We start from the raw sequence: 46,625 nt of genomic DNA on the forward strand, positions 1-46,625 counted from the left end.
CGTCAGCGTCGCATTCCGCCTCGGACGTCGCTGGTTCCCGGCGAGCGTTCCTTCACAAGTCTGAGTATCATGACAGAACAGACCCACAGCCGCCTGCGCGCGCTCTCCGACGCAGACCATTTTCCCGCATTGAGCCCCGAATATCTCCACGCACAGCCGGCGTTTGGTCTGGGGCCGCTCGATCCCGCGCCGCGCATCCTTCTTCTGTACGGATCGCTGCGCGAGCGCTCCTACTCGCGCCTCGTTGTCGAGGAAACGGCGCGTCTGCTCCAGCTTTTCGGCTGCGAGACCCGCATCTTCGATCCTTCCGACCTGCCACTGCCCGACCTCATCGCCGATGACGATCATCCCGCGGTCGAGGAACTACGCCAGCATTCGCTCTGGTCAGATGGCCAGGTCTGGTGCAGCCCCGAGCGCCACGGCCAGATCACCGGCATAATGAAAGCGCAGATCGATCACCTGCCGCTCGCCTATAGAGGTCTGCGTCCCACGCAGGGCCGCACTCTCGCCGTGATGCAGGTCTCGGCGGGATCGCAGTCGTTCAACAGCGTCAACACGCTGCGCATCCTCGGCCGCTGGATGCGGATGATCACCATCCCCAACCAGTCGAGCGTTGCCAAAGCTTATGCGGAGTTCGACGAGGCAGGCCGCATGCTGGCGTCGAGCTATTATGACCGGATTGTCGATGTTGCCGAGGAGCTGGTGCGGTTCACCGTGCTGACGCGCGGCCACGCCGACCAGCTTGTCGATCGCTATTCGGAGCGCAGGGATCGCAACGCCCCTATCCTGACACCCGCACAGCTGGCCAAATTGCCGGGGGCGTGATGTCTTGTGGCCGCGAACTGGTGCCGATCAGGATCGACGCCGCAGCTTGCCGAATTCGCGGTCACCGCTCATGAAGCGCTCGATCATCGGGGCAATCAGCCGCTCCGCCGGCAAAGGCTCGGGGAGCCCATTGGCCCTGGCATGGATGCGGGCATAGTCTGCAAGATCGCGCATAATGCCTCCCGACAGTTCAACCGTGACCTTGACCGGCCGATCCTCGGCGATGGGTCCGAGCCGCAGCTTGCTCATCGGGATTCGCCGCTGAAAAGCGGCTCCAGCACCAGGTCACGGGTTACGATGACCCGAAACGCGAAACCGGGACTGATGGTGATAGTGGGCGGTATGGCGAGTTGCCGGTCGACGATCTGCCGGCCGGTCTGACCGATCGAATCCTGCGATCCCGACCGGATCGCACGAACGAGCCGATCGTCGTCGTCCGCTCCGAGCTCGGCGCCGACACCGAGCAGCGTCGATATGAGCGCGGCCTTGAACATATGGCCCCAATGATAGTCGGTGCGATCCGCCAGCCCCGCCATTCCGCCGGCATCCGCTCCGGGGAGCCGGCCAAGTGCGATCGAGCGACCGCCGGGAAAGGTCAACCGATCCCAAGTCAGTAACACGCGATTCTGTCCCGCCACGATCTCGCTGTCATACTCCCCGATCAGGCGCGAGCCTTGGGGGATCAGGAGAATGCGTCCCGTCGGACTGTCATAAATATTCTGCGTCACCTGCGCTGTGATCTGGCCCGGAAGATCGGAACGGATGCCGGTGATCAGCGCCGCCGGAATGATATTCCCGGCCTGCACGACATAGGGCGAAGCGAGCGGGACGATGCGTTCGCCGCTGTCTGTCCGGCGCGGACCATCTCCCCTCAGAAAGGGACGAGCCGGGGCTTCTGCGCCCGATGGATTGATCGCCTGCGCCGCGGGCGGCGCAGGTTGTTCCGCGGTACTGGCCGAGGCGCTGCCTCCCCCGCTTGCCAGGAAAAGATTGCTGGAACGCGCCGCGTCGCTTTCCTGGATCCGGCGCTCACGCGCCTGATCCACCGCCCGCTGTCGTTGATCGGCCGGCGGTGGAACAGCCACCATGGGCGGCGGCGTTATCATCCCGCCCTCCTTCTGCGCTGAGACGATCGGTCGCCCGAGGTCACCGGGAAGCGGCGGCCCGAGTTTCGGAACCGCGCCATAATCCGCGGGCGCGCCCGTAATGACCTCCGAGCGGTTGGGGCGATCGGTCTCATAGAGATTCTTGTCGGCTTGGGGAGCAGGCGACCGCAGCGCCCAGAGCAGAGCACCGGCGATAGCAAAGCCTGCCGCGCCGCCGATAATCGCGAGCGTCCGGCGCGAGAGGCGCATGACAGGCGGCATCTCGCCCTCAAGCCGGAACCCGTCGGGGCTGGACGGCGCGACGGGGCGTTCCGCCGCCAGGGCTTCAGGAGGCGGTTCTGCCTTCCCTTCCCGTTCCGGCCCGCTCATGACCGCCCCCGACGGCGCTTGTCGTCGCGCTCGATTCGCACCTTCTTCGCGCCGCGCCCGTTGCCAAGCCGCAGTTCGGCGCGTTCGAACAGGCGGTCGACGATGAGGAACCGGCCTTGCACGCGGTAATTGACGAGCTCCGCACCCTCCTTGTCACCGAGCACGAAGAGCGGGGGCATATCGCCCTCGGCAATGCCGTCGCCAAACTCGACGAACAATTGGCGACCGTCGTCGAAGATGCGCAGCGGGCGCCAGGGCACCTTGTCGCCGCTGATCCGATAACCAAAATTGAGCGCCGCAAAGTCGATGCCGCCCGCAACGGGTGCAGCGCGCTCCCGCTCGGTTTCGGCCGCTCGCAATGCGATCAGCTCATCGGCCGGGTAGGACCAGCTGACTGCGGCCATATAGGTCGAAGGCGTCGCGCGCAGTTCGAGATGATAGGTGCGGCGGTTGGTGTTGATGACGAGGTTCGTCATGATGTCGGGGCGGGTCGGCTTGACGAGAATATGAACGCGCCGCGACGTACCGGCGCCGCTCAGCGTGTCGCCGATGACCCAGCGGACCGTATCGCCGGCGGCGACCGGTCCGGGTCCGACGAGCTCTTCACCTTCCTGGAGCGCGATGTCGGTGACCTGCCCCGGCGCCGTATAGATCTGGAACAGCGCGCCATCGGCCCAGGCATATTTCTGGATCGCGCCCTGGAAGCTCGCGCGATCGGGCTGAACGCGCGCCGCGTCATTGGCCCGGCCGACCTGTGTCTTGACATCGGAGGGGGCGGCGACCGCAGGAAATGCCAGCGCGGCTGCGGTCACAAAAACGAGAAAACGTGTCACTGGCTGAGCTCCTTCGACCAATTTACGGCGGTGACAAAAATTCCGAGCGGATTGCGCCGCAGGGCATCGGGAGTGCGGGGCGGCTGAACCGTCACGGTGACGATCGCCGACCAGCGCGACGTTTCGAGAAGGCTGCCGTCCTGATAGCGGCGCTCGGTCCAGGCGATACGAAAGCTGTCCTTGGAGGCCCGGATCACGCTCGACACGTCGACCGCGACCTGTCGCTTGCCGATCTCCGCGAAGGGATCGTTGAGCCGGGCATATTCATTGAGTATCTGCGCGCCGCTTGCCGTGGTGAAGTCATAAGCGCTGAGCCAGTCCTTGCGCAGCACGATCGGGTCGGCCGGGATCGACCGGACATGCTCGATGAAGCGCGCGAGATGGAAGGCGATCTGCGGATCGGTTGGCGACCAGTCGGCGTCTGCGGGCGCAATGGCCCTTGCCTCGCCGAGCTTGTCGACCTCGACCACCCAGGGCGTGATCGTGCCGCGCAGCGACTGCCAGACCAGAGCCGAGGCGAGGCCGCCTGACAGAAGCAGGGTGCCGAAAAAGGCGAGCCGCCAGTTCTTCGCCTGCACACGCGCCGCGCCGATGCGATCGTCCCAGACCTGCGCCGCGCGCTGATGCGGCGTTACCGGGACGGGCGAGATCCCATAATGATTGGAGGGCCTGCGGAAAATCATATCAATCCCTTTCGCTGATGTCGGGTGCGGAGCCAGCGCCGTGGCTATCGCCGCCCTTCAGGGTCTGCGCGCCGACCATCGCGCCCTGCGTGACCGCCTGCCGCTGCCGCATCGCGGTCGCCCAGGCCGGCGGCGTACCGGCAGCAGGTGCCGGCCCCGCCTTCGCCGCCTGACCCTCACGGCCGGCCGCAAACTGCTCGCGAGACCGCTCGGCGGCACGCCGAAGCGGTGACGCCGCTGCGCTCGCCGCCGAGCGCGCGACATTGGCGAGACCCGCGCCGACCGCTTGCGCCCCGCTCTTCCCGGCCGCGCCTGCGGCGTATGAGGCCGACGCGCTGCCCGCAGTGCGGGTAGCGCCAGCCGCAGCGCCGCGCGCAAAGGTGGCGGCAGCACTGGTGGCCAGCGTCGCACCGGCGGCGCCCGCGGCGAGCGTGGCGCCGGCGGCGACGGCCGTGCCGGCCGCGGCGCCCGCGCCGAGCTGGGGCCCGCCGGCGACGATGCCATTGGCGATCGAAGGACCGAAGATACCGAGACCCAGCAATGTGAGCGCGCCAAGCGCGATCGCCATCACTTGCTCGATGTCCGGCTCGGCGCCAATCTGGGCACCCATGAAGCGATCGAAGAGGGTCGTGCCGATCCCGGTGATGACGGCGAGCACCAGCACCTTGATGCCGGAAGAGACGATGTGGCCAAGGACGCGCTCGGCCATGAAGGCGGTGCGGCCGAAAAAGGCGAAGGGGATCAGAACGAAGCCCGCGAGCGTGACAAGCTTGAACTCGAGGATGGTCACGAAGACCTGCACCGCGAGGATGAAGAAGGCGAGGACGACGATCACCCAGGCGATCAGCAGGATCAAGATCTGCACGAAGTTGGTGAAGAGCCCGATAGGCCCCAATAGGTCCTTGCTCGCATCAAGAAGCGGCTCCGCGGCATCGAGGCCCGTCGCCGCGACGACGGCCGGGCGCATGAAGTCGCCGATCGCCATGGTGCCGCCGCTCGCCTTCAGCCCAAGACCGGCAAAGCTTTCGAGCATGATCGTCGCCAGGCTCTGAAAGTTGCCGATGATGAAGGCGAAGACGCCAATATAGAGCGTCTTCTTGACGAGGCGCTGAAGGACATCCTCGTCGGCTCCCCACGCCCAGAACAGCGCCGCGATCGTCACGTCGATGACGATGAGCGTCGTCGACAGGAACCCGACTTCGCCGCCGAGCAGCCCGAAGCCGCTGTCTATATAGGTCGAAAAGACCGACAGAAATTGGTCGATCACGCCCGTGTCGTTCATCGCTCGTTCCTCCGCTCACCGAAAAACCGGCGACGCTTCGCTTCCCATGCCGTTTCGCAATCGGGGTCGGCCGTCGTGACGGTCCGGCAGCGGCGAAGCCCATCGTCCGGTGCCGGGTGTGCGTCCGCCCCGGAGACCTGGGGGACGGACGCACGAGGCGTGGGCGGCAGGGTCGCGGCGACGAGCGCGAGCGTCATGGCGATTCCGCCCAGCACTGCCGCGCCGGCGATCCTGGCCGCCCGGCCCATCTCAATTGCCTTTGCGGAAGCGGCGGAAGCGCTCGCGTCCCTCGGCCTCGGCAGCCGCCGCGCGGGCGGCATCGAGCATCTGCGCCCGCCCCTGCGCGGCGATCGCAGCGGCAAGATCGCCGAGTTGCTGCGACTGGAGCGCGAGCAGCTGGTTGCCCGCCTGTGCCGCCTGGAGGGCGCCGGTCGCGGACTGGCTCGCTGTCACCAGCGTCGTAATCGAGCGGCGCGCATCGCCCATATTGCCGACGACGCCCGCCTGGACCTTCATCGCATCCTGGAAAGCACCGACGCTGTCGTTCCAGCGCGCTTCGGCATTGGCGACCATTTCCGCCTGCGTGCCCGTCAGTGCGCCGCCCTTGTAGCGCGCGTCGAACGCCTTCTGGATGTCTCCGACATCAAAAGCGACCCGCTGCGCTTCGCCGAGCAGGGTGCGGGTCCGGTCGACCTGCCCTTGCAGCTCCTCGAGCGTGGAGACCGGCAGGCTCGACAGGTTGCGTGCCTCGTTCGCGAGCGACGTCGCCTGATTCTGTAGCTGCTTGATCTGATTGTTGATCTGCTCGAGCGTGCGTGCGGCGGTCAGGATGTTCTGGGCGTAATTGCGGGGATCATGGACGATCCCGCCCACCTGGGCCGCGGCCGGGGCGGACACGGCCGCAGCCGCGATGCCGCACCCGGTGACGAGCAGCGCGGCGGCGCAATGGAAAATCGGGGTCTTCATGGTCATTCACTCCTTCAGGGTGGAAGATTGGAGATTGGCGAGAAGATCGGCCGCCCAGTCGAGGCGGCGCTCACGCAGCCAGGCGGCGGCAAAGCCATCACCGCCATGTTCGGCGACGAGTTCGCCGATGCGGATCTGGTCGGTCTTGGAAGACGCGGCGGTGAAGGCGAGCGCGACCTCGCCGAGTCCGAGCTCGAACAGCCGGTTCCCGTGCCGCGACTGGCAATAATAGTCGCGCTTCGGGGTCGCACGGCTCAATATCTCGATCTGCCGGTCGTTGAGGCCGAAGCGCTCATAGACCCGCGCGATCTGCGGCTCGGCGGCGCGCTCGTTGGGAAGGAAGATGCGCGTCGGGCAGCTCTCGATGATCGCGGGCGCGATGCTCGAGCTCTCGATATCGGCGAGGCTCTGCGTCGCGAAGATGACGCTCGCATTCTTCTTGCGCAGCGTTTTCAGCCATTCGCGCAGCTGCGCGGCGAAGGCCGGACTGTCGAGGATAAGCCAGCCCTCGTCGATGATGATCAGGGTCGGCGAGCCATCGAGCCGCTGCCCGATGCGGTGAAAGAGATAGGCGAGCACGGCGGGAGCGGAAGCGGCGCCGACGAGCCCCTCGGTCTCGAGCGCCTGCACACGCGCGTCGCCGAGGCGTTCGACCTCCGCGTCGAGGAGCCGTCCCCAAGGTCCGCCGACCAGATAGGGCGCCAGCGCCTGTTTGAGTTCCTGCGACTGCAGTAGGACCGCGAGCCCGGTCAGCGTCCGTTCCGCGACCGGCGCGGTGGCCAGCGACGTCAGCGCCGACCAGATATGCTCCTTCGCGGCCGGATCGAGCGCCACGCCTTCGCCCGCGAGGAGCGCGGCCAGCCATTCGGCGGCCCACGCCCGTTCGCCCGCCTCGTCGATGCGCGCAAGCGGCTGCAGCGCGACGCCGCCGCCGTCATCCTGCAGAGCGCCGCCCAGATCCTGCCAGTCGCCGCCCATCGCGAGCGTCGCGGCGCGGATCGAGCCTCCGAAGTCGAAGGCGAAGATCTGGCCATGCTCATAGCGCCGGAACTGCAGCGCCATCAGTGCGAGGAGCACCGACTTGCCGGCGCCCGTCGGACCGACGACAAGGCTATGGCCGACGTCGCCGACATGAAGAGTTAGGCGGAACGGAGTCGAGCCTTCGGTCTTGCCGTAGAGCAAGGGGGCATCACCGAAATGCTCGTCCCGTTCCGCCCCCGCCCACACCGCTGACAAGGGTATGAGGTGGGCGAGATTGAGCGTCGAAATGGGGGGCTGGCGGACATTGGCATAGACATGACCGGGGAGACTCCCCAGCCAGGCATCGACCCCGTTCATGCCCTCGACCGTGCAGGTAAAATCGCGGCCCTGGATGACCTTTTCGGCGAGCCGCAGCTTTTCGGCCGCGATGGCGGGATCCTTGTCCCACACCGTCAGCGTCGCGGTCACATAGGCGATGCCCGCATGGTCGGCGCCGAGTTCCTGCAATGCCATGTCCGCGTCGGCGGCCTTGTTCGATGCGTCGGAATCCATGAGCACCGACGCCTCGTTGGTCATCACCTCCTTGAGGATCGCGGCGACCGACTTGCGCTTCGCGAACCATTGCCGCCGGATTTTGGTCAGCAGCTTCGTCGCGTCGGTCTTGTCGAGCATGATTGCCCGCGTCGACCAGCGATAGGCGAAAGCGAGCCGGTTGAGCTCGTCGAGCAGGCCCGGCCAGGTCGCGGTCGGAAAGCCGGTGATCGTCAGCGTGCGGAGATGATGCGCGCCGAGCCGCGGCGCGAGCCCGCCGACGAGCGGCTGGTCGGTCAGCAACGCGTCGAGATAGACAGGTGTCTCGGGAACGCGGACGCGTTGCCGATTGGTCGAGACGCAGCTGTGGAGATAGGTGAGTGTCTCGCCGTCGCCCAGCCATTCGGCTTCGGGAACGAAGCCTTCGATCAGATGGAGTAGCCGCCCGCTACGATCGACGAAGCCCTTCAGATATTCTTTCGGATCGACTCCCGCCTCCGAGCGCCCCTCATAAAGCCAGGCTTCCGCACGCGCGGCCTCTTCCGCGGGCGGCATCCAGAGCAGGGTCAGATAATAGAAGCTTTCGAAATGCGCGCCTTCCTCGCGGAACTGCTCGCGGCGCTCGACATCGACCAGCGCCGAGACGGCGTCGGGAAAATCGGAAACCGGATAGGATCTCGCGGGAACACGCTGCGCCTCGACGAAGACCGCCCAGCCCGAGCCGAGCCGCCGCAGCGCATTGTTGAGCCGCGCGGTCACCGAGACGAGTTCGGCCGGGGTCGCGCTGTCGAGGTCGGGACCGCGAAAGCGCGCGGTACGTTGGAAGGAGCCGTCCTTGTTAAGGACCACGCCCTCGGCGACCAGCGCCACCCAGGGAAGATAGTCGGCGAGGGAAGCCGATTTGGTGCGATATTCGGCGAGGTTCATCATGGGCGCATCCAGACAGGAAATTTGAGGTGGCGGCGGGCGACGTCGACGAACTGCGGGTCGTGCCGCGCCGCCCAGACCGAAAGGGCATGGCCGATCGCCCAGAGGGCGAGGCCGGCGATCCAGAGGCGAAGGCCAAGCCCGATCGCGCCGGCGAGGGTTCCGTTGACGATCGCCAGGCTGCGCGGCGCGCCGCCGAGCAGGATCGGCTCGGCGAGCGCGCGGTGGACCGGCGCGAAGAAACCCGGAATGTCGGCCTCCTGTCCCATCAGACGAGCGCCCCGCCGCCGAAGGAGAAGAAGGAGAGGAAGAAGCTCGATGCCGCGAAGGCGATCGACAAGCCGAAGACGATCTGGACCAGCCGGCGGAAACCGCCCGAGGTGTCGCCGAAGGCAAGGCTCAGGCCGGTGACGATGATGATGATCACCGCGACGATCTTGGCGACCGGACCCTCGATGCTCTCGAGGATCGACTGGAGCGGCGCTTCCCAGGGCATTGACGAGCCGCCGGCATGGGCCGGGACGGCGACGATCATCGCGACGACGATCGCGGTCGAAGTGAGCATGGCGCGGCGGGCACCATGCCGGGCGGCACGGATCATGAGCTTTCTCCTTCTTGTGTGTGCGGGACCAGGCGATATTCGCCGGTGGCGGGATCGAGCCCGTCTACCCGCGCAAGTTCGCACAGGCGCCGGCCAGTCCCATCGCGGACGAGGACGGCAACAAGGTCGATGGTTTCGGCAAGCAGCGCGCGCGGCACGGTGACGACCGCCTCCTGGATGAGCTGCTCCATGCGGCGGAGCGCCCCGAGCGCGCTTCCGGCGTGGATCGTACCGATCCCGCCCGGATGCCCCGTCCCCCAGGCCTTCAGCAGATCGAGCGCTTCGGGGCCGCGGACCTCGCCGATCGGAATGCGATCGGGCCGGAGGCGGAGCGACGAGCGCACGAGGTCGGTGAGCGATGCGACCCCGTCCTTGGTGCGCATGGCGACGACATTGCGCGCGGCGCACTGCAACTCGCGTATATCCTCGATGAGGATGACCCGGTCATCGGTGCCGGCGATCTCGGCGAGCAGCGCGTTGGCGAGCGTCGTCTTGCCGGTTCCGGTGCCGCCGGCGACGAGAATGTTCATCCGCCCGGCGACCGCATGCCGCAGCGCGGCGGCGGCAGCCGGCGCCATGATGCGCGCGCCCACATAGTCGTCGAGTGTGAAAACGGCGGCCGCCGGCTTGCGGATCGCGAAGGCCGGAGCGATCACCACGGGCGGCAGCAGTCCCTCGAACCGTTCGCCGCCGCCGGGCAGTTCGGCCGATACGCGCGGACTCCCGGCATGAACTTCGGCGCCGACATGATGTGCGACGAGGCGGATGATGCGTTCGCCATCGGCCGCGCTCAGCCATGTGCCGCTATCCGAAAGGCCAGCACCCAAGCGGTCGACCCAGAGGCGGCCGTCCGGATTGAGCATGATCTCGACGACTTGCGGGTCGGCAAGCCAGCCGGCGATCGCCGCTCCGAATGCGGTCTGCAACATGCGCGCGCTGCGATTTCGCGCTTCGAGCCGGATCGGTTCTGCAGCCATGAGAGGACCCCGTTTCGCGGCGCCGGACCGGAGTGTCCGTGCGACGGGGCCGAGTAAGAGACGCAGGGATTGCCCCAATTCAACAAGCTTTTGAGCGCGTCGCACCGTGGCGTCGAAAGACAGGCTGTGGCGTAGGCGCCGTCATCGCGGGAGAGCGGCCGCGCCCCCGCGAATCACCCCCGGGGCTTGTGCCGGAGGCAATTTTGACAAGAGTGTGAACATGAGTGATTCGAGGTCGCAGACATTTGAGGACGCCGAACGCTGGGCGCGCCTCACCGACAAGCAGCGGGCCTGCCTCGATCTCCTGATCGAGCGACAGACCTCGAAGCAGATCGCGCGGCAGCTCGGAATCGCCAAGCCCACCGTCGATCTCCGGCTGACCAAGGCGCGCGACATATTGGGGACGGCGAACCGCGACGAGACCGCGATCGTCTATGCCCGTCTCAAACAGACCTATGACCGGATCACATGCGATCCGATCGACCTTCCGCCGCCGCCTGCGCTCGTGCCATCCCACTTCCCGGACGGAGGCCCGGCCGACGCGATGGCGCTGAACGACAGTGTCCTGGCGGCGGACGGGCCGATGGAGGCCAGCCCGCCGTTCAGGGATTTCTGGAGGCATGACCATGCCCGGACGAGGCGAGCGCTGATCATGGCGGCCATGCTGGTCGCACTGGTCCTGCTCATCTTATCGGGGCTCGCCATCGCCCAGGCGCTGACGCGGCTGATCTCCGGCTGATCCCTTTCCCTTGTGCCCAAGCAATCGCCGGATCGCCCCCGCGATCCGGAAAAGGAGAAGTCATGTCCAAAGAAATCAGTTTTGCAGCAGCTCGTCTCGAGCGCGACGTCGCGGCTGCGGAAGGCAGGGTCGACGATGCGCTCATCGCGGTGTCCTCGCTGACGACAAGCGTCGTTACCGCGCGACGCGATACCGTCGGTGTGCCGGCCACCAGCGGTCATGCGACGATCCGGCGGCTCGCGAAGGCGCAGATGGCGCTGGTCGATGTGAGCAGCGACATTCTTCGCGTCCATGGCGATCTCGTGCAAATCGGACGCGAGACGGCGGGCTATGACCTCCATGAATGCCCGTCGATTGCCGGCGCGGTTTCCGAGCCTCTTCCGGCGGCCGCCTGACTCCGATTGACCGGGAGCAGCCAGCATGAAAGGTTCGGACGGTGCGCATGGCATTTTTCCTCGCTTTCTTGCTGGTTGCTCTTGGCTATGCGGCCTGGCGCGGGGGCGGACCCGAACGCGCAATGGCCGCGATCGCGCTGACCATGGTGGGAGCGGACAAGATGCTCCACGCTTTCGTACCGGTCGAATTCGCATCGCTGGACATGGGGCATCTCGCGATCGACCTGTTCGGTGCGAGCGCGACCACCCTGCTCGCGCTTTTTGCGCATCGCTTCTGGCCCATGTGCGTCGCGGTCCTCCATATTCTACCGCTCCTCGCGCACACGAGCCGGATCCTCGATGTGGAGATTCATCCGGCGGCTTATCTGACGATGCAGGTCGCGACCTCGTGGCTGGTTCCGCCGATCCTCATCCTCGCAACCTGGCGGCACCAGCGACGCCTGGCGCGCGGCGACAGCGAGCCGTCCTGGTACATCTCGTCGCGTCGATCGATCCCGAGAACAGCCAATCGGTAGCCGAAACGCTACTTGCCGAGTTCCATAGTCTCGATCGCATCTGGTCGCGGTCACCCGAGGCGCTCGCGCGGGTCCTCGGGGAAAAGAGTCCGGTCATAGGCCTTCTGCTTGCCGCGCGCGAGGCCGGCCTCGAAGCCATGCGCGCCGAATTGCTCGGTCGCGTGATCGAACCCTCCAGCCCGAAATTGATCGAATATCTCAAGGCCTCGATGGGGGCGCTGCCCGAGGAAATTCTTCGCGTGCTGTTTCTGGACGCGTCGCGCCGACTCATCGCCGACGAGCAAATGCAGCATGGCTCGGTTCGGCAGCTGACACTTTATCCCCGCACGATTTTCCGGCGCGCGCTCGAACTGGACGCGGCGGCTATCCTGCTGGTCCATAATCATCCAAGCGGTGACCCGGCCCCGAGCGACAGCGATATTCGCGTCACCGACCTCCTGCGGGGCATCGGCCGGGCGCTCGACGTCGAACTCATCGACCATATTATCGTCACCCAGCGCGAGCACCATAGGCTGGCCGCCGGCAAAGCTCCGCCGAGGGGAAGACCGGGACCGCCGTTGACCCTCGGGGACGGGCATCGCGACGAGACGCAGAAAGAGATTGCCGACCTCGCACTCGCCAATGCGCGGCGGACCTTGCGGCGGCGGTTGCTGCGCAAACAGCTTCTGGGCAACGATGAATTATTCGGCGAGCCGGCGTGGGACATGCTCATCGACCTCTTCATTCATGAAGGCGAGGCGAAGCCGGTGTCGACGAGCAGCCTCGGCATCGCCTCGGGGCTGGGGATGAGCAGCGCGCTGAGGCTGGTCCAGCGGCTCTGCGACGCCGAGCTCCTGGTCCGCACGTCGGATCCCGCCGACGGACGGCGAAACTTCATCCAGCTGGCGCCCGAAGTCGCCCACCGGCTTACCGCCTATTTCGCGGCCGGCGAGGAATGAGTGCCGGGCTGTGTGCCCAGCGATACTTCCTCCTGGAACTTCGGCCCAAGTTCCATTCGGCGCGCGAGCGTATCGACGAACGCCTCCCACCGTTTCTTGCCGGTGGCCTGCGCCGCCTGCAGCGCCGCATCGGGGAGCGGCGGATTGTTCGTCAGCCAGGATCGGATGAACAGCGCGGCGGTCTCGTTCGACAGCTCGATATGCCATTCGAGCCGATCGATCTGCCGCGACAGGCGGTCGAGGCGCCGGGCGAGCACCGCCTCGAGCCGCTCCTCCTGATCGGGTGTGAGCAAGGATGCAAGGGCGGCTTCGACAATATCGGTTCGCGTCATGCGCCGGCTGCGCGCCCGTTCGTCGAGCTCGCGGCAAAGCGCGGCATCGAGGCGGAAGGTCCGTTTGACCGCGGGCTTTTTCACAGGTCGATTCCATCGCCCGGATCGAGCGATGCGTTGCGCGCATTGCGCCGCATCGCCCGGTCCATGGCGCGCCGGTCGCGCGCCGCGTTACCTCCCTCGCCGCCGCGGTCGAAATCGAACTCGTTGACCTCGGGCACAGGTTCGGGTGCCACATTCTCATGATCGGCGAGGCCCGGCTCCCGCCGGATCCCCGAATTGGCCCCCTCCTCCGCCGCAGCGCCCCTGGCCGGCGCCGCCGCCTTCGGGTCGCCGTCCTCCGCTGGCGATGCCCGGCGTCCGGCAGGCCCGGGTCCGGGAAGCAGAAGGACGGGCGCCGGCGCCTGCGGCCGCGGCGTCCAGTCGTCGTCCGCCCGTTTCGACGTCCGGGCAGGTGTCGGCGGTGCGAGAATGCGGCTCGTGAACCGGGGGTCGACATAATAGCGTGCCTTCGCAGCCCGGATCGGCGGCACCCCGGCGGCCATCACGATCTGCTCGCCTGGCGGCAGTTGCATCACCTCGCCCGGCGTGAGCAAGGCGCGGGCGGTTTCGGTGCGCGAGACCATGAGATGACCGAGCCAGGGCGAGAGGCGGTGGCCGGCATAATTTTTCATTGCACGCATTTCGGTCGCAGTCCCGAGCGCATCCGAAATACGCTTGGCGGTCCGCTCGTCGTTGGTCGCGAAACTCACCCGGACATGGCAATTGTCGAGGATCGCATTATTCTGCCCATAGGCCTTTTCGATCTGGTTGAGCGACTGGGCGATCAGGAAGGCCTTGATCCCGTATCCCGCCATGAAGGCGAGCGCGCTTTCGAAGAAATCGAGGCGGCCCAGCGCCGGAAACTCGTCGAGCATCAGGAGCAGGCGCCGCGGCCGCGCGCCGGGATTGAGATCCTCGGTGAGCCGCCGTCCGATCTGGTTGAGGATCAGGCGAATGAGCGGCTTCGTCCGGCTGATGTCGCCGGGCGGCACGACGAGATAGAGCGAGGTCGGACGGTCCCCCGCCATCAGATCGGCAATCCGCCATTCGGAGCGGCCCGTCACCGCCGCGATGACGGGGTCGCGATAGAGGCCGAGGAAGGACATGGCGGTCGAGAGCACCCCCGAGCGTTCATTGTCCGACTTGTTCAGCAATTCCTGCGCGGCCGCGGCGACGACGGGATGCACGCCCTTGTCCCCCAGATGCCGGGTCGTCTGCATGCGGCGCAGCGTCGAGACGATCGGTCGCCGCGGATTGGAGAGAAAGGCGGCGACACCGGCGAGCGACTTGTCTTCCTCGGCGTATAGCACGTGCAGGATCGCGCCGACGAGCAGCGCATGGCTCGTCTTCTCCCAATGGTTGCGCTTCTCGAGACTGCCTTCGGGGTCGACGAGCACGTCGGCGACATTCTGGACATCGCGCACCTCCCATTCACCGCGGCGCACTTCGAGCAGGGGATTATAGGCTGAGGATTTGGCATTGGTCGGATCGAAGAGCAGCACGCGGCCGTGCAGCGCGCGAAAGCCCGCGGTCAGCTGCCAATTCTCGCCCTTGATGTCATGGACGATGCAGCTTCCCGGCCAGGTGAGCAAAGTGGGCACGACGAGCCCCACGCCCTTGCCCGACCGTGTCGGCGCGAAGCAGAGAATATGCTCGGCGCCGTCATGCCTAAGATAGTCGCTACCGAACCGGCCGAGCACGACCCCTTCGCCCCCGAGCATCCCGGCAGCGCGTATCTCGCGCCGGCCCGCCCATCGCGCCGAACCATAGGTCTCGGCCTTCCGCCGTTCGCGGGCGCGCCATACCGACATGGCGATCGCCACGATGATGGCAGCGAACCCGCCCGACGCGGCGATCAGCGCGCCCTTATAGAAGATCGGCGGCGCATAGGCGTCGAAGGCGAACCACCACCAGAAGAAGGCCGGCGGCGGATAGACGGGATAATCGCCAAGGCGGAACCAGGGCTCGCCGAGCTCGGGCTGGAAGGCGAGCGCCGCCGCCGTCCATTGCGTCGCGCCCCAGACCGCAAGGAGGACGATCAGAAACACGGCCGTTATCTGGCCCCAGAGAATCCTGTCGTTCACGCTCGCCTCCCATGATGGATGCCCGGCCTCACAGCCCGATGCCCCTGCCGCGCCCGAGCGCCCAGTCGACGGTGCCGCCGGGCGTCATCGTCCCGGTGACATGCTGGCCAAGATGCTTGTCGAGCGCCGGGCGCCAGGGAACGAGCTGGAAACCGAGCCCGTCGTCGATCATCGCGAAACGGCCCGAAGACAAAGTGACGCGTTCGCGGTAGATGCCGCTTACATGGTCATCGGCTCCCGAGGGCCTGTGCGCGAGGCCGGTGCGCTCGGCGATCGAGCGGAACGCCGCGTCGAGGTCGCGCGCGTTCAAGGTCTCGATGAGACCCTGCGCGAGAATGACGCGCTGACCCTGGCGGCTCGCCAGTCCCTGCTCGGCGAGGTGGCGCGACCGCGCATCCATCGCATCGCGAATTTCGCGTCCGAAGCCTTGATGGCTCGCCGCCGGCTCGCGGGCGACGAGTTGACGGTCGAGCCAGGTCGCACCGGGCGCGGTCACTTGCGCACCCAGCGGCAGGTCCGATCGCGTCACGAGCGACTGCCGCATCTGCCCCTTCGCGTCGGCCCAGGATCGAAGCTCGACAATGGCGCCGGGCCGCGCGTCGCCGGTCATCTCCATGTCACCGAACCGCAGATGGTGCGTGCGCCCGTCGGCGCCGTCGATAATCGCATAGGCGCTGCCGGCGAGTTCGTCGTGAAGCCCGCGATCGACGAGGCGGCCGATGACCGGATCGGTCGGCACATCGCAGTGGAGAGCAAGCACCGACGGGTCGAAGCGGCCGCCATCGCGGGTCAAGGCGCGGTGCATGGTCTTGATGATGTCGCCGCGAACCGAGAGGTCACGCAGCACGGCTTCGGCATCGCCGCGCATGACCCAGATGCCGGACTCGATCTGCTCGGCAAGACCGAGCGCCTCGAGCTTCGCCGCCCGGCCAAGCAGCTGCCGATGAAGATGCCCATCGGCCTGACCGTCCGGCCGGAGATCGATCTCGCCTGCCCCCTCGGCGGCTATCCGCTCGAGCGTCCGGTCGAGGCCCGTCCAGCGCTCGGCGTCGACCTCGCGCGCGAGCGCATCGGCGATGTCGCGCGCGCTGCGCGGCCCGAGCTCGAGCGTGGCGATGTCCTCGGCGCGCCAGCGCAGCCCTTCGCTCATATAGCCGCGGTCGACGACGAGATCTTTGCCGTCGTCCGCGACGCCGCGGACGAGGATATGGATGTGCGGATTGTCGGTGTTCCAATGATCGACCGCGATCCAGTCGAGCCGCGTCTCGAGATCCTTTGCCATGTCGGCCATGAGGTCGCGGGTGAAGCGCCTGAGGTCGTCGATCTCCCCGGCATCTTCCGGACTGACGATGAAACGGAAATGATGACGATCGTCCTCGCAGCGCGATGCGAAGCCGGCGCGGTCGGCTGCGTCCCCCTCCGCGTCGAACATCGATGCGTCGCGCCCGTCGCGAGTGACGCCGTCGCGTTCGAGATACTGGATATGGCGCGCGAGCGGCGCCGAGCGGAAGCGCTGCCCCTTGTGGCGGACGATCCGCGCCTTGATGACGACGCGGCGGCCATCGGCACGGAAGCGCGCCCGCGCGAGCGCGCGGCGGCCGCGGCCATGACGCCCGGTGCCGCCGCCGGACCCCGGCGGCCGACGCGCGAAACCCTTGCGCGCCATCGAGCGACGCACCTGCCCGGCGAGGCTACGCCCCCGCCGCGACGCCCCGGCCCCGCGGTCCCGCACCCTTCCCGGCCGGACCTTGAACTCACCGTCGTCACCGCTCACGGCGGGCCTGCCATATTACAAGATGCTGTATTTGCTGAGTAATGTTTGCGATCATATGGCCGAGCAATTGCGAGCCATATGAATTTTCCCCAGATTTGTGCCCTCCTTCGACCAAATGGCTGGCAGCCCTTTTATCTCGCCATACTTCCCTTCCATCCCATCCAACCCTGCCATTCGCTGCCGGCTTTACCCCACAAGGCGCAGACGAACGCGGCGGAGCGAGCGAGGCCATCATCGACGGTCCTGACCGGAAAGCGGGACGAAGAGCGGGTGCCGCCCGGCGCCAGTGGCTGGCGCGGCGGCCGTCGGACTATCGGGCAGACTGTTCGAGTCCGACACGGCCGGCGCGCGATCTTCGACGACAGAGGCATTGTCGCCCCGCGCGGCAAAGAGCGTCGATCGCTGCCAGCCCGGCGCGGCCGAAGGCGGCGCGGCGGCGCGCGAAGCAATGCCGGAAGCGCCAAGCTCGGGCGCGATCCGCGCGACATAGGCGCGCGTCTCGGCAGGCAGTCCGCGCCGTCCGGACGCATAGGCGTCGGCGCGGCCCGGTCCCGCATTATAGGCCGCGAGCATCAGCGGCACATCGCGGTAGCGATCCCACATCGCGCGCAGATAAGCGGCACCCGCAAGGATGTTCGAGCGCACATCGAACGGGTCGCTACCCAGTCCGTGGCGCGCCGACAGCATCGCCCAGGTCGCGGGCATGATCTGCATGAGCCCCATCGCGCCGGCGTGCGAAACGGCGCGCGCGTTGCCCCGGCTTTCGGCATGCATGACGCGCCAGATCCAGCGTTCGGGGATGCCGAAACGCTGCGACGCCTCGGCGACCGACGCCGCATAGGGATGGACATCGGCGCGCACCGCCGGCGCGGCGACGGCAGCGGATGCGCCGCCGAAGGGCGCGCCGAGTGCGCCGCCGAGTGCCGCCCAGCGCAGCGCGAGCGCAATGGCGGTGCAGGACGATCGCGGCCCGTATGCCATGGTCTAGCTCCGCTCGCGCGCCGACGGGCGCGACCAGAGCAGATGATGTTCGCCCTCGTCGTGCGACGCGCGAAGCAAGTTCGCGCGGAGCGGAACCGCGAAGGCGGGGTCGTCGATCTGCACCGCGATGAATGCTCCGGCACGCTCGCCGGTGCGGTTCCAGCCCGCACCGATTTCGATTCCGCTTGCAGCGTCGCCGAGGAACAGCCGCCATTCGGGGGCATGTTCAGCCGCCGACGGCTGCGCCCGAACGATGGTGATCGCGGCATCGCAGGTGAGGGTGCGCAGACGGCCGGCATAGCCGTCGCCGCACATTTCGAAAGTTCCGATGAGCATCGATATCACTCCATTTCGCTACGGGGAAAAGCAAGATCGCGGCCCGAAGGGCGCCAGCGCAGCGGCGCGCCCGAGGCGTCGCGGGTCAGGATCGGGTGCGCCGGTCCGAGCAGGCCGGTGGTCGGAAGCGGCCCGAAGTACCGCCCGTCGAGACTGTCCGGCGCCGCATTGATCAGGAAGATTTCGCGGGGCCGGACGATGCGGCAGCCGAGCCAGACCGGCAGCGGCCGGCCGGCCCGGTCGCGCGCCAGCGCGCGGGCGACGGCCCGGCCATCGACGGTCACGAAGACGCCCGAGCGACAGAGGCGCGCGCCGGGGAGCGCGGCAACGCGCTTGATAAGCGGCACGCCGCGAGGCAGGTATTTGCGCCGCGCCATGTAGGCGGCGAGCTCAGCTGGCGGTTCGATCGCGACCCAATCGCCGACCATGGGCGCGGCGCCGGGATCGATGCGATACAGACCGACCGGCGCGCTTTGGCTCGCATTCCACAGCAGGCGCGGCGCCGGCGCGAACCAGGCTGAGAGACTGAGCAATGTCACAGCGGTAGCGGCAACATGGAGGTAGCCGCGGTTCATGATTCGATCGCCCGGCGGCGTAGCCATGCCGCATGGCGCGCGGCGCTATAGGGACGAAAGGGCATCCCGGCTGCGAGACGGTCGGCGACATGACGCCAGTGATCGGGCGATGCGTCGCACGGATCGACCCCGGCGGCCTCGACTGCATCGACCGCTTCGAGCACCCGCGAAACCTTCGGCCAGCTCTCGATGTGCAGCAGAATTTCGCCGCCGGGCCGGACGAACGGCAGCGCCGTATGAGGCTCGCCGACAGCGACCGCGGTGACGATCTGGATACTCGAGTGGATGGTGCCGAAGTCGTTCGAGGACCAGCGCAGATAGGCGAAGGTCGCTCCCGGACGAAACATGACGATGCGCTTGCGGCGGCTGACGATCCGCTCGGCGGCGACGCGGCCAAAGCGGATCCATTGCTCGGTGCGGCCTTCGATCCAGGTCAGTTCGACCTCGGTCAGCGGCGGCTGCGCCGCTGCCGTGCTCGCCGCCGCGATGCGATCGGGCGGCATCATCGGCGCACCGGCCGCGCGGGATGGACGGTTCCCTTGCCCGGATCGGAGGTCGAAGAGCGCCGGCCGATCTCGGCCCAGGCGTCGAGATCCTCGATCCCATAGACGACGCGTCCGCCAAGCTTGCGATAGGCGGGCCCGGTCCCGTAGCAGCGATGCTTCTCGAGGGTGCGGGCCGAAAGTCCGAGATGCAGGGCGGCATCGGGCGTTCTGAGATAGCGCGGGCCAAGGGCGGGCAAGGGGGGATTCATTCGCGTGCTCCTTCCAGCCGCCGGGCCGAAAAAAGCCGGTGCGGCGGGTCGTGGAGCGTGGTGGCGCGAAGATGAGCGAGAGCCGGAGCGGCTAAAATTCAGGGCAATTTTTGTCGCCCCGCAGGGCCGGCGAGCAGCGCCCGATAACCGCCCTGCATCAGACCGCGTGCTTCCTCGATCAACCGCTGCGTTCGCCTTCGTTCGGACGAGGACTTCCATTCGGCGCCGCGGCCGACCGACAGGCGTGGATAGATGATGAGGCGCGCGACATCATGAGAGGTGACGCCGGCGCCGCCCGGTTCCTGGAGGAGATCGAGAATGGCGAGCATCATGCCGAGGCGGCGCGCCTGATAGGCGGTCGGCAAGAAGCCGGCAGGCGGCGGGCCGGGCCCATCGCCGAGCCACCGATCGAACCGCACAGCCGCCTCGTGGCGCAGGCCGACCAACGAATCGCGCAGGATCAGGTTCGCAAGCGGGACGCCGGGCCTGTCGGTGCGGAGCCACAGGCGGTGCCAGGCCCGGTCGTCGGCGAAGACGAAGTGCCGGCCATCTTCCAGGCGGCGATCGGCGACGACAAGATGGGACGGCGGAACCGCAAAGGCGTCAGCCGCCGGGCATCCCGGCGGCGCCACGTCGAGGATGTTGGTGTAACCGCAGATCGCCGCCGACCAGAGCGCAGGACTTTCGCGCGCCGAGCGGAACGGCGGACATGGGAAAGCAAAGACCCCAACGCCGGGCCATCGCCTCCCGCGCGGCAATATCGCCGCGGCGCCCGCCGGTCATAACGCAGTCATAGTCGCGGACATAAGCAGGGTTGCGGCGCAGAAATTCCTGCGCGAAGCCCGGAAAATCGAGCAGCGCCCGCTGCGTCACCTGTAATCCGGCCGTGCCTGCCACCGTCACCTCCATTGGGATGACGGCAGCATCGCGATCGGAGGATATCGGCCTATTCCAACATCGCGGAAGGCCGATCCCCAGAAATGGGTATCCCGCCCGGCTGCTGCCGGGCGGGATAGGGGGGCTCAATCGCCGCGGCGGGCCTGGCGGTTCCAGACCAGATCATGTTCCTCGCCTTCGCCGGCGAAGAGCTGGGCGAAGATGGGGGCGGCAAATGTCGGATCGTCGAGCTTGACCGACAGATAGGGGCGCTTGTCCTGCGACTTCTTTTCCCAGGCGGCGCCGACTTCGGCCTCGCCGATGAAGACGCGGTGGCTGGGGGCGTTGCCGCTCGGATTGTCTTCCGGAACGATGCGAACCAATTTCGCTTGCACCGAGAGAGTGACGATCTGTCCCCGATACTCGCCGGAAACCTTCTTGAACGTGCCGATCCTGGCCATGATGCTTATCCTTTCCTTGGGCTCGGGCCGCACCAGCGCGGCCTCGATGCGCATCGATGGTCAGCAAGGGGCCGGTGCCGCAGCCGCCAGGCCCGCAGCGCAGCGGAGGACGGACACGGGCCGTCTTTCTTGTCTCGCGAGGAACGGCGGCACGCCGGGGGAAGAAAGTCGGTCATGGCCGTTGCGGCGTTCCGGAGCAGCGCAGCGGCTTGCTGACAGATGGCGCATTCCGGGAGGCCGTGCTGGCGTGGCCAGCGACCGGGAAGCGCAGAATGGCCAGGCCGTCCGCGACGAAGAAACACCGGCGGGTCCGGATATCGCGCTATCGAACGGTCGGCTCGTCTCGCATCGCGCCGATTGACGACCGGTCTGCCGCCAGCGACCGCCAACTCGCAGAGGCCGCCGCGACCCCGACAAGAATCGCGAGACAAGTTCGCCAACCGCCGTCGATACCGAGAAGGCCCGCCAGCGCCGTTCCCGCTCCCAGGCCCGCAGCGCCCGCCGGAGCCATGAAAAGCAATCCGATCAGGAGCCGGATATTTGCCGAGGTCGTTCGAGAAAACAGCCACCGCCCTGTCAGATGGAGCCCGATGCCGGTAAGCAGTCCCATCGCAAGTGCTGCGCCCCATCCATATCCTTGATCGCGAAGGAGGTGGAAGGCGCAAAGGCCGAGGCAGACGGGCAAGGCCAAGGACGCCAACCGGAACAGCAGCCCGATCAGATAGAGCGCGGCGATACCGCCGAGGATGATCATCAGCGTCATGGGCGTCGCCCCGCCGGGCGCGCCGACCACGACCTCGACGGCGTGATATGCCCGCCTGTCTCCACAGCAATCGGGCCAGGACAGTGCCGCGAGCGGCGCTGCCCCGGACCGGGATGGACGCGATCAGCGGCCGAAGGGGTCATATTCGCACACGATCGTGTCGGGATCGCCGTCGAACTCGTCGAGCGGCATCACCGAATAGCCTTTGACGGTTTCGATGAGGACGATGATGGTCATCATCGTGCGGGCAAGGTTCCAGCCGAGCGATTGGGCAGTGGAAAGCGGCATGGGTCAAGCTCCTGTCGTTGGGAGCGGGCCATTCCCGCTCGACAGTCGCCCCGCCGGTCGGGGGCAGGCCGCAATCACCGCGAGCGAAGCTGCGGCCGCACGCGGAGCGTAGCGGACCCTTTACGGGTTGATTGAAGGAGGCCTGGCCTCGCACCCAGGGATCAGCGGCATTCGAGCGGGAATGGCCCGCACCCTCGGGCAGCGCCGTGCCGCAGCTGAGAACCCATGCGGAATTTCCGGCAATATGACTTACACAAACGTCATAATTACAATTAAGGCTTATGTGTAAGCCATTATCTTGACTTTTGCGGCGATTGCAGCCTAGAAAGCCGAAAGGATGGTCGATGGCCGACGAGACAATCAAGAGAATCCCGCGCAGCTATTCGCGCTACACCCGCGAGGCTGTGCGCCTGCTGGGCGGCCTCATTCGCGCCCGGCGGATCGAACGGCGGCTGAGCGTTGAAGACCTCGCGACGCGCAGCGGCGTGTCGCGCGACATGATGCGCCGCATCGAGCAGGGCGACCCGCGCTGCGCCATCGGCCCCGTCTTCGAGGCGGCAGCGATCGTCGGGGTCGCGCTGTTCGACAGCGACCGGGACCGTCTCGCCGGGCATCTCGCCGAGCAGGAAACGAAGCTGCGCCTGCTTCCCAAGGCCGTTCACAAGCCGCGATCCGAGGTGAAGGATGACTTCTGACGTCGCGTCTGCCGGCGAAGCCTTCGTCTGGATATGGCTGCCCGGGGCAACCGAGCCGGTCGTCGCGGGCAGGCTCGCGCGCGCGAGCGATAGCCGGCTCACCTTCAACTATGGCCAAAGCTATCTGGCCCGCGCGGACGCCATCGCGATCTACGCGCCCGAATTGCCGCTGCGCGCCGGCCTGATCGAGGCGGCGAGCAAGATGCAGTTGCCAAGCGCGATCCGCGACGGATCGCCCGACGCGTGGGGCCGCCGCGTTATCATCAACCGGATCGGCGGGCGCGACGAAGGCGAGCTCGCTCCAGCCGAGCTGGACGAGTTGATCTATCTCCTCGAATCCGGCTCCGACCGGATCGGCATGCTCGATTTCCAGGCGTCGGCCACCGATTATGTACCGCGCCAGCGGCAGAATGCGACGCTCGCCGAACTGATGGAGTCGGCCGAGCGCGTCGAGCAAGGCGTGCCGCTCACGCCCGAACTCGACCAAGCGCTGCAACATGGCACATCGCTTGGCGGCGCGCGCCCCAAGGCGCTGATCGACGATGGCGCGCGAAAATATATCGCCAAATTTTCGGCCGCCGCCGACATCTATAATGTCGTGAAAGCCGAATATGTCGCGATGCGCCTCGCCGCGCGCGCGGGCCTCGATGTCGCACCGGTCAAGCTTGCGCGCGCGCTCGGCAAGGATGTGTTGCTCGTCGAGCGCTTCGACCGCGCGCCAAAGGAGGACGATTGGACCCGGCGCGGCGTGGTGTCGGCGCTCACCCTCCTTGCCCTCGACGAGACCGAGGCGCGTTATGCAAGCTATGAGGATCTCGCGACTGTGATACGTCACCGGTTCGTCGATCCCGCCGCGACGCTCGCCGAACTTTATGCGCGCATCATATTCAACATTCTTTGCGGAAACACCGACGATCATGCGCGCAACCATGCCGCCTTCTGGGACGGCGGGACGCTGGAGCTTACGCCGGCCTATGACATCTGCCCGCAAGGCCGCACAGGCGGCGAGGCGACGCAGGCGATGCTCATCCTCGGCAACCGGCGGTTCAGCCAATTGTCGCTGTGTCTCGAGGCCGCACCCGTCTTTCACCTCGACGATGCGCGCGCGCGCGCCATCATCGCGGGTCAGCAGGCCGCGATCGAGGCCCATTGGGATGCGGTGTGCGACGAAGCAGCGCTCGGCGGCGCCGAGCGCGCGTTCCTGTGGCGGCGGCAGTTCCTCAACCCGTTCGCCTTCGAGGGTTTTGCAGCCGCGCCGAACTGACTGAGATCCCTGCGCACAAGATGCGCCGGTGCAAAGCCGACCGGCCCCGCTCGAAAGCGGGGCCGGTACGGGCTATCACGACGGCGGGTTCCAGATGATGACCTTCTTCATCGGATCGTCGCCCGGCGCATTGGCGATATTGCCGTAGATGGTGCCGAACTCGGGTGCCGAAAGCGATACCGACACATATTCGGCGCCGGTGTTCTGCGAGAAGCGTTTCCAGCCGGCACCGAGCTCGAAGCCGTTCTTGCGGCTGACGATGCGGTAATCGGGTTCGCTGTCCTTGGCTTTGCGACCATTCGGGACGATCGCGATCGGCGCGGTGACGTTGAGGGTGGCGAGCGAGCCTTCGAAGCTGCCGTCCGCCTTGACGGTGAGATTTGCGATGGTGGCCATGATAAAGTCTCCTGGATTGATCGGGACCATCCCGATGGCGCTTGCACGAGGGGCCGGGAGCCGCCGTCACCGGAACATCGTGACGGGGAACCCCGAATGGGGTTGACGGCCGGAGGCGATCCGAGGCCCACAGAAAAGCGCCCTAGAGGGGTGGACGATCGACCGGGGAGACTTGCTGCCGCCGTCATTCATCGGCTATTGGACAAAGGCACTTGTGGCACCGCGCGCCACCTGTCTTTCCGCGACGACGATCCGCTGCCAGGTCGGTAGCGCCTTGAAAGCGGCAGGCGCGTTTAAGGGGTCAGAGCTTGTCCTGACCCATTGTTGCCGGGATTGGGGATGCCGCCATGGGCAAATATGATGCGCTTGGGGCCTTTTTGCGAAGGTGGAAAGTCCGCAACGACGCCCCTGGTGTCGAACTGAGCTTTGCCCAGATCGAGAGCATCGTCCGCGGCTTGTTGCCGCGCGCTGCGGCCGACCCGCAATGGTGGTGCATGACCGAGCAGGCCGAGCCTCCCCACCGACGGGCTTGGCGCGAAGCGGGCTTCGATGCGATCGCCGACATGGCGGCGGAGCGTGTCTATTTCCAGCGGCGATAAGGCTCAGTCCGGAGCCTGACCTCGAACGATACCACATCCGGCCAGGTTCTGGCCTTTGTCTCAGCCCATCCAAACTGACATCTTGTCCTCGGTGCAATTATACCCTACCCCGCTATGCTATGGGCCATCTGAAAGATAATACCGAGCTTGTCGCGAGAGTCAGGCGCATCGCCGGACAAGTGACCTCTGTCGAGAAGGCGCTGGTATCCGACGCGCCATGCGCGACGGTTCTTCATCGCGTCGCCGCTGTTCGCGGCGCGGTGAATGGGCTGCTGGACGAAATCATCGCCCAGCACCTCACCGCGCACGTTGCTGCGGATGGGCTTTCCCATGAGGAGCGCGCGGCGGGCGCAGACGACCTGCTTGCCGTCATCCGTCGTTATTCCAAATAGGCGAGACCGCATGACTGCTTCGACAAACGCCGAATATCCGGCACATGATCACGTCTTTCTGGGCGCAGCCCATGATCGAAACGCCCAGCGAACGCTCTGGGTAGTCGGCCTTACGGCCGTGATGATGATCGCCGAAATCATTGCCGGTTACGTCACCGGCTCGATGGCCCTTCTCGCCGATGGCTTCCACATGGCGACCCATGCCGGTGCTCTCGGCCTTGCGGCGGCCGCCTATAGCTATGCCAAAAAACATCGCAATAATCCCAAATTCAGCTTCGGCACCGGAAAGGTCGGCGACCTGACCGGCTTCGCATCGGCGCTGATCCTCGGCATTTTCGCGCTCGGTATCGCGAGCGAATCCGTCACCCGATTGATCGACCCGGTGCGCGTCGATTTCGGCAATGCCGCGCTGGTTGCGGTGCTGGGCCTCCTGGTCAACATCGTGAGCGCGCTGCTGCTGATGGGAGGTTCCGATCACCATCACCACCACCATCATCACGAACATGCGCACCCTGAGGACGATCATCATCACCCCGGTCACGATCATGGCCACGGCCACGACAATAATCTGCGCTCGGCCTATATGCATGTCCTTGCCGACGCACTGACGTCGGTTCTCGCGATCGCGGCTCTTCTCGCAGGGCGGTATCTTGGCCTCCATTGGATGGACCCTGCGATGGGGATCGTCGGCGCGGTCGTGATCGCACGCTGGTCCTGGTCCTTGATGCGCGACACGGCCGCCGTTCTGCTCGATCGAACCAATGAGCGAATGGACAAGGCGATCCGCGACCGGGTCGGAAAATTCGGAGACGTTCGTCTCACGGACCTTCATGTGTGGCGTGTGGGGCCGGAGGCCAATGCGGCGATTGTCGAAGTCGAGGGGGCGATCGATTCAGCCGATCTTCGGCGCGAACTGATCCATATCAGCGGGATCGCCCATCTCACGATCGGGGTGCATCAACCCCGGCACAGCGCATGAGGTCGTCTGCAGGACAGTCGAAGGAAGCGATCCCTGGCGCTTCGCTTGTCAACGCTGAGGCGCGCAGTTACACGCGGGCGCATGCCGAAGCCGCGTTCCTCTCTGCCGGACCGTCTTATCCTGTCACTCTGCGCTTTGCTCATGGCGCTCTATGCGGCCACGATCCCTGCCAAGGCAGCGAATCAACTTCAGCATGCGCCGTCCTTCATGATGGCGCACGATCATAAGGACGCCGCCGACGTCTCCGTCGATGTCATTCATGACAGTGTCGATCACCATGCCGTTCATCATGACGGTGCGCCCGATGGCGACGAAGAACCGGGCGACCCGGCCTCGGGCGGCCATCATCATCATGGCGATAATGGTCCGAATCTGCTCGTTCCCGATGCGGCAACGGCCCCGACGATTCTATCGTCTTCCCGTTTGCAGGTGGCAGAAAAGGACCGGCATGTTGCCGGCCTGCGATCCATCGGACCCGAACGCCCGCCCAGAACCGCCTCGCTGAACGCCTGAGTTCCCGCGCCGTCTGACAAGGCGTGGGATGTTTCCACGCCTTTCAGCGAGGCTGCCATCACATGTTTTCAAAATCTCGAGCGCGCACCGGCGCGCGTGCCGTCCGCAGAGCCATGTTCTGCGGAGGTGTCCTGCTGGCTGCCGCCGCGCAGCCCGCATGGGCGCAAAATCTAAGTCTCGACGAGGCGCTGTCGCGGGTCGCGACACGCGATCCCGCCATCGCCGCCAGCGCCGCGCGTCTCGAAGCCGCGGATGCGGCCGTCTTGCAGGCCGACGTCCGGCCGCGCGATGTCGTTGGCGCAGACTTCGAGGATTTCGCGGGCACCGGTTCCTATTCGCCGCTGAACCGGTCACAGACCACCGGCTGGTACGAGCGAACCTGGGAGCGCGGCGGCAAGCGCGAGGCGCGCATCGGCGCCGCGCGCGCCGATGTCGCCGTGGTCGGCGCACAGAACCGCGTCCGCCTGCTCGATCGCCTCGCGCGGGTTCAGGCAGCGTGGGTCGATGCCCTTGCCGCCGAAGCGGCGATCCCCGTCGCCGAGACGCGGCTCGCCGACCTCCAGCGTGTCGAACTCGACGTCGTAAAGCGCGTCACCGGCGCGCTCGATCCCTGGTTCGCAGCCGAGCGCGCGCGGACCAACGTCGCGCAGGCCGAGATCGCACTCGAACAGGCGCGCGAAGCCGCGCGCATCGCGCGGACGAATCTTGCCACATGGTGGGGTGGGAGCAGCGACTTCAAGCTCGATCCGGCGATATTCCAGGCGCTCGATGTCACCGTGCCGACGGCCGGAGAGTCCGCCGAGGTCGCGATGCTCACAGCGGAACGCGCGGCGGCTGAAGCGAAGGTCAGGCTCGCCGAGACCGGCAATATCGCCGATCCGAGCGGCCGCGTCGGGCTTCGCCACTTCGGCCAAGGCAACGACTTTGCCGTGATGGTCGGAGGCTCGATCCCGCTGGGGGCCAAGAGCGCCAACCGAGGCAATGTCGTTCGGGCGCAAGCCGAGCAGCGCGCGATCGAGGCGGATATCGCCGTGGCGCGCGTCGAGGTCGATCGCGAGATCGACAGGCTCGTCGCCGACCGCGGCCTCATCGCGGCCGAGATCAAACGGATCGATGCCGAGGTGCTGCCAAGTGCCAGCCGCGCGGTCCGGCTGATCCAGGACGGCCTCGCGCGCGGCGGCACCGCCTTCACCTTCCTCGAATTCTCGCAAGCTCAGGCCGCGGTCAATGACGCGCGCTCGCGCCGCGTCGACCTGCTGCGGCGCTTTCACCTTCTGGGGGTGCGGCTTGACCGGTTGACCGGCCGCCACGCCCCGCTGCTCGCCAATATGGAGAATGTTCGATGACCAAATATTTGTCCGGGGCGGCGGCGGTCATCGCCCTCACCCTGCTCACCGCATGCGGAAATGGCGCCACCGAAACGAAGGGCGGCGAAGAGGCGGCGGCGCCCGCCGGCGAATATGAACGCGGCCCGCATCGCGGCCGGATGCTGCGCGACGGCGATTTCGCGCTGGAAATCACCATTTTCGAAGATGGCGTCGATCCCGAGTTCCGCGTCTATGCTTACCGGGGTGACAAGCCGGTCAAGCCGTCCGAGGTCAAGCTGACGATCGAACTCGGCCGCCTCGGCGGCAAGATCGACCGCTTCAGCTTCGCTCCGCAAGAAGATTTCCTGCGCGGCAGCGGCATCGTCACCGAACCGCACAGCTTCGACGTCCGCGTTGCCGCGTCGGAAGGCGGCCGCAATCATAAATGGTCCTACCCATCCTATGAAGGCCGCACGGTCATCGACGCCGCGGTCGCGAAGGCTGGCGGAATCAAGACCGAGGCTGCCGGTCCCGCGACCGTCAGCGAGCTCATCGACATGGGCGGGCGGATCGAGATCACGCCCGAGGGCAAAGCCGACGTTCGCGCCCGGCTTCCGGGGCTGATCGTTTCGCTTAACGGCAAGCTCGGACAGCAGGTCCGGCGCGGCCAGGTGCTCGCTCGGGTGGAGTCGAGCCATTCGCTCCAGGTCTATACGGTGACCGCCCCGATCAGCGGCACGATCGTCGAGAAGAATGTCAATGTCGGCGATACGACCGGCGACCGGGCGCTGTTCGTCATCGCCGATCCGACCAAGCTTCATGCGGAATTCTTCGTCTATCCGCGCGATGCCGAGCGCGTGCGTGTCGGACAGCCGGTAAGCCTCAGGAGCCTGTCTGGCGAAGCGCGCTTCCAGGCCGAGGTCGAGGCGGTGCTGCCGACCGCAGACGTCGCGAGCCAGACGATGCTCGCGCATGTCCATCTGCCTCCGGCCGCCGCACGTGAGTTCCGGCCGGGTATGGGGGTCGAGGGCAGCTTCGCTGTCGCTGAGACCAATGCGCCGATCGCGGTGCGGACCAAGGCGATCCAGCGCTTCCGCGACTTCGAGGTCGTCTTTGCCAAGGTCGGCAACACCTATGAGGTGCGGATGCTCGAAATCGGACGCCGCACGCCCGAATGGACCGAAATACTCGGCGGGCTCGCGCCCGGCGAGGTCTATGTCACCGACGGCGCCTTCCTGATCCGCGCCGACATCGAGAAATCGGGGGCCAGCCATGACCACTGATACAACCCGTCCACCCGAACGAGCCCATTTGCTGGAACGGCTCATCGCCGGTGCGATCCGCTTCCGCTGGGCCGTCCTCTCGGCCGTCCTGCTCCTTTGCGCCATCGGCGTCTGGAGCTTCCAGCGGCTGCCAATCGACGCCACTCCCGACATCACCAACGTCCAGGTCCAGATCAACAGCGAGGCCCCCGGATTCTCGCCGCTCGAAGCCGAGCAGCGCGTTACCTTCCCCGTCGAGACGGCGATCGCCGGCCTGCCTGGGCTGCAATACACAAGATCGGTGTCTCGTTACGGCCTCAGTCAGGTCACGGCGGTCTTCGAAGATGGCACGAGCATCTATTTCGCGCGCCAGCTGATTAACGAGCGGCTGCAATCGGCGCGCGAACAGCTTCCGCCGGGCGTCGCGCCCGAGATGGGGCCGATCGCGACCGGGCTCGGCGAGATCTTCATGTATACGCTCGAGGCCGATCCGGGGGCGAAGAAACCCGACGGCAGCGCCTATACGCCCGAAGATCTGCGCACGCTGCAAGACTGGGTCATCCGGCCGCAGCTTCGCAGCACGCCGGGCGTGACCGAGGTCAACAGTATCGGCGGCTATGAACGCCAATATCATGTGACCCCGATCCCGGCGCGGCTCTCGGCCTATGGTCTTACCCTCGACGACGTCGTTCGCGCCCTGGAGCGCAACAACGACAATCGCGGGGCGGGCTATGTCGAGCGTTATGGCGAGCAATATCTCGTCCGCACCCCAGGTCAGGCGGCAGGCACCGACGAGCTCGGCACGGTCATCGTCAGCAACCGGAGCGGGATCCCGATCCGCGTCGCCGACGTCGCCGACATCAGCCTCGGCGAGGAGCTCCGCACGGGCGCCGCGACCGAGAATGGCAAGGAGGTCGTGCTCGGCACCGTCTTCATGCTCGCGGGAGAGAACAGCCGTATCGTCGCACGGGCAGCAGCCGAACGGCTCGAACAAGCCGCCAAGGCCCTACCTGCCGGCGTCAAGGCCGTGGCGATCTACGACCGCACCGATCTCGTCGAACGGGCGATCTGGACCGTCGAGAAGAATCTTCTTGAAGGCGCGTTGCTTGTCATTGTCATCCTCTTCCTGCTCCTCGGCAACGTAAGAGCAGCGTTGATCACCGCGGCGGTCATCCCGATCACCATGTTGATGACGATCACCGGCATGGTGCGCGGCGGCATATCGGGCAATCTGATGAGCCTCGGCGCGCTCGACTTCGGCCTGATCGTCGATGGCGCCGTCATCATCGTCGAGAATTGCCTCAGGCGCTTCGGCGAAGCGCAGCACCAGCTCGGACGCCTGCTCGACCGGAACGAACGCTTCAAGCTCGCAGCCTCGGCGACGTCGGAAGTCATCCGTCCGTCGCTGTTCGGTATGCTGATCATCGCGCTTGTCTATGTGCCGATCTTTGCGCTCACCGGCGTTGAGGGCAAGATGTTCCACCCGATGGCGATCACCGTCGTGATGGCGTTGACCGCGGCGCTGATCCTTTCGCTCACCTTCGTACCCGCAGCGGTCGCACTGTTCGTCACCGGCAAGGTCGAGGAGAAGGAAAGCCGGCTGATGGGCTGGGCGCGGCGCATTTATGCCCCCGCGCTCGATAAGGCGATGAAACTTCGTGCAACCTTCGTCGCGACAGCCGTAGGGCTCGTGCTCATCTCGGGCATTGCGGCGAGCCGCATGGGATCGGAATTCGTACCCAATCTCGACGAGGGTGATATCGCGCTCCACGCGCTTCGCATCCCGGGAACCAGCCTCAGCCAGGCAGTCAGCATGCAGACCGCCCTCGAAGCGCGAATCAAGCAGTTCCCCGAAGTCGACCGGGTGGTGGCCAAGATCGGGACGGCGGAAGTCGCGACCGATCCGATGCCGCCGTCGGTCGCCGATACCTTCATCATCATGAAGGACCGAAAGGACTGGCCCGATCCTCGAAAGCCCAAGGCCGAGCTCGTTCGCGAGATGCAGGCCGCGGTCGCGAAGATTCCCGGCAATAATTACGAGTTCACCCAGCCGATCCAGATGCGCTTCAACGAGCTTCTGTCGGGGGTTCGCGCCGATGTCGCGGTCAAGATATTCGGCGACGATCTCGATACGCTCCTTGAGGTGGGGCAGCAGATCGAAGGCGTCGCCGCAAGTATCGAGGGCGCGCAGGATGTCAGCGTCGAGCAGGTCACCGGCCTGCCGGTGCTGCAAATCACGCCCGACCGCGCGGCGCTGGCGCGCTTCGGGCTCAACGTCGGCGACATCCAGGACACGGTCGCGGTGTCGATCGGCGGCGTTCAGGCCGGGCAGATCTTCGAGGGCGACCGCCGCTTCCCGATCATCGTTCGTCTGCCCGAGAATGTGCGCGAGCGCGTCGACGAGATCGGCCGCCTGCGCATCCCGCTTCCCGCCATCGGCTCGTCGGCGGATGTGACGATGGGCGCGGCCCCCGATGCAGGGCTGCGCGGGTTCGTGCCGCTGGCGGACGTCGCCAAGGTCGAGGTCGTGATCGGCCCCAACCAGATCAGCCGCGAGGATGGCAAGCGCCGCGTCGTGGTGACCGCCAATGTCCGCGGCCGCGATCTTGGCTCCTTCATCGAGGAGTTGCAGACCAAGGTCGGGGCCGAGGTCGAAGTGCCTTCGGGCTACTGGATCAGCTATGGCGGCACGTTCGAGCAGCTCATCTCGGCGGCAAAGCGGCTCCAGATTGTAGTGCCCGCGGCGCTCCTGATGATCTTCGGCCTGCTCTATGCGCTGTTCCGCTCGGGCAAGGACGCGGCGATCGTCTTCTCGGGAGTGCCGCTGGCGCTCACCGGGGGCGTCGCGGCGCTCCTCATCCGCGGCATGCCGCTGTCGATCTCGGCCGGCGTGGGCTTCATCGCACTTTCGGGCGTCGCAGTGCTGAACGGAGTGGTGATGCTGAGCTTCATCCGCCAGCTTCGCGAAAGCGGCGCAAATCTCGAAGACGCAATCCGCGAAGGCGCGCTTACCCGCCTGCGTCCGGTGCTGATGACCGCGCTCGTTGCGAGCCTCGGCTTCGTGCCGATGGCGTTCAACGTCGGGGCTGGCGCAGAAGTGCAGCGGCCTCTGGCGACGGTGGTGATCGGCGGGATCGTCTCCTCGACTATCCTGACCCTGCTCGTGCTTCCGGCGCTCTACCGCATGGTCCACGGTCGCATGGCGAAGAAGGATGCGCCGCCGCCGGCGGAGCACCCCGAAGCCTTACCTGCCTGACCCTCAAGCCCCGCGCGCGATCGCGCGCGGGGCCTCTTCCTATTCATGGAGACCATCCGCATGTTCACGCGCATCATCGCTCCACCAGGCGCGACCACCCGAAGGCTCCTGCTCGCCCTGAGCCTGATTCTTCTTGTCCTCGCCGCCGGCGCCGACGCCTGGGCCCACAATGTCGCCGAGGGCGACAAGGGCTATATCCAGGAAAGCAGCGGCGTCCTCTTCTGGCCCTTCGTCTATCTCGGCGCCAAGCATATGGTCACCGGCTACGACCATCTGCTCTTCCTTTTCGGCGTCATCTTCTTCCTCTACCGGATGAAGGACATCGGCCTTTATGTGACGCTGTTCGCGATCGGACACTCGACGACGATGCTGTTCGGCGTGCTCACCGGTATCAGCGCCAACGCCTATGTCATCGACGCGATCATCGGCCTGTCGGTCGTCTACAAGGCGCTCGACAATCTCGGCGCCTTCCAGCGCTGGCTCGGCTTCCAGCCGGACACCAAGGCCGCCACCTTGATCTTCGGCTTCTTCCACGGCTTCGGCCTCGCGACGAAAATCATCGAGTTCGAGATCGCGAACGAGGGCCTCATCCCCAACCTGCTTGCGTTCAACATCGGGGTCGAGATCGGGCAGTTGCTCGCGCTCGGCACGATCCTCATCCTCATGGGCTTCTGGCGCCGCACCCCCAGCTTCATGCGCCACGCCTTCGCCGTCAATGTGATGCTGATGACCGCGGGCTTCGTGCTCACCGGCTACCAGCTCGTCGGCCTCGCCTTCAGCTGATTCAAAGGAAATCTCTCATGTTCAACAGTCAGAAGCCCCGCCTCGAAGACCTGCCGACCACGGGCCAGCTTCTCCGCGCCACCGGCCTTGCGATCGCCGCGGCCGGCGCGATCCTCGTCGCCATCGTCCTGCCCAGCGAATATGCGATCGACCCGACCGGCATCGGCCGCCAGCTCGGCCTCACCGAGATGGGCGAAGTCAAGGCGCAGCTCGCCGAGGAGGCCGCGCGCGACGCCGCGAACGGAGCCGCCGTCCCCGCCGCTATCGCCATCGCCGAGGGGGCCAGAAAAGAAGCATCGCCGCCAACGACGAGCGCCGACCAGCGATCCGACGTCACGAAGCTCACGCTCGCGCCCGGCGAAGGCGCCGAGGTCAAGGCCGTGATGGCGAAGGATGCGAAGATCGCCTTCGACTGGACGGTCGCGGGCGGCCACGTCAATTTCGACACCCACGCCGACGCGCCGGGCGTCGACTATCATGGCTATGGCAAGGGCAAGCAATCGACCGGAGAAAAAGGCGAACTTGTCGCGGCCTTCGACGGCAAGCATGGCTGGTTCTGGCGCAACCGCTCGGGCGCGCCCGTGACGATTACGCTGCGCACCAAAGGCGCCTATACAGACATCCGCCGCGTCGCCTGACGCGGCACCGAACCTCCGGCCGACGCGACTGGCCGGAGGCTTCAGCGAGGACTATCCCCATGCTCGACGTGCTTGCGAACCGCACCTATCGTCACCTCTTCCTCGCGCAGATCATCGCGCTCGTCGGGACCGGGCTCGCGACCGTTGCGCTTGGCCTCCTCGCCTACGAGATCGCGGGCGCCGATGCCGGCGCGGTGCTCGGCACGGCGATGGCGATCAAGATGATCGCCTATATCGGCGTTGCGCCGGTCGTCGGCGCCTATGCGAACCGGCTGCCGCGCAAGGTCTTCCTGGTCTCGATGGACGTGATCCGCGGCCTCGTCGCCCTCACCCTCCCTTTCGTCGACCAGGTATGGCAGATCTACCTGCTCATCTTCATTCTCCAGTCGGCATCGGCCGGGTTCACGCCGACCTTCCAGGCGACGATCCCCGACGTCCTCCCCGAGGAGAAGGACTACACCAAGGCGCTGTCGCTCTCGCGCCTCGCCTATGACATGGAGAGCCTCGCGAGCCCGGTACTCGCCGCGGCGCTGCTCGGCATCATGAACTTTCACTGGCTCTTCTCGGGCACTGCGGCCGGTTTTGCGGCTTCGGCGCTGCTCGTGCTGTCGGTGACCTTGCCGCGCACCGGAGCCACGGCGGAGACCGGCGGCATCTACGACAAGACGACGCGCGGCACCCGCCGATATCTGAAGACGCCGCGCCTGCGCGGCCTTCTTGCCGTCACCCTCGCCGCCGCCGCCGCAAGCGCGATGGTCATCGTCAACACGCCAGTGCTCGTTCGCGGAGCGCTCGGCCTCGGGCAAAGCGAGGTCGCGATCACCCTCGCCGCTTTCGGCGGCGGCTCGATGATCGCGGCGCTCCTCCTTCCCCGCCTGCTCGACCGCATCGCCGACCGCAGCATCATGATTACGGCGGCGCTCTTCATGACGATGGTGCTCGCGATCCTCGCCATCGCCTGGTCGCTCACCGACGAGACCAGCCATTGGCCCATCATCCTCGCCGGCTGGTTCGCGCTCGGCCTCAGCTACGCGGCGAGCATCACACCGGGCGGACGGCTGCTGCGGCGTTCCTCGGGGGCCGACGATCGCCCCGCGCTGTTCGCGGCGCAATTCGCGCTCAGCCATGTCTGCTGGCTCATCGCCTATCCACTCGCGGGCCAAGTCGGTGCGCGTGCCGGCATGGACGCAGCGCTCGGCGCCAGCGCGTCGCTCGCGCTTATCGGCACGCTGCTTGCGATCGGCATCTGGCCCCGCGAAGACCCCGAGGTGATCGCGCACAGCCATGACGACCTTCCGGACGCTCACCCGCATCTCGAGGAAGGCCATCCGGAGGGCGCCGCGACGCATGCCTTTGTCGTGGACGAACTGCACCCAAACTGGCCAAGCCGACAATAAGGCCCGGAATTCCTGCGGGGATTGCCTGCCTAGAGCCAGGCACGAAAGCAATTGGCGCCGGTGAGGTTGGTAGTCGCGACCGTGCGAGAATAGCAAGTCAAGCGCGGCCCCGCGCATCTGCTCGCAGCGCAATTTCCTGGCATGGCGGCGTCAGAATAGAAACACGACGAGGATGGCGGGCGATCGCCACAACGAAAGTGATCATATTGAGCCGCAGACCGATGCGGACAACGTCGAGATAGCGGTAACCGCCCATCTAATAGGCGATCACCTTCGTCGGATAGCCGAACGGCGTCGCGAACACGGCGCTTGCCGCCATCACAACCATGACAAGGAATGACCGCGGACTACCCCCAGGCTGTCGGCGAGCGCGACCGCAAGCGGTGTAACCAGTACCGCGACGGTGGCGTTCGATAAGAGCTCGCTCAGGATCACCGTCAGCAAAAGTCGCGACCATAGACTTGAGGCAGCTTTCGCGATGGCGGCATTCAGTCGCCAATCCCGCACACTGAAACTCGTCCTATTTTCGTGCTGACAGGGACAGCATGGCCCCGATGATCCGTTCGCCGCGCAACTCGTGCAGAAGTGAGACGGCGACATGCCCGACGAGATAAGCCCACATCAACGGGGCTACTGTTTCGTGAACTTCCAGAAGCGGCTTGGCCGGTGCGACGAAATAGCCAACAACGCCACTCAGCGCCATTACCGTCGCGATGACAAGGCCCAGACCATGAATGGCGCTGGCAAACGGCCGTTCGGTACTTCCAGGCTCAAGCGGCGCGAAAAGCCTTTTGGCATCTGTTGCAACCAGGCGGAGGTGCTTCGAGGAAAACCAAGGGAAAAAGGCGACCAAGCGCGTTTCGCCGGAGCGAATAATGCTCCAAATCCAGAAAGCGACGAGGATCGCGGTTGCGGCGATGCCGACCTTTTCATGGATTTCGAAGAAGCTGTCTCCCGGCCGGTTACGCGACGGGCTTTGCATCACGAGGCTCAATCCCAATTGCGCGATGATAGCCAGCGCCGCCAACCAGTGCAGAATCTTCGTCACAGCCGACCGCGGGTGTTTCGTTGTAACTTCAGACATAGTCCACCCTCTCATATGGAAACGATCGCCGATTGGAGCCGCCCAATATTCCTGCTTATCAAAAGCCTATACGAACCCCTATCCGGAACGTCCGTGGCCGCAACGGTGTTATCTGCTTGCCTTCAGCGACGGTGAACGGATTGCCGTAGGAAAAGCTGTTTCCGCTTATGTTCAGGAGGTTGGTGGCATCGATCGTCAGCATCCAATCTTTTGACCCGAGCGACGCCGAGAGATCGACCTGGGTCGTTTCGCCATGCTCGAGGATTAGCGGCGCAGTCGTCCCGAGGCTCGATCCGCCGATCAGCCTCGCGGTTCCGTTGAGCTTGAAGCTTAGACCGTCGGACAGCGGTCTTTCCCATGCCGCGGTAAGTCGGGCGCCGGTTCTGGCGATATTGGGGAGCGGCCGTTCGTCGGCTTCGTCGAATCCCTCGGCGGGGTTACTCAGTGCGCTGCGGATCACGAACAAGGCGCCATCGACAAATAGCTCGTCGGATATATGCCAGCGTGTGTTGATTTCGGCTCCATAGACGGTGCCGCGGCCGATATTGTCGGTGAAAGGCAAACCGTCCGCACCGATCAGGTCGGCCTGGATGTCGTTCCAGATCGAGTAGAACGTCGTGATACCGCCCGAAAAACGGGAGCTCGACCTATCGTCTTCGCGACCAAGCCTGACGCCTAGTTCGGCTGTGTGAATGGTATCGGACTCGAACCGCTGAGCCGCGTTCGCCTGACCGTCGGTAATGGCGATGCCACCGCTGCGAAATCCACTCTGATAGCGCAGGAAGGTAAGCAGTTGGGGAGCGAGTCTCCAAGACAAAGCGGCGGTCGGAAGCAAGCGGACCTGCCGACGTTTCGGCTCGAACTCCTCGCCCGAACCGCCCATCAATTCACCGACCGTCTCGGCGAACACCAACCTTACGCCCACTGTTCCTGACAGTCGGGGGGCGATACGCTGGGTCGCCTCGCCAAAGACGGCGACCTCGGTCTTCTCATTTCGCAGCCGTGCCAGTGTGACGGGTGCGTCCAGCGCACCGAGACGGCGATCGATACGATCGATGTTGTGCACGAAACCTATGCCCGCGACCCAGCTGTCACCCGCCGAACCGCTGCGCGAAAGGCGTGTCTCATGGGTCAGAAGGCGGATGGCCTCATGCCCTTCGAAGACCTGGACTTGCGCATTGCCGCCATAACCCGTCGCGTCGAAAGTCTCCGACAGGTCGTGATCGACGATCCCCGTAGATGAGATGAGTTTGACATCACCCCAGTCCTTGGCGATTTCCAGGCTGGCTGCCTTGAAATCATTGTCATGTGGCTGGGCGATATTGGCCGCATGGGTTCGGATCGGTTGATCGGTCTCGGCATATTGGCCATCGCGCGTGTCGATATTCTGAAGCAGCGCGTTAAAGTCGATCGTCCAGGCATCGCCAGGTTCGATACGCAGGTTTGCGCGCGCACCATCGATGCGCGTCCGATTGGTATTGCTCGCACCCAGCGTCGCATTGTTGATATAGCCGCCTTCGACCTGCTTGTAGCCTACCACCCGCAGAGCGACCCGATCGCGCATAATCGGTATGTTGACCATTCCGCCCAGATCATAGCCCGGGCCGGCATCGCGCGTGATCGAACGCCCGGCGGTCGCCGAGGCATGAAGCCCGCCATTGTCCGCCATTTTGGGAATGATCCGGACGATGCCGCCGAGTGCGCCAGCGCCATAAAGAGTGCCTTGTGGCCCTTCGATCACTTCGATGCGGTCGATGTCATAAAGGCGGAGGTCCGGCTCGGGAGCATTATAGGTGAGACGCAGATCGCCGAGATAGAGACCCACGGTCGATTGGGTCGGCCCCGAAAAACTGCTGTCGGCGATGCCGCGCACGAATAATTTGTTGCGGCCGGGTCCAAGATTTGTCGAGGTAAGCGTAGGGATCCGGGCAACGAAAGCCGCAGTGCCCTGGCTTTCGCCAAGGCCGGCGCTGCCGACGGATTCAATGTGCGCGGTGCCGGGATAGCTGTCGAGCGCCTGACCTTGCTTGGTGGCGGTAACAACGATTTCCGCAGGCGGAGGTGCAGCCGCTTCGGGCCGCGGAGATTCGGGCAATGCGGGTCGCCGCGCTGCCGGCTTGGGCTTCGCGCGCGGCGGGATTGCGATGATGCGCACCGTCTGCGAATCGACGATCTGATAGGTGAAGCCGGTGCCGCGCAGCATCATAGTCAGCGCCTGCGCAATCGTCATCCGCCCGCGAACGGCCTTGCTGCGCGCGCCGGCAAGGCGCTGGTCAATCCCTCCGATCGAGATTTGCGCCGCGTTGCCGAGCGTGATCAAAGCATTGTCGAGGCGCTGGGCCGGAATATCGAATTGCCGGCTTTCCGCGGCTGAAGCCGGACTCGCAGACCAAATGGCCACCGCCGCAGCAGGAAGAAAATAGCCCCAGGTCACCGGATCAGCGCGTCAATTGCCATCCTTTGGCACTATGCCGCGCACGGACGCCAAGCAAGGATTCGAGTTGCCGGAAGAGTCGCGCTTCATCTCGGTCGATGCGGATAACACCAGAAAAGCGGCGGCTCGCAAGGTCAGGCGATACGGTCACCGGCGTACCGAGCGACCGCGACAAATCGAGAGCGATGGTGGCGAGCGGCGCATCGCGATAGCTGAGCCTGCCCCGTTGCCATCCTCCCACCGTGGCCGGATCGATTGCCGAGACGACGGCTTTCGAGGTTCCACGCTTGACGCGGAGCTGCTTGCCCGCCGTGAGCGTCACCGCCTCGGCATTCGGCTGGTATTGCACGCTACCTTCAGACACCGCGACTTCGAGGCCGTCGACGGATTGCCGCACGTTGAAGATCGTCCCGACATCGCGAAGCGTCCCGTCCTCCGTCTCGACGATAAACGGACGCGCGCTGTCATGCTTGATCATGAAGATCACCTCGCCGCTTTCTACGCGGGCGAAGCGTTCCGCCTCGCGGTCGAGTGCGATCGTCGTGCCGCCATTGAGAGCGATTTTCGATCCGTCGGCTAGCGCAATTTCGCGGGTTTGACCCGGCTGGGTCGCAATCATTTCCGTTCCCGGGGACCGGAACAGCATCGGCGAGAGGGACAGCGCGAGAACGAGGCTGGCCGCGATCGAAAGAAAGGCGGTGCGGCGATACCAGGGACGGGCACCCGGTTCATTATCATTGGTTGCGAGTGGTGCGTCGGCAACCAGCGGCCCGGTTTCGGCCAGTTCGTCTGAAAGACTGTCGTCGGCGAGAGCGACGATGTCATAGGCTTCGGCATGGGCGGGATCAGCTTCCATCCATGCCGTGAACTCGGCCCACGATTCCCCATCCGCGGCAGGATCCTGCAACCGCACATGCCATGCAATGGCCTCGTCAACGATGCTACCGGACGCCATCATCAATTCCTTCGGCCCATTGACGTCGCGGCGCGTCGATATCCACATCCAATTGCTGCTTGAGTTCCAGGACCGCCCGATACCCCCTTTGCAGATGCTTTTCGACTGCACTGAGGCTGATCCCCATTTCAGCGGCAATCTGCTTTTGCGGGACCCCATCGATCCGCACCGCGCGAAAAGCGAAGGCCGTGCGTTCGGGCAATGTGTCGAGGACCGCGTCGACGCGCCGAAGCTGGTCTCGAGCGACCAGCAGGCGATCGGCCGATGGCTGGGCGTCGCGGGGGGATGCGATGCTCCCCTCGATGTGGCCCTTCGTCCACTCCTGCTCGCGCGCGGTGCGGCGCTGTGCCGAACGACGGCGGTCCAGCACCAGATTTTCGGCGGTCCGATAAAGATAAGCGAGGGGTTCGGCAATTAAGCTCGCGTCGATATCCGCAAGCTTTAGCCACAGGTCCTGCAATATATCCTCACCATCGCCGTCACCGCGAAGGCGAACGCGCAGATAGCGCGACAAAGCGGGCCGATTGGCCAGGAATATCGCTTCTAGCCCAGAGGCTTTGGTCATCGGGTGGGGCGCTCTTCCGTTCTCGCTCTCACGGCAGGGTTTAGCGTCTGTCCGATCTCGGCGAAATAGGAAAGGAGTGTGCCTCCGCCTCGAACTTGCGGCGAGCAACGGCATCATGCGGAGTGGGAGGCGGTGACCCGCCATAACGCAAGACCCAGCAGGCCCGCTGCGACCACGGCCTGCAGTATTGCGAGATAGCCGGCGCCCGCCAGTCCGGCAGAATTGGTGAATAAGGGCAACAGGGGCAAGAGGCCTAACCCGGCAACCAGATTTCCTGCCACCGACAAGCCTGGGTGCCCCAATGCGATCAGCGCGGCGCTCGTCGGAGGGCCAGCCATCGCCAAGACCTTGGCCAGCGTCAGCCAGATCATGACCGCCGCAGCCCCGGCAAAGGCCGGTCCGCCGATCAGCACCGCAATCTCGTGCGAGAAAAACGCCAGGATGACGACCAAAGGCAGCGCCGTCGCGAGCGCAATGCCGACGCAGCGCGCGAGCGCATGACGAATGGCCGTTTTCGCGCCGTCGGCGGCAGCCAGACGAGCGAGCTCGGCATAGGCCGCCTGGCCCAATATCTGCGCGGGCTGGGAAATGACGATCGTTGCCCGGTGCGCGATCGAATAAAGACCCGCCGCAGCCGGGCCGAGCATCGCACCGACGATCAGCGGGGTAAGCCGACCCGTCAGGTCGCCGAGCATGATGTCGGCGTTGGCGGTCAGCATGAAGCGGCCGAGCCCCTCATGCTCGCGCCGTGCGTCCGCGACCGCTCCGAGCAGCGGCTGGTCGAGCATGTGGCGGCGCGCGAGGTAGATCGCCGCGATCCACAGGGACACGCCCTCAACGAGCGCCGCAACAAGCCATGCGACCAGAAATGCCGTAAGCCCCAGATCGAAGACGATAACCACGAATGTACCAAGCAATCGCATGATCGGAGTCACGACATTGTGGAGCGCAAGCAGGTCGAAACGCCGCAAAATCTGGAGATACCCGCCAGGGGTCGCGCGCACGGTCGCGAGAACCGCGAAGCAATAGGGTATGGCCAATGCCTGCGCGTCCGCCGACCACCCGAGGAGCGGTCCGACGATCGGGACGGCGAGTGCCGCGACGATCACCGCAACCAGTCCCGCCAAAAGCTCGATCGCGCCGACAAAGCGCAGCAACCGTATAAGCTTCGCATGGTCATTTTGAGCCGGCTGGACGCCATAACGGACGATCGCGTGCCAGCCGGGAAATGCGACCAACCCGCCCACCAGCATCGCAAAATAGTTCACAAGGACAAGAACGCCATATTGTTCGGGACCGAGGATCCGGGCTGCGGCGACCACGTAGACGAGACTGATCAGCCCCGCTGCTGCTTTGCCGCCAAGCAGCAGACCAAGATTCTGGTAGATGCGGCGGACCGGTCCCGGCGACTTTTCCGCCGCGTCAGTGCGCAAGGCCGGCATCGATAGATCGGCTTTCAATTTCCCGAACGCGCGCAAATGAAGCGATTGCGCGAGCGGCGCGCACCGACGATGGCTCGGCGGTGAGGTCGAAGGTATGGTCGAAAAGCCGCCGTTGCACCGCGCTATAGCGTGCCGGGTGATCGCTCACGGCTTCTTCCAGGCCGCGATCGAGATCGCGAGCGTCCGAGATCACCGGCCCGGCCTGCCAGTGTGCGAAATTTGGATCATGGTCAGCGTCAAAGCCGTGACAGTTGATAAAGAGGCAGGGCCGCGGCGTTTTGAGAAACTCATAAATCTGACTGCTCACGTCGCCGAGATAGATGTCCGCCCCGTTCGTGTAGCTCATGTCGGTCAACGCTGTACTGCCAAGATCGATATGAATATTCGCCGCCGCCGCATAGCGAGCGTGCAGCCTTCCCGGCAAACCGAACCGCAGCTTGTCGATCGTAACCGCCATCCGCCGTTCGAACATCATGATATGCGGCGCGAAAATGAGATTGTAGCGATCGCTGGCGAGGAAATAGTCCAGCACCGCCCGGCCTTGTTTGTACCAGGACGAAAGATGTGGCGAGACGTGCGGATTATAGAGGACGATAGGCCGATTGCTGCCGCGAAACTTGATCGGCCGCTCCTTCCCTTCGGCGATATCGAATTTGGGATAGCCGGTGATCGTCAGCCGTTCCGGGAGGACGCCCGCCTCGCCGGTGAGGCGATCACAGATTTTCGGGCCTGCTGCCAATATATGGTCGAACAACGCTGCGGACTTGCCAAAGCCGATTGCCCGATCTCCGGCGCCATGGTCGGTCAGAACCATGCGCAGCGATGACAAACCGTAGCGCGTCTTGAGAATCAGCGACGTGCGCTCGGTCACGACAAGGAAGTCGAGCGAGCGAAAGAAGGCGATATTGTCGCGGTAGATAAGCAATTTGGCGGATGGGATTAGAGACCCGAGCAGCGCATCTACGCTCCGCGATGCTGCCGAATTCAGACGCAGCGCAACGAAACGAATGCCCGGCGGCACCGCTCCGCCCATCAATCGCACGGCCTCACGCGCGAGAAGATCGTTGGTGGTAGCGACGATGATCTCGGCGCCCGTGCCCGCGCGCGCCAAGGCAAGCGCGACTGGCAGGCTGTGGGCCATCTGGTGGATCTGGTCGTGGTTGAAGAGAAAGCCGATCCGCATGGGTGGAACGACGCCGCGGTGCCGGGAAACCCGCAGCAAGTGCGGAAAAAAAATCGGGTGGCGTCCTACATTGCGGAGGACACCGCCCATGACATCATCCTGCCCGCTTTCGGTCTTCGATCTCGACCGGACGCTCACCATCCACGGCACATGGTCGCCGTTCCTGCTATTCGCCGCGCGGCGCCGCGCGCCGTGGCGGCTCGCCTTCGCCCCGCTGGTCGTCTGTCTCATGGGCGCTTACAAGGCACGGCTCCTGACCCGCAAACGACTCAAGCAGGCCATGCAGCGGCTAATGCTCGGACGTGCGGTCGATCTGGACGTCGTGACGGACCTTGCAGCCGCCTATGCGGAGCGCAGCATGGCGAACAATATTTACGTCGGCGCCATCGCCAGCATTGCGGCGGAGCGCGCCGCCGGGCGGCGGGTCGTCATCGCCTCGGCCGCGCATCTCTACTATCTTGAGGCACTCGCCGATCGGCTCGGTGTTGCCGATGTCGTGGGCACCGCGTCGATGTGGCACGGTCGCCAGCTGACGCCGCGGATCGCGGGTGAGAATTGCTACGGCGCAAACAAGCGGCGCATGCTCGAGCATTGGCTTGCCGGGCAAGAGATCGACCGTGCCCACGCCCATATTCGGTTCTTTTCGGACGATTTGTCGGATCTTCCAACCTTCGAATGGGCGGACGAAGCGGTAGCGGTTAATCCGTCCAAGAAATTGCTCGACCTAGCCCTCCGGCGCGGATGGACGGTGTATGACTGGCGCCAGGCGGCCGCGCGCGATCGCGCCTTTCGGGCAAGGACTGCGACACAGCGGAACTAAACCCTTGCATCAGTCTCGGACATTTCGCGTGGCGAAGCGCAGCAAATTCCACCAGAATGGTGCACACGCCAACCAAATGAAGCGGTGGCCGTCGGGCTTGCCTGTCGATCGCTTGACCGGATTCGAAGAGCGAAGCCGAGGACCGTCGGACGTCATCGGCCGGTTGCAGACATCTGCGCGCGCTCGGACGGAAAACGCATCATCAAGCGGTCAAGCCACGTCCAGCGCGAAATATAGCGTGCGGAACGACTCGCCGACACGAGCGCGGCTTCGATCGCTCCCGGACCTTGGGTGCGTTGAAAGCGAAACAATATAAACGCCGCCATGGCAAATCCGAGCAGGATCAGGAGTTGGATCAGCGGCGCCAGCGCCAGCGCGCTATCTTCGATCGCAACGATCCCTTGGACAAATCCGACGATGAGCAGAACCCCGCATCCCAGCCCGAGCGCCGACGTCGATCGCTTCGGCGGAATGCCGAGCGCAAAGCCGTAAAAAGGGATCAGGACAATGAAGGCCGCCGTGACGAAGCGACCGCCGATTGCGGCGCGGGCTGCCCTGCGTTCGCCCAAAGTCCTGCCATCGGCCGCGACGTTTATCAGATCGCCCAGCATGAGCCGGTCATTGCGGTGGCGCGCAGTCCCGCGGACGGGCTTCGGCGCAAGCAGCTGGACCGGCATCGCCATCGTCTTGAAGGAGGCGACCTCAAGACGCCCGCCTGGTTTGCTGGCAATGACATGGCCATCGGCAAGACGGAGCAGAACGCCGCCGCGTCCGCCGTTGATGACCCGGCCGTCGCGCGCGGCGACGGTCAAATTGTGATTGCGCAGGAAAAGACCGCGAAATTTGCCCGTCCGCCGATCGACGGCGTCGACGTGGAAAACCGTCTCGGCGCGTGGACTCAGAAACTCGCCAGGTGCAACCGACAGCCCGAGGTCGCCGATCGCGATCGAGGCGCCTAGCGCATCGAGCCGCTGCTCCCCAGCCGGTTCGACATAGGCGCGCAGCCCGGCGTGCAACAAGGCAATCGCTAGCCCGAAGAGCAACGGCACCCGGAGCAACCGAGCTGGCGAGAGACCAATGGACGCGAATATATCCAGTTCGCCGTTGATCGCGAAGCCGCGGAAGGCAAGAGCAACGGCCACGAACACCGAGATCAGGAGGCCGATGCCAAGATACTCAGGAACGAGATAGACCATGAGCTTGATCAGAACCGGGACGGGCCGTTCGACATTGTCGAGCAAGTCCATCAACCGCCGACTATTTTCGAGGCTCAGCAGCAATATGACGATCGCACCGGTGGCAAGGAAGGGTCGCGCCATACGCCGCGCAATATAGAGATCGATCGTAGGCATCAGGCGGCCGAGCGCAGCGGCGTCGCCAGATCGCCATAAAGGTCGAAGAGCGCGCCGAAATGATCGTCGATCAGTGGGGCATCGGCAGCGCGCCGGGCGGCGGCGGCGATCAGCCTTGTCCGGTCGCGAGACAGGAGCCGCCCGATTGCCCGGGCAGCGGCGCCCGCATCGCCTGCCGCATATAATTCGCCATTATCAAGGGCTACGAAGTCGGAAGCGCCGCCCGCATCGGGCACGATCAGCGGCAATCCCGACGCAGCCGCCTCAGCCGCCACCAGACCGAAAGTCTCGGCCTCGCACCCATGAATCAGGGCGTCCGCACTGGCCATGAGCTTCGCGAGCAGGAGGCGATCGGCGATGGGCGCAAGCAGATGAACATGCGGATTATTCCCAATATGGCGCACGATCCGCCCTCGATCGCGGCCGTCGCCGACGAGGGCGAGACCGATCGGGCGATGCTGCGATGCCGCAAGGCAGGCATCGATGACCAGCGGCCAGCGCTTTTCGGCGCTGTGGCGGCCGACGCCAATTAGCAGGCTCGCACGCTCGGGAAGAGCGCAGCGTGCGAGCAGGTCGCAGCGAAGACCGGCGTCGCGATGCGCCGGCGAGAAGAGGCCGGGATCGACTCCCATCGGAATCGTCGTCACACCGGCAACTCCGCCCGCTTGCAGCCGCGACGAGAGGTGGCGATTGGCGCTGACGACGCAGTCGAAACGATCGCCGAGCCGGCGCAAATGGCGCCAGAAGAGGTCGAAGCTCTTGTCGATCGCTTCACGGCTGCCAAAGCGGCCAAACCAGCGATAGGCATAGGCCGCCATAGGATCGGCGTGCATGATCAGCGAGCGCGGCGCGCTTCCTTGCCAGTTGGCAACGATATTGGCGGTGCGCCAGGGAGAGGAGGCTTCGACGAGATCGGGGCGCTCGGTGTCGAGCCGGGCGTGAACGGCCGACGGGTCGTCGAAATAGCGGTAACGCCGATCGACGATCAACTGCGGGCTCGCGACATAGACAATCCGGCCACCACCGCTCCGCAGCTCGACATGATCGTGCGAGCCAGGCGCGATGACAATGATTTCGTGGCCCAGGGCTGCACCGATCGCGAGTTTGCGGTCGATATAGGTTTTCACACCGCCACCGTGCGGCGTGTAAAAGGCACAGACATCGACGATCTTCATTTGCGCTCCAGCGGCCGGTATTTGAGTCCGCTTAGATAGTTCATGACGACTTCGGTGCGCGTCGGCCCCGCTCCCACGAGCACCAAAGCCGAAGCGGCCTTAGGCTGTCAAACGGCGTTCAAAAGGGACCCCCGATCGGCGTCGAAGAGGGACCCCCTTTTCGGATAATATGATGCTGGTTTGTTGAAGATGGCCTTGCG

52 protein-coding genes and 1 pseudogene (1 of these 53 only partly in view) are annotated in these 46,625 nt (G+C 65.4%); 19 read left to right on the forward strand and 34 right to left on the reverse strand.

All coding sequences use genetic code 11. The features are described from left to right. Together arsB and arsH are read left to right on the forward strand one after the other, a co-directional pair. Positions 1 to 64 carry the final stretch of an ACR3 family arsenite efflux transporter gene (arsB, locus tag J2X38_RS18175; RefSeq protein ID WP_058818204.1) on the forward strand. The gene continues 1,001 nt to the left of window position 1, outside the view, so only the last 64 of its 1,065 coding nucleotides appear in the window; its start codon lies off the left edge, out of view; its stop codon occupies positions 62 to 64. A gap of 5 nt (positions 65 to 69) precedes the next feature. Beyond that, positions 70 to 825 carry an arsenical resistance protein ArsH gene (gene arsH / locus J2X38_RS18180; protein ID WP_058818133.1) on the forward strand — a complete coding sequence of 252 codons (756 nt, stop codon included), beginning with the start codon at positions 70 to 72 and terminating at the stop codon, positions 823 to 825. Between the two features lie 27 nt (positions 826 to 852). On the opposite strand, the gene J2X38_RS18185 is transcribed toward arsH, so the two are convergent. Genes J2X38_RS18185 through trbB form a run of 11 tightly spaced genes read right to left on the reverse strand, consistent with a single transcriptional unit; the run spans position 853 to position 10,081 of the window. Continuing rightward, entirely contained in the window at positions 853 to 1,074 is a 222-nt protein-coding gene (locus J2X38_RS18185; protein WP_058818134.1) for a DUF2274 domain-containing protein, read from the reverse strand. Further along, on the reverse strand, positions 1,071 to 2,300 hold the full coding sequence (locus J2X38_RS18190; RefSeq protein ID WP_137890095.1) for a TrbI/VirB10 family protein: 1,230 nt from the start codon (positions 2,298 to 2,300) through the stop codon (positions 1,071 to 1,073). The genes J2X38_RS18185 and J2X38_RS18190 overlap by 4 nt, the downstream gene beginning before the upstream one ends. After that, a complete protein-coding gene (gene trbG / locus J2X38_RS18195; protein WP_294048586.1) occupies positions 2,297 to 3,133 on the reverse strand; it encodes a P-type conjugative transfer protein TrbG in 837 nt (278 codons plus the stop codon). Before trbG ends, J2X38_RS18190 begins: the two co-directional genes overlap by 4 nt. After that, entirely contained in the window at positions 3,130 to 3,813 is a 684-nt protein-coding gene (trbF, locus tag J2X38_RS18200; RefSeq protein WP_137890199.1) for a conjugal transfer protein TrbF, read from the reverse strand. The genes trbG and trbF overlap by 4 nt, the downstream gene beginning before the upstream one ends. Before the next feature lie 4 nt (positions 3,814 to 3,817). Next, positions 3,818 to 5,098, reverse strand: coding sequence for a P-type conjugative transfer protein TrbL (trbL, locus tag J2X38_RS18205; RefSeq protein WP_137890093.1), 1,281 nt, complete (start codon positions 5,096 to 5,098; stop codon positions 3,818 to 3,820). Then, positions 5,095 to 5,418 (reverse strand): putative entry exclusion protein TrbK-alt, encoded by a 324-nt coding sequence (gene trbK-alt / locus J2X38_RS18210; RefSeq protein ID WP_310256043.1) that lies wholly within the window; start codon positions 5,416 to 5,418, stop codon positions 5,095 to 5,097. The genes trbL and trbK-alt overlap by 4 nt, the downstream gene beginning before the upstream one ends. Continuing rightward, positions 5,348 to 6,064, reverse strand: a complete 717-nt coding sequence (trbJ, locus tag J2X38_RS18215; protein ID WP_137890091.1) for a P-type conjugative transfer protein TrbJ — start codon at positions 6,062 to 6,064, stop codon at positions 5,348 to 5,350. The genes trbK-alt and trbJ overlap by 71 nt, the downstream gene beginning before the upstream one ends. A 6-nt stretch (positions 6,065 to 6,070) precedes the next feature. Continuing rightward, complete coding sequence (gene trbE / locus J2X38_RS18220; RefSeq protein WP_137890090.1) at positions 6,071 to 8,506, reverse strand: conjugal transfer protein TrbE; 2,436 nt, start codon at positions 8,504 to 8,506, stop codon at positions 6,071 to 6,073. Next, positions 8,503 to 8,772 (reverse strand): VirB3 family type IV secretion system protein, encoded by a 270-nt coding sequence (locus tag J2X38_RS18225; RefSeq protein WP_058818138.1) that lies wholly within the window; start codon positions 8,770 to 8,772, stop codon positions 8,503 to 8,505. Before J2X38_RS18225 ends, trbE begins: the two co-directional genes overlap by 4 nt. Continuing rightward, positions 8,772 to 9,068, reverse strand: a complete 297-nt coding sequence (locus tag J2X38_RS18230; RefSeq protein ID WP_405053473.1) for a TrbC/VirB2 family protein — start codon at positions 9,066 to 9,068, stop codon at positions 8,772 to 8,774. Before J2X38_RS18230 ends, J2X38_RS18225 begins: the two co-directional genes overlap by 1 nt. Positions 9,069 to 9,100: 32 nt before the next feature. Beyond that, positions 9,101 to 10,081, reverse strand: coding sequence for a P-type conjugative transfer ATPase TrbB (gene trbB / locus J2X38_RS18235; protein ID WP_137890088.1), 981 nt, complete (start codon positions 10,079 to 10,081; stop codon positions 9,101 to 9,103). A gap of 220 nt (positions 10,082 to 10,301) precedes the next feature. Between trbB and J2X38_RS18240 the strand changes: the two genes are divergently transcribed. From J2X38_RS18240 to J2X38_RS18255, 4 genes are all read left to right on the forward strand, one after another. Continuing rightward, entirely contained in the window at positions 10,302 to 10,820 is a 519-nt protein-coding gene (locus J2X38_RS18240; protein ID WP_137890087.1) for a LuxR C-terminal-related transcriptional regulator, read from the forward strand. 62 nt (positions 10,821 to 10,882) lie between these two features. Next, positions 10,883 to 11,215, forward strand: coding sequence for a hypothetical protein (locus J2X38_RS18245; RefSeq protein WP_137890086.1), 333 nt, complete (start codon positions 10,883 to 10,885; stop codon positions 11,213 to 11,215). Positions 11,216 to 11,262: 47 nt separating this feature from the next. Further along, positions 11,263 to 11,730 (forward strand): hypothetical protein, encoded by a 468-nt coding sequence (locus tag J2X38_RS18250; RefSeq protein WP_310256050.1) that lies wholly within the window; start codon positions 11,263 to 11,265, stop codon positions 11,728 to 11,730. A 137-nt stretch (positions 11,731 to 11,867) separates the two neighbouring features. Next, positions 11,868 to 12,668: a JAB domain-containing protein gene (locus tag J2X38_RS18255; protein ID WP_310256110.1), complete on the forward strand. Its 801-nt coding sequence runs from the start codon at positions 11,868 to 11,870 to the stop codon at positions 12,666 to 12,668. On the opposite strand, the gene J2X38_RS18260 is transcribed toward J2X38_RS18255, so the two are convergent. The 13 genes from J2X38_RS18260 to J2X38_RS18320 form a co-directional block, all read right to left on the reverse strand. Further along, entirely contained in the window at positions 12,644 to 13,084 is a 441-nt protein-coding gene (locus tag J2X38_RS18260) for a ribbon-helix-helix protein, CopG family (RefSeq protein ID WP_137890084.1), read from the reverse strand. The genes J2X38_RS18255 and J2X38_RS18260 overlap by 25 nt on opposite strands. After that, positions 13,081 to 15,126 (reverse strand): conjugal transfer protein TraG, encoded by a 2,046-nt coding sequence (locus tag J2X38_RS18265; protein WP_137890083.1) that lies wholly within the window; start codon positions 15,124 to 15,126, stop codon positions 13,081 to 13,083. The genes J2X38_RS18260 and J2X38_RS18265 overlap by 4 nt, the downstream gene beginning before the upstream one ends. 28 nt (positions 15,127 to 15,154) lie before the next feature. Further along, positions 15,155 to 16,900, reverse strand: coding sequence for a DUF3363 domain-containing protein (locus tag J2X38_RS18270; RefSeq protein ID WP_310256054.1), 1,746 nt, complete (start codon positions 16,898 to 16,900; stop codon positions 15,155 to 15,157). 231 nt (positions 16,901 to 17,131) lie between these two features. Next, complete coding sequence (locus J2X38_RS18275) at positions 17,132 to 17,881, reverse strand: lytic transglycosylase domain-containing protein (protein ID WP_082660503.1); 750 nt, start codon at positions 17,879 to 17,881, stop codon at positions 17,132 to 17,134. Positions 17,882 to 17,884: 3 nt separating this feature from the next. Then, a complete protein-coding gene (locus tag J2X38_RS18280; protein ID WP_058818210.1) occupies positions 17,885 to 18,217 on the reverse strand; it encodes a DUF736 domain-containing protein in 333 nt (110 codons plus the stop codon). A gap of 5 nt (positions 18,218 to 18,222) precedes the next feature. Then, positions 18,223 to 18,792: a S26 family signal peptidase gene (locus J2X38_RS18285; protein ID WP_058818147.1), complete on the reverse strand. Its 570-nt coding sequence runs from the start codon at positions 18,790 to 18,792 to the stop codon at positions 18,223 to 18,225. Next, complete coding sequence (locus J2X38_RS18290; RefSeq protein WP_310256059.1) at positions 18,789 to 19,298, reverse strand: DUF2840 domain-containing protein; 510 nt, start codon at positions 19,296 to 19,298, stop codon at positions 18,789 to 18,791. Before J2X38_RS18290 ends, J2X38_RS18285 begins: the two co-directional genes overlap by 4 nt. Beyond that, complete coding sequence (locus tag J2X38_RS18295) at positions 19,295 to 19,546, reverse strand: AlpA family transcriptional regulator (protein WP_053555711.1); 252 nt, start codon at positions 19,544 to 19,546, stop codon at positions 19,295 to 19,297. Before J2X38_RS18295 ends, J2X38_RS18290 begins: the two co-directional genes overlap by 4 nt. Positions 19,547 to 19,644: 98 nt before the next feature. Beyond that, complete coding sequence (locus J2X38_RS18300; protein ID WP_231728227.1) at positions 19,645 to 20,178, reverse strand: DUF2285 domain-containing protein; 534 nt, start codon at positions 20,176 to 20,178, stop codon at positions 19,645 to 19,647. Beyond that, positions 20,150 to 20,443, reverse strand: a complete 294-nt coding sequence (locus J2X38_RS18305) for a transcriptional regulator domain-containing protein (protein WP_197411994.1) — start codon at positions 20,441 to 20,443, stop codon at positions 20,150 to 20,152. The genes J2X38_RS18300 and J2X38_RS18305 overlap by 29 nt, the downstream gene beginning before the upstream one ends. A 125-nt stretch (positions 20,444 to 20,568) precedes the next feature. Beyond that, complete coding sequence (locus J2X38_RS18310; protein WP_058818212.1) at positions 20,569 to 20,883, reverse strand: DUF736 domain-containing protein; 315 nt, start codon at positions 20,881 to 20,883, stop codon at positions 20,569 to 20,571. Positions 20,884 to 21,205: 322 nt separating this feature from the next. Next, positions 21,206 to 21,646 (reverse strand): hypothetical protein, encoded by a 441-nt coding sequence (locus tag J2X38_RS18315; protein WP_291674659.1) that lies wholly within the window; start codon positions 21,644 to 21,646, stop codon positions 21,206 to 21,208. 123 nt (positions 21,647 to 21,769) lie between these two features. Continuing rightward, positions 21,770 to 21,934, reverse strand: coding sequence for a hypothetical protein (locus tag J2X38_RS18320; RefSeq protein ID WP_170935594.1), 165 nt, complete (start codon positions 21,932 to 21,934; stop codon positions 21,770 to 21,772). A 344-nt stretch (positions 21,935 to 22,278) separates the two neighbouring features. Here J2X38_RS18320 and J2X38_RS18325 point away from each other — a divergent pair, with 344 nt between their 5' ends. Together J2X38_RS18325 and J2X38_RS18330 are read left to right on the forward strand one after the other, a co-directional pair. Continuing rightward, positions 22,279 to 22,629: a helix-turn-helix domain-containing protein gene (locus J2X38_RS18325; RefSeq protein WP_291674662.1), complete on the forward strand. Its 351-nt coding sequence runs from the start codon at positions 22,279 to 22,281 to the stop codon at positions 22,627 to 22,629. After that, entirely contained in the window at positions 22,619 to 23,893 is a 1,275-nt protein-coding gene (locus tag J2X38_RS18330; protein ID WP_310256066.1) for a HipA domain-containing protein, read from the forward strand. The genes J2X38_RS18325 and J2X38_RS18330 overlap by 11 nt, the downstream gene beginning before the upstream one ends. A gap of 75 nt (positions 23,894 to 23,968) precedes the next feature. On the opposite strand, the gene J2X38_RS18335 is transcribed toward J2X38_RS18330, so the two are convergent. Continuing rightward, on the reverse strand, positions 23,969 to 24,289 hold the full coding sequence (locus J2X38_RS18335; protein WP_067179691.1) for a DUF736 family protein: 321 nt from the start codon (positions 24,287 to 24,289) through the stop codon (positions 23,969 to 23,971). A gap of 347 nt (positions 24,290 to 24,636) precedes the next feature. Here J2X38_RS18335 and J2X38_RS18340 point away from each other — a divergent pair, with 347 nt between their 5' ends. From J2X38_RS18340 to J2X38_RS18385, 10 genes are all read left to right on the forward strand, one after another. After that, a complete protein-coding gene (locus J2X38_RS18340; protein ID WP_067179688.1) occupies positions 24,637 to 24,888 on the forward strand; it encodes a hypothetical protein in 252 nt (83 codons plus the stop codon). Positions 24,889 to 25,007: 119 nt separating this feature from the next. Continuing rightward, positions 25,008 to 25,280: a metal/formaldehyde-sensitive transcriptional repressor gene (locus J2X38_RS18345; protein ID WP_082737021.1), complete on the forward strand. Its 273-nt coding sequence runs from the start codon at positions 25,008 to 25,010 to the stop codon at positions 25,278 to 25,280. Between the two features lie 10 nt (positions 25,281 to 25,290). After that, the gene (dmeF, locus tag J2X38_RS18350) at positions 25,291 to 26,259 is read left to right on the forward strand and encodes a CDF family Co(II)/Ni(II) efflux transporter DmeF (protein WP_137893527.1); all 969 of its coding nucleotides are present in this window, start codon (positions 25,291 to 25,293) and stop codon (positions 26,257 to 26,259) included. An 81-nt stretch (positions 26,260 to 26,340) separates the two neighbouring features. Beyond that, positions 26,341 to 26,772: a hypothetical protein gene (locus tag J2X38_RS18355; protein WP_137893468.1), complete on the forward strand. Its 432-nt coding sequence runs from the start codon at positions 26,341 to 26,343 to the stop codon at positions 26,770 to 26,772. Positions 26,773 to 26,885: 113 nt separating this feature from the next. Further along, positions 26,886 to 28,118 carry a TolC family protein gene (locus J2X38_RS18360; RefSeq protein ID WP_310256072.1) on the forward strand — a complete coding sequence of 411 codons (1,233 nt, stop codon included), beginning with the start codon at positions 26,886 to 26,888 and terminating at the stop codon, positions 28,116 to 28,118. After that, a complete protein-coding gene (locus J2X38_RS18365) occupies positions 28,115 to 29,362 on the forward strand; it encodes an efflux RND transporter periplasmic adaptor subunit (protein ID WP_286748873.1) in 1,248 nt (415 codons plus the stop codon). The genes J2X38_RS18360 and J2X38_RS18365 overlap by 4 nt, the downstream gene beginning before the upstream one ends. A 28-nt stretch (positions 29,363 to 29,390) precedes the next feature. Further along, the gene (locus J2X38_RS18370; protein WP_405053474.1) at positions 29,391 to 32,597 is read left to right on the forward strand and encodes an efflux RND transporter permease subunit; all 3,207 of its coding nucleotides are present in this window, start codon (positions 29,391 to 29,393) and stop codon (positions 32,595 to 32,597) included. A gap of 60 nt (positions 32,598 to 32,657) precedes the next feature. Next, on the forward strand, positions 32,658 to 33,380 hold the full coding sequence (locus tag J2X38_RS18375; protein WP_286748877.1) for a HupE/UreJ family protein: 723 nt from the start codon (positions 32,658 to 32,660) through the stop codon (positions 33,378 to 33,380). 17 nt (positions 33,381 to 33,397) lie between these two features. Beyond that, positions 33,398 to 34,018, forward strand: a complete 621-nt coding sequence (locus J2X38_RS18380) for a transmembrane anchor protein (RefSeq protein ID WP_286748879.1) — start codon at positions 33,398 to 33,400, stop codon at positions 34,016 to 34,018. Positions 34,019 to 34,077: 59 nt separating this feature from the next. Next, the gene (locus J2X38_RS18385) at positions 34,078 to 35,415 is read left to right on the forward strand and encodes an MFS transporter (RefSeq protein WP_286748882.1); all 1,338 of its coding nucleotides are present in this window, start codon (positions 34,078 to 34,080) and stop codon (positions 35,413 to 35,415) included. A gap of 97 nt (positions 35,416 to 35,512) precedes the next feature. On the opposite strand, the pseudogene J2X38_RS18390 reads toward J2X38_RS18385, so the two are convergent. From J2X38_RS18390 to J2X38_RS18420, 7 genes and pseudogenes are all read right to left on the reverse strand, one after another. Continuing rightward, positions 35,513 to 35,859: pseudogene (locus J2X38_RS18390) on the reverse strand (SLC13 family permease); the annotation flags it as partial. A gap of 76 nt (positions 35,860 to 35,935) precedes the next feature. Continuing rightward, positions 35,936 to 36,463, reverse strand: a complete 528-nt coding sequence (locus J2X38_RS18395) for a cytochrome b/b6 domain-containing protein (RefSeq protein ID WP_286748883.1) — start codon at positions 36,461 to 36,463, stop codon at positions 35,936 to 35,938. A 94-nt stretch (positions 36,464 to 36,557) separates the two neighbouring features. Beyond that, positions 36,558 to 38,933, reverse strand: a complete 2,376-nt coding sequence (locus J2X38_RS18400; RefSeq protein WP_286748884.1) for a TonB-dependent receptor — start codon at positions 38,931 to 38,933, stop codon at positions 36,558 to 36,560. A 4-nt stretch (positions 38,934 to 38,937) separates the two neighbouring features. Next, positions 38,938 to 39,936: a FecR domain-containing protein gene (locus tag J2X38_RS18405; protein WP_286748886.1), complete on the reverse strand. Its 999-nt coding sequence runs from the start codon at positions 39,934 to 39,936 to the stop codon at positions 38,938 to 38,940. Further along, positions 39,875 to 40,453, reverse strand: coding sequence for an RNA polymerase sigma factor (locus J2X38_RS18410; RefSeq protein WP_286748888.1), 579 nt, complete (start codon positions 40,451 to 40,453; stop codon positions 39,875 to 39,877). The genes J2X38_RS18405 and J2X38_RS18410 overlap by 62 nt, the downstream gene beginning before the upstream one ends. Before the next feature lie 113 nt (positions 40,454 to 40,566). Then, positions 40,567 to 41,886: a lipopolysaccharide biosynthesis protein gene (locus J2X38_RS18415; RefSeq protein ID WP_310256083.1), complete on the reverse strand. Its 1,320-nt coding sequence runs from the start codon at positions 41,884 to 41,886 to the stop codon at positions 40,567 to 40,569. Beyond that, positions 41,876 to 43,168, reverse strand: coding sequence for a hypothetical protein (locus tag J2X38_RS18420; RefSeq protein ID WP_310256084.1), 1,293 nt, complete (start codon positions 43,166 to 43,168; stop codon positions 41,876 to 41,878). Before J2X38_RS18420 ends, J2X38_RS18415 begins: the two co-directional genes overlap by 11 nt. On the opposite strand from J2X38_RS18420, the gene J2X38_RS18425 reads away from it, so the two are divergent. Continuing rightward, positions 43,167 to 43,898: an HAD family phosphatase gene (locus J2X38_RS18425; protein WP_310256086.1), complete on the forward strand. Its 732-nt coding sequence runs from the start codon at positions 43,167 to 43,169 to the stop codon at positions 43,896 to 43,898. The genes J2X38_RS18420 and J2X38_RS18425 overlap by 2 nt on opposite strands. Positions 43,899 to 44,050: 152 nt before the next feature. Here the strand turns inward: J2X38_RS18425 and J2X38_RS18430 are convergent, their stop codons facing one another. Together J2X38_RS18430 and J2X38_RS18435 are read right to left on the reverse strand one after the other, a co-directional pair. Beyond that, entirely contained in the window at positions 44,051 to 45,250 is a 1,200-nt protein-coding gene (locus tag J2X38_RS18430; protein ID WP_286748893.1) for an LptF/LptG family permease, read from the reverse strand. Continuing rightward, entirely contained in the window at positions 45,250 to 46,425 is a 1,176-nt protein-coding gene (locus tag J2X38_RS18435; protein ID WP_286748895.1) for a glycosyltransferase, read from the reverse strand. The genes J2X38_RS18430 and J2X38_RS18435 overlap by 1 nt, the downstream gene beginning before the upstream one ends. Positions 46,426 to 46,625: the final 200 nt, after the last annotated feature.

It is taken from the genome of Sphingopyxis sp. BE235, from assembly GCF_031457175.1.
In the GTDB taxonomy this organism is placed as follows: Bacteria; Pseudomonadota; Alphaproteobacteria; order Sphingomonadales; family Sphingomonadaceae; genus Sphingopyxis.

What these genes read in the sequence shown, in the direction of transcription:
- arsH (WP_058818133.1), top strand. Translation starts at nt 70, where the DNA reads ATGACAGAACAGACCCACAGCCGCCTGCGCGCGCTCTCCGACGCAGAC.
- J2X38_RS18185 (WP_058818134.1), bottom strand. Translation starts at nt 1,074, where the DNA reads ATGAGCAAGCTGCGGCTCGGACCCATCGCCGAGGATCGGCCGGTCAAG.
- J2X38_RS18190 (WP_137890095.1), bottom strand. Translation starts at nt 2,300, where the DNA reads ATGAGCGGGCCGGAACGGGAAGGGAAGGCAGAACCGCCTCCTGAAGCC.
- trbL (WP_137890093.1), bottom strand. Translation starts at nt 5,098, where the DNA reads ATGAACGACACGGGCGTGATCGACCAATTTCTGTCGGTCTTTTCGACC.
- trbK-alt (WP_310256043.1), bottom strand. Translation starts at nt 5,418, where the DNA reads ATGCCGCCCGCGCGGCGGCTGCCGAGGCCGAGGGACGCGAGCGCTTCC.
- trbJ (WP_137890091.1), bottom strand. Translation starts at nt 6,064, where the DNA reads ATGAAGACCCCGATTTTCCATTGCGCCGCCGCGCTGCTCGTCACCGGG.
- trbE (WP_137890090.1), bottom strand. Translation starts at nt 8,506, where the DNA reads ATGATGAACCTCGCCGAATATCGCACCAAATCGGCTTCCCTCGCCGAC.
- J2X38_RS18225 (WP_058818138.1), bottom strand. Translation starts at nt 8,772, where the DNA reads ATGGGACAGGAGGCCGACATTCCGGGTTTCTTCGCGCCGGTCCACCGC.
- J2X38_RS18230 (WP_405053473.1), bottom strand. Translation starts at nt 9,068, where the DNA reads ATGCTCACTTCGACCGCGATCGTCGTCGCGATGATCGTCGCCGTCCCG.
- trbB (WP_137890088.1), bottom strand. Translation starts at nt 10,081, where the DNA reads ATGGCTGCAGAACCGATCCGGCTCGAAGCGCGAAATCGCAGCGCGCGC.
- J2X38_RS18240 (WP_137890087.1), top strand. Translation starts at nt 10,302, where the DNA reads ATGAGTGATTCGAGGTCGCAGACATTTGAGGACGCCGAACGCTGGGCG.
- J2X38_RS18245 (WP_137890086.1), top strand. Translation starts at nt 10,883, where the DNA reads ATGTCCAAAGAAATCAGTTTTGCAGCAGCTCGTCTCGAGCGCGACGTC.
- J2X38_RS18250 (WP_310256050.1), top strand. Translation starts at nt 11,263, where the DNA reads ATGGCATTTTTCCTCGCTTTCTTGCTGGTTGCTCTTGGCTATGCGGCC.
- J2X38_RS18255 (WP_310256110.1), top strand. Translation starts at nt 11,868, where the DNA reads ATGCGCGCCGAATTGCTCGGTCGCGTGATCGAACCCTCCAGCCCGAAA.
- J2X38_RS18275 (WP_082660503.1), bottom strand. Translation starts at nt 17,881, where the DNA reads ATGGCATACGGGCCGCGATCGTCCTGCACCGCCATTGCGCTCGCGCTG.
- J2X38_RS18280 (WP_058818210.1), bottom strand. Translation starts at nt 18,217, where the DNA reads ATGCTCATCGGAACTTTCGAAATGTGCGGCGACGGCTATGCCGGCCGT.
- J2X38_RS18285 (WP_058818147.1), bottom strand. Translation starts at nt 18,792, where the DNA reads ATGAACCGCGGCTACCTCCATGTTGCCGCTACCGCTGTGACATTGCTC.
- J2X38_RS18290 (WP_310256059.1), bottom strand. Translation starts at nt 19,298, where the DNA reads ATGATGCCGCCCGATCGCATCGCGGCGGCGAGCACGGCAGCGGCGCAG.
- J2X38_RS18295 (WP_053555711.1), bottom strand. Translation starts at nt 19,546, where the DNA reads ATGAATCCCCCCTTGCCCGCCCTTGGCCCGCGCTATCTCAGAACGCCC.
- J2X38_RS18310 (WP_058818212.1), bottom strand. Translation starts at nt 20,883, where the DNA reads ATGGCCAGGATCGGCACGTTCAAGAAGGTTTCCGGCGAGTATCGGGGA.
- J2X38_RS18315 (WP_291674659.1), bottom strand. Translation starts at nt 21,646, where the DNA reads ATGACGCTGATGATCATCCTCGGCGGTATCGCCGCGCTCTATCTGATC.
- J2X38_RS18320 (WP_170935594.1), bottom strand. Translation starts at nt 21,934, where the DNA reads ATGCCGCTTTCCACTGCCCAATCGCTCGGCTGGAACCTTGCCCGCACG.
- J2X38_RS18325 (WP_291674662.1), top strand. Translation starts at nt 22,279, where the DNA reads ATGGCCGACGAGACAATCAAGAGAATCCCGCGCAGCTATTCGCGCTAC.
- J2X38_RS18330 (WP_310256066.1), top strand. Translation starts at nt 22,619, where the DNA reads ATGACTTCTGACGTCGCGTCTGCCGGCGAAGCCTTCGTCTGGATATGG.
- J2X38_RS18335 (WP_067179691.1), bottom strand. Translation starts at nt 24,289, where the DNA reads ATGGCCACCATCGCAAATCTCACCGTCAAGGCGGACGGCAGCTTCGAA.
- J2X38_RS18340 (WP_067179688.1), top strand. Translation starts at nt 24,637, where the DNA reads ATGGGCAAATATGATGCGCTTGGGGCCTTTTTGCGAAGGTGGAAAGTC.
- J2X38_RS18345 (WP_082737021.1), top strand. Translation starts at nt 25,008, where the DNA reads ATGGGCCATCTGAAAGATAATACCGAGCTTGTCGCGAGAGTCAGGCGC.
- dmeF (WP_137893527.1), top strand. Translation starts at nt 25,291, where the DNA reads ATGACTGCTTCGACAAACGCCGAATATCCGGCACATGATCACGTCTTT.
- J2X38_RS18355 (WP_137893468.1), top strand. Translation starts at nt 26,341, where the DNA reads ATGCCGAAGCCGCGTTCCTCTCTGCCGGACCGTCTTATCCTGTCACTC.
- J2X38_RS18360 (WP_310256072.1), top strand. Translation starts at nt 26,886, where the DNA reads ATGTTCTGCGGAGGTGTCCTGCTGGCTGCCGCCGCGCAGCCCGCATGG.
- J2X38_RS18365 (WP_286748873.1), top strand. Translation starts at nt 28,115, where the DNA reads ATGACCAAATATTTGTCCGGGGCGGCGGCGGTCATCGCCCTCACCCTG.
- J2X38_RS18375 (WP_286748877.1), top strand. Translation starts at nt 32,658, where the DNA reads ATGTTCACGCGCATCATCGCTCCACCAGGCGCGACCACCCGAAGGCTC.
- J2X38_RS18380 (WP_286748879.1), top strand. Translation starts at nt 33,398, where the DNA reads ATGTTCAACAGTCAGAAGCCCCGCCTCGAAGACCTGCCGACCACGGGC.
- J2X38_RS18385 (WP_286748882.1), top strand. Translation starts at nt 34,078, where the DNA reads ATGCTCGACGTGCTTGCGAACCGCACCTATCGTCACCTCTTCCTCGCG.
- J2X38_RS18405 (WP_286748886.1), bottom strand. Translation starts at nt 39,936, where the DNA reads ATGTGGATATCGACGCGCCGCGACGTCAATGGGCCGAAGGAATTGATG.
- J2X38_RS18410 (WP_286748888.1), bottom strand. Translation starts at nt 40,453, where the DNA reads ATGACCAAAGCCTCTGGGCTAGAAGCGATATTCCTGGCCAATCGGCCC.
- J2X38_RS18425 (WP_310256086.1), top strand. Translation starts at nt 43,167, where the DNA reads ATGACATCATCCTGCCCGCTTTCGGTCTTCGATCTCGACCGGACGCTC.
- J2X38_RS18420 (WP_310256084.1), bottom strand. Translation starts at nt 43,168, where the DNA reads ATGGGCGGTGTCCTCCGCAATGTAGGACGCCACCCGATTTTTTTTCCG.
- J2X38_RS18430 (WP_286748893.1), bottom strand. Translation starts at nt 45,250, where the DNA reads ATGCCTACGATCGATCTCTATATTGCGCGGCGTATGGCGCGACCCTTC.
- J2X38_RS18435 (WP_286748895.1), bottom strand. Translation starts at nt 46,425, where the DNA reads ATGAAGATCGTCGATGTCTGTGCCTTTTACACGCCGCACGGTGGCGGT.